This is a genomic window from Youngiibacter fragilis 232.1 (assembly GCF_000495435.3).
In the GTDB taxonomy this organism is placed as follows: domain Bacteria; phylum Bacillota; class Clostridia; order Clostridiales; family Clostridiaceae; genus Youngiibacter; species Youngiibacter fragilis.
On sequence record NZ_AXUN02000169.1, the window covers coordinates 1 to 47,335 of the forward strand.

Annotated in this window: 42 protein-coding genes and 1 pseudogene; 38 read left to right on the forward strand and 5 right to left on the reverse strand. The window is 48.2% G+C overall.

What is annotated here, in order from left to right; translation table 11 throughout:
- Positions 1-41: 41 nt before the first annotated feature.
- Entirely contained in the window at positions 42-1,583 is a 1,542-nt protein-coding gene (locus tag T472_RS08530) for a Ppx/GppA family phosphatase (RefSeq protein ID WP_023388631.1), read from the reverse strand.
- Between the two features lie 215 nt (positions 1,584-1,798).
- On the opposite strand from T472_RS08530, the gene ppk1 reads away from it, so the two are divergent.
- From ppk1 to T472_RS08575, 9 genes are all read left to right on the forward strand, one after another.
- A complete protein-coding gene (gene ppk1 / locus T472_RS08535; protein WP_023388632.1) occupies positions 1,799-3,898 on the forward strand; it encodes a polyphosphate kinase 1 in 2,100 nt (699 codons plus the stop codon).
- Positions 3,899-3,906: 8 nt separating this feature from the next.
- Positions 3,907-5,388, forward strand: coding sequence for a midas domain-containing protein (locus T472_RS08540; RefSeq protein ID WP_023388633.1), 1,482 nt, complete (start codon positions 3,907-3,909; stop codon positions 5,386-5,388).
- A gap of 135 nt (positions 5,389-5,523) precedes the next feature.
- Positions 5,524-6,612 carry a metallophosphoesterase family protein gene (locus tag T472_RS08545; RefSeq protein WP_023388634.1) on the forward strand — a complete coding sequence of 363 codons (1,089 nt, stop codon included), beginning with the start codon at positions 5,524-5,526 and terminating at the stop codon, positions 6,610-6,612.
- Positions 6,612-9,113, forward strand: a complete 2,502-nt coding sequence (locus T472_RS08550) for an ATP-binding protein (protein ID WP_023388635.1) — start codon at positions 6,612-6,614, stop codon at positions 9,111-9,113. The genes T472_RS08545 and T472_RS08550 overlap by 1 nt, the downstream gene beginning before the upstream one ends.
- A gap of 98 nt (positions 9,114-9,211) precedes the next feature.
- Positions 9,212-9,631, forward strand: coding sequence for a CBS domain-containing protein (locus T472_RS08555; protein ID WP_023388636.1), 420 nt, complete (start codon positions 9,212-9,214; stop codon positions 9,629-9,631).
- 103 nt (positions 9,632-9,734) lie between these two features.
- Positions 9,735-10,907: a 30S ribosomal protein S1 gene (rpsA, locus tag T472_RS08560; RefSeq protein ID WP_023388637.1), complete on the forward strand. Its 1,173-nt coding sequence runs from the start codon at positions 9,735-9,737 to the stop codon at positions 10,905-10,907.
- 2 nt (positions 10,908-10,909) lie between these two features.
- A complete protein-coding gene (locus tag T472_RS08565; RefSeq protein WP_023388638.1) occupies positions 10,910-12,352 on the forward strand; it encodes an aminoacyl-histidine dipeptidase in 1,443 nt (480 codons plus the stop codon).
- Between the two features lie 17 nt (positions 12,353-12,369).
- Entirely contained in the window at positions 12,370-13,164 is a 795-nt protein-coding gene (locus T472_RS08570; RefSeq protein ID WP_023388639.1) for a sulfurtransferase, read from the forward strand.
- Positions 13,165-13,170: 6 nt separating this feature from the next.
- Positions 13,171-14,070, forward strand: coding sequence for an FUSC family protein (locus tag T472_RS08575; protein ID WP_023388640.1), 900 nt, complete (start codon positions 13,171-13,173; stop codon positions 14,068-14,070).
- A 38-nt stretch (positions 14,071-14,108) separates the two neighbouring features.
- Here T472_RS08575 and T472_RS08580 read toward each other — a convergent pair whose 3' ends face one another.
- Together T472_RS08580 and T472_RS08585 are read right to left on the reverse strand one after the other, a co-directional pair.
- The gene (locus T472_RS08580; protein ID WP_023388641.1) at positions 14,109-14,870 is read right to left on the reverse strand and encodes an ABC transporter permease; all 762 of its coding nucleotides are present in this window, start codon (positions 14,868-14,870) and stop codon (positions 14,109-14,111) included.
- The gene (locus T472_RS08585) at positions 14,863-15,504 is read right to left on the reverse strand and encodes an ABC transporter ATP-binding protein (protein ID WP_023388642.1); all 642 of its coding nucleotides are present in this window, start codon (positions 15,502-15,504) and stop codon (positions 14,863-14,865) included. Before T472_RS08585 ends, T472_RS08580 begins: the two co-directional genes overlap by 8 nt.
- A gap of 315 nt (positions 15,505-15,819) precedes the next feature.
- Here T472_RS08585 and rbr point away from each other — a divergent pair, with 315 nt between their 5' ends.
- The 19 genes from rbr (at position 15,820) to T472_RS08680 (ending at position 29,788) form a co-directional block, all read left to right on the forward strand.
- Positions 15,820-16,407 carry a rubrerythrin gene (rbr, locus tag T472_RS08590; protein WP_023388643.1) on the forward strand — a complete coding sequence of 196 codons (588 nt, stop codon included), beginning with the start codon at positions 15,820-15,822 and terminating at the stop codon, positions 16,405-16,407.
- 333 nt (positions 16,408-16,740) lie between these two features.
- Positions 16,741-17,322: a Maf family protein gene (locus T472_RS08595; RefSeq protein ID WP_023388644.1), complete on the forward strand. Its 582-nt coding sequence runs from the start codon at positions 16,741-16,743 to the stop codon at positions 17,320-17,322.
- A gap of 29 nt (positions 17,323-17,351) precedes the next feature.
- Positions 17,352-18,032, forward strand: coding sequence for a RadC family protein (gene radC, locus T472_RS08600; RefSeq protein WP_023388645.1), 681 nt, complete (start codon positions 17,352-17,354; stop codon positions 18,030-18,032).
- A 22-nt stretch (positions 18,033-18,054) separates the two neighbouring features.
- The gene (locus T472_RS08605) at positions 18,055-19,062 is read left to right on the forward strand and encodes a rod shape-determining protein (RefSeq protein ID WP_023388646.1); all 1,008 of its coding nucleotides are present in this window, start codon (positions 18,055-18,057) and stop codon (positions 19,060-19,062) included.
- Positions 19,059-19,916, forward strand: a complete 858-nt coding sequence (gene mreC / locus T472_RS08610; RefSeq protein ID WP_023388647.1) for a rod shape-determining protein MreC — start codon at positions 19,059-19,061, stop codon at positions 19,914-19,916. The genes T472_RS08605 and mreC overlap by 4 nt, the downstream gene beginning before the upstream one ends.
- Positions 19,917-20,405 (forward strand): hypothetical protein, encoded by a 489-nt coding sequence (locus T472_RS08615; protein WP_023388648.1) that lies wholly within the window; start codon positions 19,917-19,919, stop codon positions 20,403-20,405.
- Positions 20,406-20,523: 118 nt separating this feature from the next.
- Positions 20,524-21,162 carry a septum site-determining protein MinC gene (locus T472_RS08620; RefSeq protein ID WP_023388649.1) on the forward strand — a complete coding sequence of 213 codons (639 nt, stop codon included), beginning with the start codon at positions 20,524-20,526 and terminating at the stop codon, positions 21,160-21,162.
- Between the two features lie 22 nt (positions 21,163-21,184).
- The gene (gene minD, locus T472_RS08625; protein WP_023388650.1) at positions 21,185-21,982 is read left to right on the forward strand and encodes a septum site-determining protein MinD; all 798 of its coding nucleotides are present in this window, start codon (positions 21,185-21,187) and stop codon (positions 21,980-21,982) included.
- Between the two features lie 12 nt (positions 21,983-21,994).
- Positions 21,995-22,258, forward strand: coding sequence for a cell division topological specificity factor MinE (gene minE / locus T472_RS08630; RefSeq protein WP_023388651.1), 264 nt, complete (start codon positions 21,995-21,997; stop codon positions 22,256-22,258).
- 103 nt (positions 22,259-22,361) lie between these two features.
- A complete protein-coding gene (locus T472_RS08635; protein ID WP_023388652.1) occupies positions 22,362-23,468 on the forward strand; it encodes an FtsW/RodA/SpoVE family cell cycle protein in 1,107 nt (368 codons plus the stop codon).
- 18 nt (positions 23,469-23,486) lie between these two features.
- Positions 23,487-24,896 carry a ribonuclease E/G gene (locus T472_RS08640; protein ID WP_023388653.1) on the forward strand — a complete coding sequence of 470 codons (1,410 nt, stop codon included), beginning with the start codon at positions 23,487-23,489 and terminating at the stop codon, positions 24,894-24,896.
- Between the two features lie 119 nt (positions 24,897-25,015).
- Positions 25,016-25,330 carry a 50S ribosomal protein L21 gene (gene rplU, locus T472_RS08645; RefSeq protein WP_023388654.1) on the forward strand — a complete coding sequence of 105 codons (315 nt, stop codon included), beginning with the start codon at positions 25,016-25,018 and terminating at the stop codon, positions 25,328-25,330.
- A 1-nt stretch (position 25,331) separates the two neighbouring features.
- Positions 25,332-25,664 carry a ribosomal-processing cysteine protease Prp gene (locus T472_RS08650; protein ID WP_023388655.1) on the forward strand — a complete coding sequence of 111 codons (333 nt, stop codon included), beginning with the start codon at positions 25,332-25,334 and terminating at the stop codon, positions 25,662-25,664.
- A 2-nt stretch (positions 25,665-25,666) separates the two neighbouring features.
- Positions 25,667-25,966: a 50S ribosomal protein L27 gene (rpmA, locus tag T472_RS08655; protein WP_023388656.1), complete on the forward strand. Its 300-nt coding sequence runs from the start codon at positions 25,667-25,669 to the stop codon at positions 25,964-25,966.
- Positions 25,967-26,088: 122 nt separating this feature from the next.
- Complete coding sequence (gene obgE / locus T472_RS08660) at positions 26,089-27,366, forward strand: GTPase ObgE (RefSeq protein WP_040907179.1); 1,278 nt, start codon at positions 26,089-26,091, stop codon at positions 27,364-27,366.
- Between the two features lie 9 nt (positions 27,367-27,375).
- Complete coding sequence (gene yhbY, locus T472_RS08665) at positions 27,376-27,669, forward strand: ribosome assembly RNA-binding protein YhbY (protein ID WP_023388658.1); 294 nt, start codon at positions 27,376-27,378, stop codon at positions 27,667-27,669.
- Positions 27,669-28,283, forward strand: coding sequence for a nicotinate (nicotinamide) nucleotide adenylyltransferase (gene nadD / locus T472_RS08670; protein ID WP_023388659.1), 615 nt, complete (start codon positions 27,669-27,671; stop codon positions 28,281-28,283). The genes yhbY and nadD overlap by 1 nt, the downstream gene beginning before the upstream one ends.
- Complete coding sequence (gene yqeK / locus T472_RS08675; RefSeq protein WP_023388660.1) at positions 28,267-28,848, forward strand: bis(5'-nucleosyl)-tetraphosphatase (symmetrical) YqeK; 582 nt, start codon at positions 28,267-28,269, stop codon at positions 28,846-28,848. Before nadD ends, yqeK begins: the two co-directional genes overlap by 17 nt.
- 37 nt (positions 28,849-28,885) lie before the next feature.
- Positions 28,886-29,788 carry an RluA family pseudouridine synthase gene (locus T472_RS08680; protein WP_023388661.1) on the forward strand — a complete coding sequence of 301 codons (903 nt, stop codon included), beginning with the start codon at positions 28,886-28,888 and terminating at the stop codon, positions 29,786-29,788.
- A gap of 160 nt (positions 29,789-29,948) precedes the next feature.
- Here the strand turns inward: T472_RS08680 and tnpB are convergent.
- Positions 29,949-31,304, reverse strand: a pseudogene (gene tnpB / locus T472_RS08685) (IS200/IS605 family element RNA-guided endonuclease TnpB).
- A 421-nt stretch (positions 31,305-31,725) separates the two neighbouring features.
- Between tnpB and glgB the strand changes: the two are divergent.
- From glgB to T472_RS08720, 7 genes are all read left to right on the forward strand, one after another.
- Positions 31,726-33,642 (forward strand): 1,4-alpha-glucan branching protein GlgB, encoded by a 1,917-nt coding sequence (gene glgB / locus T472_RS08690; RefSeq protein WP_023385541.1) that lies wholly within the window; start codon positions 31,726-31,728, stop codon positions 33,640-33,642.
- On the forward strand, positions 33,642-34,775 hold the full coding sequence (locus T472_RS08695; RefSeq protein ID WP_023385538.1) for a glucose-1-phosphate adenylyltransferase: 1,134 nt from the start codon (positions 33,642-33,644) through the stop codon (positions 34,773-34,775). Before glgB ends, T472_RS08695 begins: the two co-directional genes overlap by 1 nt.
- Positions 34,775-35,080, forward strand: a complete 306-nt coding sequence (locus T472_RS08700) for a sugar phosphate nucleotidyltransferase (RefSeq protein ID WP_052011787.1) — start codon at positions 34,775-34,777, stop codon at positions 35,078-35,080. Before T472_RS08695 ends, T472_RS08700 begins: the two co-directional genes overlap by 1 nt.
- Before the next feature lie 3 nt (positions 35,081-35,083).
- Positions 35,084-35,914: a glucose-1-phosphate adenylyltransferase subunit GlgD gene (gene glgD / locus T472_RS08705; RefSeq protein WP_082447626.1), complete on the forward strand. Its 831-nt coding sequence runs from the start codon at positions 35,084-35,086 to the stop codon at positions 35,912-35,914.
- A gap of 64 nt (positions 35,915-35,978) precedes the next feature.
- Positions 35,979-37,409, forward strand: a complete 1,431-nt coding sequence (gene glgA / locus T472_RS08710; RefSeq protein ID WP_023385536.1) for a glycogen synthase GlgA — start codon at positions 35,979-35,981, stop codon at positions 37,407-37,409.
- An 11-nt stretch (positions 37,410-37,420) separates the two neighbouring features.
- Positions 37,421-39,847 carry a glycogen/starch/alpha-glucan phosphorylase gene (locus T472_RS08715; protein WP_023385533.1) on the forward strand — a complete coding sequence of 809 codons (2,427 nt, stop codon included), beginning with the start codon at positions 37,421-37,423 and terminating at the stop codon, positions 39,845-39,847.
- 2 nt (positions 39,848-39,849) lie between these two features.
- The gene (locus T472_RS08720; RefSeq protein ID WP_023863537.1) at positions 39,850-41,673 is read left to right on the forward strand and encodes a glycoside hydrolase family 13 protein; all 1,824 of its coding nucleotides are present in this window, start codon (positions 39,850-39,852) and stop codon (positions 41,671-41,673) included.
- 65 nt (positions 41,674-41,738) lie between these two features.
- On the opposite strand, the gene T472_RS08725 is transcribed toward T472_RS08720, so the two are convergent.
- Positions 41,739-43,034 (reverse strand): D-alanyl-D-alanine carboxypeptidase family protein, encoded by a 1,296-nt coding sequence (locus tag T472_RS08725; protein WP_207643963.1) that lies wholly within the window; start codon positions 43,032-43,034, stop codon positions 41,739-41,741.
- 142 nt (positions 43,035-43,176) lie between these two features.
- Here T472_RS08725 and T472_RS08730 point away from each other — a divergent pair, with 142 nt between their 5' ends.
- From T472_RS08730 to selB, 3 genes are all read left to right on the forward strand, one after another.
- Positions 43,177-43,749: a ComEA family DNA-binding protein gene (locus T472_RS08730; protein ID WP_023387121.1), complete on the forward strand. Its 573-nt coding sequence runs from the start codon at positions 43,177-43,179 to the stop codon at positions 43,747-43,749.
- Between the two features lie 107 nt (positions 43,750-43,856).
- Positions 43,857-45,251 carry an L-seryl-tRNA(Sec) selenium transferase gene (selA, locus tag T472_RS08735; protein ID WP_040907191.1) on the forward strand — a complete coding sequence of 465 codons (1,395 nt, stop codon included), beginning with the start codon at positions 43,857-43,859 and terminating at the stop codon, positions 45,249-45,251.
- Position 45,252: 1 nt separating this feature from the next.
- Positions 45,253-47,115, forward strand: coding sequence for a selenocysteine-specific translation elongation factor (gene selB / locus T472_RS08740; protein WP_023387123.1), 1,863 nt, complete (start codon positions 45,253-45,255; stop codon positions 47,113-47,115).
- Positions 47,116-47,335: the final 220 nt, after the last annotated feature.

A 47,335-nucleotide genomic window follows, 5' to 3' on the forward strand; every position in this document is an offset into this window, starting at 1 on the left:
TCTAGATTTGCAACAGCACCAATTAACCGCTTATCAGCACTTTAATCCAGCCATTCATGAACCCTGGCCTCTGGTTTCCCTTTCAGTCCTGTCCTCTCGAACCTTACAGTGAGGTCCAGACCCACCGCCTTCCTGAACTGATAGGACAGAGAAGCAATCTCCTCTTCCTTGAACCTTGGGTCTTCAGCTACACTTGCTGTTATTTCAAGTGCCTTTTCACCTGCGACGCATGAGGTTATTTTAGTGCTTGAAAGCCTGCCATGGTTGATTGCCTCCGCCGCCTTGATCAGCATGCCAAGCTTCTCTATGGTTGCGATATCCCTGTCAGTCAGCATCTTCCGGCTGAAGTAGTCCCTCAGGATGTCATTGTTGCTTGTGGTTGTAGCAGTTGCAGCAGCCATAAGTATCTGCTTCTGCGATATCCCGTTTATCGGTGCGTTCAATATGCTGTAGAAGGTATTCCTGTCCCGCTGGAAATAGTTGAGGCTGGTTCCTATGTCATACAGGTATGCGGCAGTCTTCAGCACCTTTCCGTTTCCTGTCAGGTACGGATATTTCCTGCAGAGGGCAGCATACATCGTCGAGGCGTGCCTGAACAGCTCCCTTCCTTCGTAGTCATGGTACATGTGTATGTTTATGATGTTGTCGAGGGAAAAGTCCAGTACGCTTTTGATCCTTTTCTTGCCTCCCAGGATATACTCGAAAAGCAGTCCATCCCTGACTCCTGCACCGGACACGAACAGCTTCCTTGAGCCTGTGACCTCCATCAGCTTTCCAACGGCAGCTACGGAGCCTATGAAAATGTCCTCCCTGTCCCTCCCGAGACCTGCGACCTTTTTCCCGCTGTTGCAGATGTAATCCCTGACAAGGGAATATATCTCATCGACATCCTGCTTTTCAAGGGAATAGTTATGGGCGATGAACATGGCATAGTCCTTCCTGTACCGGTCGATCTTTCCGAGTGTACGGACTGAACCCCCAATTCCGACGAGCGGAAGTCCTGCTGCATTCTTAAGCCAGGGCACTGCATTCAGGCTGGTCTCGAGGAACTTCAAAAGCTTTGCCTCATTCTTCAGGGAAGACTTGAGATTGTACTTCTCAGTCAGAGATATCGATCCGAACGGTATCGAGATTGAATCCTGAAGGATCCTGTTTTCGATGTGGACTATCTCCATGCTGCTTCCCCCTATGTCAAACATAAGGCAATCCTTCAGGTCAAGGGTGTTGACTGTAGCATAATAGTCATAGAAGGCTTCCTCTTCACCGGAAAGCACCTTGATCTCACGTCCAAGGGCTATCTTTGCCTTTGACAGGAACTCTTCCTTGTTCTTCGATTTTCTCACAGCTTCAGTCGCAACAGCTATTATCTCCCTGGTTTCCCTTGAATCAAGGTACCCCTTGAAGCTCTCAAGGGCAGATATGGCGTAATCCATCCTGTCTCTGCCAAGATAACCGTCTTTCATACCCTGACCCAGCCTCGCCGACCTCTTGATCTGGCCGATTATCTTGTAGCTTTTCTCCTGCACCTCATATATTACAAGCCTCATTGAGTTGGAGCCTATGTCAATTATACCCAGCCTCATCGGTTCACCTTCCCGTCATATAGATATTTCCCTTTAATTATACGCTATTCCATCATCTGATGTCTGAAAATAGTCAGGTAATGGAACTGAATATTGCGCAATCAGCCGTCATTTTGGAAATAATTGCATCAATTATGTTAAATTTTGCATTATTCTGAAACATACTGGCATAGTATGCTATATAATTAAAATATAGATATTAGGTGGTGGTTTTTTTGTCTGAAGTCGTATTGTCCAGCAGCAATTTCATAAACAGGGAGATAAGCTTTCTCGAATTCAACGAAAGGGTTCTTGACGAAGCCCGGAATACCGATAATCCGCTTTTCGAGAGGATCAAGTTTGCTGCGATCGTCGTGTCGAACCTGGATGAGTTCTACATGATACGATATGGCTCGCTTTCAGACCAGATACATGCAGGGCTGGAAAGGTCTGATCCGTCGGGAAGAAGCCCTGTTGAGCAGGCAAAGGCCATCAACGAAAGGACCAGGCTCCTTCTCGATGACCTTTACGAGTGCTACACAAGAGACCTTGTTCCTGCACTATCAGTTCTCAAGATAAGCTTCCTGAAGCAGAACGAGCTGACTGAAAAGCAGAAGGAGTACGTTAGTGACCTGTACTGGGAAAGCATTTTTCCGGTACTTACTCCAATGGTTATCGATTCCTCGAGGCCATTCCCGCTCATAATGAACAATTCACTGAACATCGCTATGCTTCTGAGGGAGAAGAAGCCTGAGGGAAGGGAGTTCGTGGGTACGATACAGGTTCCCTCGGTCCTTGACAGGTATCACTATATCCCTTCAGAAGAGTCAGGAAGGAAATGCTACATGCTGCTTGAGGACATTATAAAGATGAACCTCAAGGACCTGTTCAATTCCCATGAGATACTGGATTATTCATGCTACAGGATATCAAGGAATGCAGACCTGGAATATGACGAAGAGGATGCCGAAGACCTGCTGGAGGTCATAAAGGAGACCCTCAAGCAAAGGAAATGGGGAAGGGTAATAAAGATGGAGGTTGAACGAGGTGTATCCCTGAATCTCCTGGGATACCTCAGGGAGGAATTCGAGCTCGGTCTTGACAGCATTTTCAGCATCAACGGACCCCCGGACCTGACATACCTCTTCAAGGTCTCATCAATGCAGGGATTTGAGCACCTGAAGTTTGAAGAGACAAAGCCTCTGCCGGTGCCTGAGCTTACCTTCAGCGAAGACATGTTCCAGAGCATCACAAAGCAGGACGTGCTGGTCCACCATCCCTATGACTCCTTCGATTCGATAATCAGGTTTGTAAAGAGTGCCGCTGCAGACCCTAACGTCCTTGCCATAAAGCAGACACTATACAGGGTGAGCGGTCGTTCACCTATCGTGGAGGCGCTTGCGGAGGCAGCTGAGAACGGCAAGCAGGTGACAGTGCTGGTTGAGCTAAAGGCCAGATTCGATGAGCAGAACAACATCGTCTGGGCGAGAAGACTTGAGAAGGCGGGATGCCATGTCATATACGGGATAGTCGGAATGAAGACACACTGCAAGGCTCTGCTTATTGTGAGAAGGGAGAATAACAGGATAAAGAGGTATGTGCATGTCGGCACAGGTAACTATAACGATGTCACTGCGCGGCTGTATTCTGACGTAGGACTGTTCAGTGCGAACGAGGACCTTGCTACAGACATCTCTGACCTCTTCAACATGCTTTCAGGTCAATACCAGTCTCATATGATGAAGGTCGTATCGCTGGCTCCTGACAACATGCGCAGCTCACTCATAGCGAGGATCGAGAATGAACGGCGTAATGCCAGGCAGGGCAGGCGTGCCCTTATCGTTGCCAAGATGAATTCTCTTGTGGACAAGGATATAATCAGGAACCTCTACCTTGCTTCACAGGACGGTGTGGAGATCAGACTCATCATAAGGGGGATATGCTGCCTGAGACCAGGGATAGAAGGAACAAGTGAGAACATAAGGGTGTTCTCAATTGTCGGCAGGTTCCTTGAACATTCAAGGATATTCTATTTCTTCAATGGAGGAACAGAAGACATTCTGATCTCATCAGCGGACTGGATGGAAAGGAACCTGAACAAGAGGATCGAACTAATGGTTCCTGTCCAGGACAAGAAATGCAAGGAGAAGCTTAAGGTGATCATCGACTTCAACCTGAGGGACAATGTAAAGTCAAAGGAGCTGATGCCTGACGGAAAATACGTGAGGACAAAGACCGGCGGAGAAGCCTTCAATGCACAGGAAGAATTCATTGAGAAGACGAAAAAGCGTTTCGAGAAATACAAAAAAAGGGCTGCAAAAGCAGGAACACAGTGAGGTGTGAGATGAAGATCTACATTAATCCAAGATACAAGGATTTTGAAAAGCTTATAAGAAGGATTTCCAGGGAAGCACCTGATGTGACCGTCAAGACCATGGATTACAAAGGCGGAAAGAAAAAGCCCAGCTTCGTTTACAGGGACACCTGCTACAGGTTTGAAAAGAAGGGGGAGCTCATAAGCGCTCTTCAGGAGCTTGCTGCCTATGCTGCCAAGGGCGGGTTTGACATCAGGGATCTGGAAGATACTCCGGATGAAGAATCAGAATACGCAGAAGATGAGATGTCCTATGAAGATTCGATACCGGTATCAGCTGAAATCACAGAGGATGAACTGATGGAAGAAGCCCTTGCTGATGTACCTGACACTTCTGATGAGATATCCGAAGACGATTCAGACAGGGGAGACCTCCTTGATGGCTTCGGATACAAAGGTGAAGAACAGCTCTCCTACGACGAATCAGTTCCTGAATCAGAGTCAAGGTCAGACACGGAGATCATAGAGGAAGCCCTTCTTGAGGCAGATACTGACGAGCAGGAGGTAAGCGCTCCTGACGCTGGTGAAAAAGGCGACCTTCTCGATGCATTCGACTACAGGGGTGCGGAAGAGGGTGGTTACGACGAGTCAGTTGAGACTGTTACCGAAAAGGATCCAGGTCCCGTTGAGGAAGATGCTCTGGAAAGGGCAGGAGATGTTATTGAGGCAGAAGTGGCAGAGACAGGCGCAGATATGGGTAATCTTCTCGACTCCTATGGATATGGCGGTGGAGATGACTACATCAGTCCAGAACCGGCTGCATCAGCAGATAATACGGTTTTAGCTCCAAAAGCCCCTGTTAACAGTGAGGATCATGAAAAAGAGATTGAATACAGCCCGATTCCAACAGCGCCGGTTTTGAGCGCTGATGAGGTAATTGAAGAAGCCCTTTCTGATCAACCTCAGACAGAGGATACAGTAGTGTTGATTCCTGAAGAGAGGAATGGAAACCTTCTTGATGACTTCACCTATATGGAAGGCGCAGCACAGTCCTATGAGGATTCGATACCAACCTCTCCGGGAAAGCCTGAAACGGAGTTCCTGGAGGATGCGCTGAAGCAGCTTGATGCTGAGCCTGAAAGTATAGAACTGGTCGAAGGTGATAAGGGCAGCCTCCTTGACACGTATGGCTACATGGGGCCGGAAGCCGAAGAGTATGCAGACCTTGATGCAATTGAATCTTATGGTGACAAGCTACCCCGCCACGAACACCATTCCGATGCTGAAGAAGACAAGCCCAATTCATTCAGCTATGTGGAGGACACAGGCGAAGAGGATATACTGGTTGAGCTTGGCTACAAGGAAAGACCTTCCTCAGCCATCACAGAAGATGACAACACCATTACACTTGAAATCCCTGTAGAGAAATATAATCTGGATGACCTTAAGATAAGGATCAAATTCGGACATTTCGGCGAACCGGGATCATCCTATGAAACAAAGAAGGACTGAATACACTGACAGTACTCAAAAAGGTGCACTCCTGCACCTTTTTTTAAGTCCCTGACCAGTCGTGCTTCACCATGCATGCCGGGGTGTGATATAATTGAATAGAACTGGAGTTCTATATTTTGGAGGTCGATAGTTTTGAATAGTGTTAAGATCGTGCAGTCCGGCGACTTCCATCTGGACAGCCCCCTGTCATCACACAAGGGAAGTTTCAGGGAGCAGAGGCGGGAAGAGCTCCTTCAGTCTGTTGGAGGCCTTGTCGCCCACGCAGTCAGGGTAAAGGCGGACCTGCTCCTTCTTGCAGGGGATATATTCGATTCAGCGAGGGTGAGGAAATCTACGGTGGATTACCTTTCAAGGGTATTCTCCCAGTTTCCGGGCCACATATTCATATCTCCCGGAAACCACGACCCCTATGAGGCGCAAAGCCCCTATGCCAAGGCTTTACTGCCTGGAAACGTCAAGGTGTTCTCTGATTATGAGGAGGTGTTCCTTCCTGAGCTTGGTGCTGCGGTATGCGGGGCAGGCTTCAGGAGTCCAACTGTTAAAAGCAGCCTCCTTGCAGGAGTCCGCGCTCCACAATTCGATGGGGTAAAGATACTTGTCATGCATGGTGAAGTGTCAGGCAGTGAAAATCCATATAATCCCATTAAACCGGTTGAGATAGCGGAATCCGGATTTGATTATGCCGCTCTGGGGCACAGGCATGAATTTTCCGGCATACTGCGGGAGGGGAGAACCTTCTATGGTTATGCCGGAATACCTGAAGGCAGGGGTTTTGACGAATCAGGTGCAAGAGGGTGCATTACAGGCACAGTATCCATATCCGGTGCAGACCTCATGTTCAGGGAGCTTCCGGGCAGAAGATACCTGGTGGAAGAGGTAGATATAACAGGGGCATCATCAAGCACGGAGGTATGCGACATAATAACAGGCAGTGGAGCCTATGACCCACACAGCATAGTCAGGTTCGTGCTGAAGGGGGACGTACCCGGTCATTCCACAATAGACGCGGCCATAATAAGGTCCTTTCTGGCAAGGAAGCTTTTTGACTGCGAGGTCATCGATAGGTCAATGCCGGCTTTGGATCAAGCAGAAGGAAAAGGGCTTCTTGGAATCTTTTCAGCCAGGATGGAAAAGCTCATTTCCGATGGCCGTGATGACAGGGAAATCCTTGAAGAGGCAATGAGGCTTGGCACAAGGGCTCTATGCAAGAGGGATATCTGATGAGGGTTAAGAGATTAAGGATCACGAGGTTCGGCAGGCTGAAGGACATTGATGTGGAGCTTGAGGACGGAATAAACATAATATACGGTGGAAATGAAGCGGGAAAAAGCACCATGATCAATTTTCTGGCTGTATCTCTCTACGGGTCACTTGCATCAGTAAAGTCAGGCAGGGAGACCATAAGGAAGAGGTCGCTGCCTTTCGATGGCGGCCATGCTGCAGGCGTACTTGAGATTGAACATGACAATGAGGTCTGTCTGATAGAAAAGAGACTTGGCAGCACAAGGAAGGAGGACTCGACACGGTCCTACAGGAAGGAAGACTTCGGTCAGCTTCCATGGGGGCAGGAACCCGGCAGGGATATTCTCGGGATCGGAGGCGGTGCATTCCTGAAGACGCTCTTCATCCCACAGTCGGGATCTGTCTTCAGCGAAGAGAGGGACGAAGACCTTGTCCAGAGGCTTGCAAACCTCATCGATACCGGGGATGAGGATGTATCCTACAGCAAGGCAGTGGAGGTTATTGAGGAGGAACTTAAGGAAATAAGGAACCAGAGGAAAACCGGCAGCCTGGATTCAATTTACCAGAAAAGGATCAGACTGGCGGAACAGCTTGCTTCATCTAAGAGATGCAAGAATGAGGCCCAGGACCTTGAAGACAGGCTTAAGGCTCTCATTGGTGAGAGGGAGACACTAAGGAAGGAAAACCAGGAGCTTCATATTGCAAAGGAAAGGCTAAGGCTCGGGAGCATACGGGAAGAATACTTCAGACTGAAGGGCATGAAGTCTGAGCTTGAATCACTTAAGAATTCAAGCATAGAGCTAGGGTCAGTACCTGATGATGATTCCATCAGGGAGCTTGAGGCTTCTGAAACCGAAATATCAAGGCTCAGGGACGAGCATGAAGCAACAATGGCATCCTCCTTTGAGGCTGAAAGGGAACTTGCAGCCATCTCCATGGAGATGGAAGGATACTCCTGGTTCAGAAGCGCAACTGATGAATCCCTGAGAGAAATGGTGACACTGGACAGGGAAATCGCCACCCTTTCGGAAAGGCTAAGAAGCCTTTCACCGGATTCGAGGGAGATGAAGGCGATTTCGGGCAGAAGAGGCGACCTCAAGCGTCTGCTTTCAGACTATGAGAGGGAGCTTACGATACTTAAGCCTGCAAATGGAGGCTTAATACTGATACTGCCCTCAATCCTCATTTCTTTTGCCCTGTTCTTCCTGTTTGATAGAAAATACCCCTATGCTGCAGTAATTGGTGCCCTATGCATATTGTCATACTTTGCTGGCAGAAGGGTTTTATCCTCCTGGAAACACAGGGCCCTGAAAAGAAGCGACATCCTTGAGGATGAGATAATCACCCTGTCCAGGGAGCTGGGGCTTGACCCGGTGGAAGTGCTGAGGGCGAAGAAGGCCATCGACATGATGCCGGATGAGGAGGAAGCCAGGGAGCTTGCGGGAAGGCTCTCATCCCTTTCCGAACGCAGGGATTCGGTACTTGCAGCATCCATGAGCAGGGACATGGATGACTTCCTCATGAGATACGATCAGGCCAAGTCCCTGTCAGCAGCTGAAAAAGAGGTATCTGCAAGAAGGGATTCCCTGGTGAAGGAAGCCGGAATTTCACTTCTGTCTCTCGAATCAAGCGACCAGGCACTCACAGGCGGCCTTTCCCGTTTCGGGTTTTCAGGGTCACCGGAGGATACCGGTGTTTATCTTGAATATCTGAAGTCCCTGTCCGTGAAAAGGAAGAACCTGGAAAAACGTCAGGATGCCCTGGACCTTTCAATAAGGAGCCTCATCGGTGACAGAGATGAGGATGAGGTAATGAAGGAGCTTGAGCTGATCGACAATTTAGGACTTGAGCCCGGAATGACATCTGAGGAGCTTGACAGGAGGCTCAAGGATAACGCTGCCCGGGAGGTACTGCTCACCGAGTCTATCGGTGAAGCGTCAAGGAACCTTTCTGATGCGGCATCTGGTGCAATGAACCTGATTTCGGCTGAAGATGAGCTTTTGTCCCTTGAAACCGAGGCTGCAGCCCTTGAAAAAAGGGAAAAGTCCCTTAAGCTCGCCCTTGAGGTAATCAGGGAAAGCTACAGGGAATTCAGGAAGGGCTACAGTCCTGAGCTTGACAGGAGAGTCAGCCGTATCTTCAGCGAGATGACCGGTAAGGAAAGGTCTGTCGGTGTGAATGAATTCTTTTCAATGGAATACCTTGAGGATGGTTTCAGAAGGGAAGGCACATTCCTGTCAAAGGGAGCATACGAACAGATTTATCTTGCTCTCAGGCTTGCGACCTGCGACATGATGTTCGGGGACACGATGGTCCCTCTGATAATGGACGAACCTTTCGTACATTATCACAAGGAAAGGCTTGAGAGGACACTTGACTATCTTTCTTCAATGTCTGTAAACCGACAGCATATCATATTCACATGCCATGAGCGTGAAATCGACTACCTGAAGGATAAGGCGAACGTAATAAGAATCTGAATAAACTTTGAACTTTGACATCGTTTTCCGAATACCTGCCCGAGGTATGGTAAAATGTATCTGACGAAAGAATAATAAATTAAGAAAGAAGGCAACTAATGAACATAGCGTTTTTTCTGACACCAAAATCCGAAATCATATACGAGAACACGGAGTCCACGATGAGGCAGGTCCTGGAAAGGATGGAGCATCACAGCTATACCGCGATCCCGATACTTGACAGGGATGGAAAATACATCGGCACGCTTACCGAGGGAGACCTTCTGTGGAAGATCAAGAACACCCCGGGGCTGTCCTTCAGGAACACCAACAAGGTTCTTGTAAGGGACATCGAAAGAAGGAAGGTACATGAGGTCGTGACTATCAATGCTGACATTGACAGCATCATCGGACTGGCCCGCAACCAGAACTTCGTACCTGTCGTAGATGATGAAGGTGTCTTCATAGGGATCATCAAGAGAAGCGACATAATCGACTACTGCTACACCTTCATCAATGAAAAGAAGAAAATCGGATAATATCGGCTGAAGCTGAGTTTCTCAGCTTCTTCTATATTTTGCGGATTAAATGTATAATTAGCTTAGTTTAAATTAAGGAGACAGCAGGTGCTGTGATTTGAAGATGGAAGATAACAGGAACAACCCGCAGGAAGAGAATGAAATGTCAATGAATGATGCGCTGGACAGCTATTCCGTGAAAAGGCTGAATGAAGGCGACATACTGAAGGGCAAGGTGATCAAGGTAACAAAGGACGAGATATTCGTCAACATCAACCATTTCAGCGATGGAGTGGTATCACGGGATGAACTTACTGATGACCATGACGCAGACCTCACCTCATTGTTTTCAAATGGCGACGACATTGATGTTATCGTCCTCAAGGCTGATGATGGAGAAGGGAATGTGAAGCTGTCGAAGATCAAGGCTGATGCCATGCTTTCAAGGGACAGCCTAAAGGAAGCGTTCGATAACGGAACGCCTCTCAAGGTCAGGGTCAAGGAAGTTGTCAAGGGCGGCCTCAGGATGTCATATATGGGAATAGAGGGCTTCATGCCTGCATCCATGGCATCTGACAGATTCGTGGAGGACCTCAGGGCATTTGAAGGGAAGGTCCTTGATGTCAAGGTCGCTGAGTATGAAGAGGACGGCAGAAGGCTTATATTCTCAAGGAAAGCCTTCCTTGCTGATAACAGCAGGAAGCTCAAGGAGAAGCTCCTCCTTACTCTCAAGGAAGGGGATACTGTGGAAGGCACAGTTGAGAGCGTAGTTCCCTATGGTGCTTTCATCGACCTGGGTGGAGTTACAGGCCTTTGTCACGTAAGCGACCTTTCGTACAAGAGGGTCAGCGACCCTTCAGAGGTTGTTGCAGTCGGTGACAAGGTCACTGTGCATATCCTGAAGATCGACAGGAAGAAGGACAGGATTTCACTTTCCTTGAAGAACAAGGCTGAAGACCCATGGAGGACGAGCCTTGCTGTCAAGAGAGGAGATATTGTCCCCGGCAAGGTATCCAAACTTATAGACTCAGGTGCATTCGTTTCTATCGGCGGCGGACTTGAAGGCTTCGTGCATGTCAGCGAAATCAGCGTCTCACATGTTGCAAGTCCGAAGGAAGCGCTTAAGGAAGGTCAGGAAGTCATGGTCATGGTCCTTGATGTCAATGCCGACAAGCAGAGGATAAGTCTTTCGATAAAGGATGCCGAAGGAAAAGGTGAAGCCGGATATTTCGAGGATGACAGCCTTACTCTCGGGGACATGTTCAAGGGGCTGCTGGATAAGTTCAGGGAGGAATAGGAATGGGTGTGCTTACAGGACTTAAGCCTGAAAAGGTGATGAGGTTTTTTGAAGAGATCTCCATGATACCAAGAGGCTCAGGCAACGAAAAGGGCATAAGCGACTATCTGAAGGACTTCGCGATTGAAAGGGGACTTCAGGTTGTTCAGGATGATGTCCTTAACATAATCATAAGGAAGTCTGGAACCAAAGGCTACGAGAATTCTCCTGCAGTGATACTCCAGGGACATATGGACATGGTCAATGAAAAGAACAAGGATACCGTCCATGATTTCATGACGGATCCGTTAAGGCTGAGGCTATTAGATGACTACATATATGCTTCAGGCACAACGCTCGGAGCGGACAACGGGATAGCCGTCGCTTATTCACTCGCTATCCTTGACAGCGATGACATACCTCATCCTCCCATTGAGGTGCTTGTGACAGTAGAGGAGGAGACAGGGCTGTTAGGTGCAGCAAAAGTCGACGGATCGCATTTTAAGGGGAAGACACTCATAAACCTTGATTCTGAAGAGGAAGGCGTATTCCTGGTCAGCTGCGCTGGAGGAGCAAGGCAGATAATAAGCCTGCCTGTTGTCCGGGAAGCTGCTGTTGGAAGTGCCTTCAGGATTCAGGTCAAGGGACTCAAGGGCGGCCATTCGGGAATGGAGATACACAAGGAAAGAGGTAATTCCAACAAGATACTTGGAAGGATACTCCATCATCTGTCAAAGAAGTACGACATAAGGATAGCTGAGATTTCCGGCGGTTCCAAGATGAACGCCATACCCAGGGAGTCCGAAGCCCTTGTAGTCGTCAGAGGAGATGCCGAGGGTTTCAATGATGAGGTCCTTGCAGTAGCAGGAGTGTCCGCATCAGAGATAAGGACCCAGGACCCGGGATTGACAGTTGCTGCAGAAGCTGTGCCACTCCCTGCGGAAACCTTTGACAAGGAGACAACAAGGAAAGCTGAAGAGCTGCTGCTTGTTCTGCCTGATGGAGTTCTGAACTTTTCACAGGACATACCAGGCCTTGTGGAGACATCCCTCAATCTAGGAGTCCTGCAGACAATGGAAGACAGCGTAAAGTATGAGTTTGCTGTACGAAGCAGCGTGGAGACAAGGAAAAAACTTACCCTTGAAAAGGTCAGGACACTCTCTGCAAGCTATGGTGCAGACTCTGAGATCAGCTCATCATATCCGGGCTGGAACTATGACAAGGATTCAAAGATAAGGCAGAGGTTCCTTGACACCTACAGGAGACTCTACGGCAGAGATGCGGAAGTGACTGCTATACATGCTGGAGTAGAGTGCGGGCTGCTGTCTGAAAAGATCGATGGTCTTGACATGATCTCACTGGGACCTGACATGTATGATGTGCATACTCCTGAGGAGCACATAAGCATCTCCTCAATCGCAAGGACTTACGACCTTCTCCTTGAGGTTCTCAGGGAGCTGAAATAGGCACGTGGAGGTAAAGAATGAACAATTTCAAGGATATCGGATTTTTACGCAGCGAAACCGGCCTCACTGTAATTGATGCAAGAAAGAGAGATGCATACCTTGAGGACCATTACAGGGGTTCATACAACCTCGATCTTGACCTTGACCTTGCAGGTCCTGTGCTTGAGCATGGGGGAAGGCATCCTCTGCCGGATACGGCTGTATTCCAGGAAAAGCTCAGGTCAATCGGACTGCGGGACGGGTCCAGCGTAATGATCTATGACAACGGAGGTAATGACAGTGCCGGCAGACTCTGGTGGATGCTTAAGTACTACGGGATGAAGGACATTTTCGTTCTTTTGAAGGGTTACTCTGAATTCAGCGATGAGGAAAAGGATTCAAAGGTCCCAGGACCGGCAGAAGGGACGATAACACTCGTCCCTGATGAGACAATGACAGCCCCATATGAGGAGATCCTGGAATACTCGAAGCAGGACAAATTGGGTGGCAAGGCAGTTGTAGACTCCAGAAGCGAGGAAAGGTGGAGAGGGCTTGTCGAGCCAATCGACAGGAAGAAAGGACGGATACCCAATACCATCAACATATTCTACAGGAAATGCTTCAACACGGATAATTCGCTTAAGGATATGGATTTCATAAGTGCTTCATTCAAAAAGGCACTGGCCTTTGATGATGTCATATTCCACTGCGGATCGGGTGTCACAGCCTGCACTAACATAATGCTGTTTGATGAACTTGGCAGGAAAAGCCGTCTTTACGTCGGAAGCTTCAGCGATTACATCAGCTACGACAACGAACCCTTAAAGGAGTAGATGCGTTTGCACATAAAATACTTCGGGATGAGGACTGTGAAGACCGGTCTTGCTGTCCTTGCCTCGTCCTTCCTGGCAACCGTCATCCCGGGCACAGATGCATTCAACATAACATTCGCCAGTGTAATCTGCATCGAGACATCAATGGTATCAAGCCTCAAGGCTGGCTTCAACAGGGTAATCGGTACCTTCATGGGTGCCATGTCAGCCCTTGCGATGCTTTATCTGCCGCTGTCCAATCCAGTGAGGATGTCAGTTGGAGTCATGCTGGTCATTTATGCGTGCAACAGGCTCGGTATAAAAAGGTCAATCGGAATAAGCGCTTCCGTAGTCATCCTGATCATTGCGGGCAGAAGGGATGTGACGCCTCTGGAATATACCATGCGGAGGATACTTGACACTCTTATGGGTATAGGAGTCGCAACCTTCATAAACCTTGCAATAGCGCCGCCGGACCTTATGCGCTCGACAAGGGAGACATTCCGGAAGTTCAGGGATACAGCCTCGGCTACAATATCCGAGATGCTCTTCCTTGATCTGGATGAAGGTCTTTCAGACCTGACAAACGACCTTGATGCCTTCAAGGCTTCGGTCAAGGCCTTGTCAGAGGAGATTCCGTACCTGAGGCGATATGATGTCAGTGAGTCCAGGCATCTCCAGAGCATGGAAAGACAGGCGGAGAGGGCATACATCCATCTGGAATCGCTTGCCATGATAGGAAGGTCACACCCTGTGACAAGGGAGAACAACATAATGCTGAGGAAACTGATCGGTATCGACTTTCCTGACCGGGAGCTTCCAGATGAAAAGACCGTTTCAGGAGAAACAGCAATCTTCAATTACAATCTGAAGAAGCTTCTTACTGCCTTTTCAATTTTAATGAAGGATTATGATAAGACGAGCTAAGGGCATAGAAAAAAGCAGCTTCAATCAGCTGCTTTTTTCTATGCCCTCAATTGGCTCCTTGAGTTGAAATACCCCCTGTAAGCCAGATAACAGGCTATGAACGCTGCGATCGCAGTCGTTGAAAGGAGCATGAAGGTAACCATTATCTGATACCTTATCGCAGTGAGAGGGCTGGCTCCGGCAAGTATGAGCCCTGACATCATTCCGGGCAGGGAGACGATCCCAAGTGTCTTTGCAGAATCCACTGTCGGCATCATCGCTGTCCTGATTGATTCCTTTACGATCTCCCGTGATGCCAGGAAGGGAGACGCTCCAAGTGAAAGCTTTGTCTCGACTTCACTCCTCCTGTCCTTGAAGGCAGTCCCCATGAACCGGTAGGAGAGCCCGATTGCAATCATCGAATTGCTTATGATCATCCCTCCTACAGGGATCATCTGCGACGGCACGAACCTCAGTGTTCCGGTGAGGACCAGTATTCCCAGGGTAACTGCTGTTCCGGTACCTATGGATGCGAATGAAATCAGGAACGCATTCTCGATGCCTTTTCCGCGCTTCTTTGAATTATATGCCGCATTGATTATCATGGTCGCCAGAAGGAAAAACGTGAACACGAAACTCTCCAGTCCGAATACATACTGCAGGACATATCCCACAGCAACCAGCTGCACTATAGCCCTCAGTATGCTTATTATGATGTCCTTCTCAAGCCTAAGATGTTCCCTCAGTGATATCGTAAGGGATATGGCAACAAGGACTGAAGAGAACGCGAGTGAATACAGGCTTATTTCTGCTTCAGGCAATGCTTTCCACCACCTTTCCGTCTCGGATCCTAAGCACCCTGTCTGATAACTCAAGCTGGTCAGGGTCATGGGTCACCCATATTATTGTCATTCCTCTGGCTGAAAGGCATTTTACCGTATTTTCTATCATCCGTGCATTCTCCCTGTCTAGAGATGCTGTTACCTCATCAAGGAGGAGTATGTCTGGAGCTATGAGAAGGCTCCTTAGCAGTGCGACCCGCTGCTTTTCACCTCCTGAAATTACCCGTGACTCCTTTTGAAGAATTTCCTCAGTCAGACCTACCTCAGGAAGCAGCTCCCTGATCCTTTCCATATCTGGAGCAGCGGACCTGATCCTGTATGGAAACTCCAGGTCTTCGATTACTGTATCCATGAACAGCGTCGGCGTCTGGAAGACATAAGATACCTTCTGCCTGTATTCCTCAGGCCTATATTCCAGGATGCTCCGTCCATTCAGCCTTATGCTGCCTGATGCAGGGGACAACTGGTCACCTATTATCCTGAGCAGAGTACTCTTGCCGCTTCCTGATGGTCCTGAGACCATCAGCAGCTCGCCTTTCCTGACATTGAAGCTGATACCCTGAAGTATCGTCCTGTTTCCGGCCATATAGCTTATATCATTCAATTCAAGCAAATAAATCCCCCCATATCCGGTTAATTATAAGACATCTGCAGCTAACTTTTCAACTTTTGTATGAAATTCGACCAGTCATTTGAAAATTAACAGAAATTATACTTGCTGATGAATATTATTCAGTCTGCAGGAGGTATAATAAAGGTTAAGGTGATAATGGTTATATTTCAGTGCAGTTGTTTTGGATGTCAGGGGATTTTCGTTAAGGTTGCAGCAAATACCGCTATGCTTGACTTATCTCTCCCTATCATCTTGACAATTTACCTAATAATAACTATTATTATATTATAATCGTTATAAACAGGAGGAATGCACATGAATTCATGTAAGGGATCAAAGACAGCTGAAAATCTTCTCAAGGCTTTTGCCGGGGAATCACAGGCCAGAAGCAGGTACGTATACTACGCGAGTGTAGCCAAGAAGGAAGGTTATCTTAGGATTGCCGACATTTTCAACGAGACAGCTGAAAATGAGAAGGAGCATGCAAAGAGATTCTACAAGTTCCTTGTTAAGGACCTCAATGACACCATGCTTGAAATCACAGCAGCATACCCTGTAGGGCTATTCGAGGACACCCTATCTAACCTTAAGGCTGCAGCTGCAGGCGAACATGAGGAATGGACGGATCTCTATCCATCATTTGCCAAGACTGCAAGGGAAGAGGGATTCAATGACGTAGCGCTTGCCTTCGACAATATCTCCAAGGTTGAGAAGGAGCATGAGGAAAGATACAGCACACTTGCAGCTCTTGTAGGGAGCGGAGAATACTTCAAGAGGTCAGAGCCTGTGCTTTGGAAGTGCAACAACTGCGGATACATCTTCGAGGGTCTTGAAGCACCTGCGAAGTGCCCTGCATGCCTCCACGACAGGTCATACTTCGAAGTAGCCAGCAAAGCCTGGTAGAACACAATATCGAACCCATCTAATGAAAAGCCGGTGCAGTGACACCGGCTTTTCGAATACCATGAACCTGTCTTTACAGCGGCTCGGGCTATCGCTCATTTAGATAACTAATACCTCTGATAGGTTTCCACATCTTTCCACATGGAATCACACCGGTGCATTTGGAAGGGCTGAATTTACTTTTGCAAATTCAAAATCAACGGGTCTTAAAAAACATTGAAAATAAATCATGGTTCTTGTAGATTGTCATTGTGAATGTTACACTATATGAGACGAAAAAGGAGCGGCCTCAGGCTGTTTCATTTTGAGTCCCATGCTTTTGGAGGTGGAACATTGAGATTTGTCCTTGCATCGGCATCTGAAAGAAGACAGGAACTGCTGCGGCGTATCCTGCCTGAATATGAGATCACAGTCTCCAGCTTCGATGAGAGTCTTGTTCCCTATAAGGGGGACGAATCAGCCTATGTAATTGAGCTGTCGAGGTCAAAATCCCATAGTGTCAGGGATCTTTACATGAATTCAGAGGATGTGCTAATTATCGGGTCAGACACTATAGTGTCGCTTGATGGTACCATCTATGGCAAGCCTATTGACAGGGAAGCTGCTTCTCTGATGATCAGGTCAATGTCAGGCAAATGGCACAGTGTATACTCCGGGATCTCGGTCACTTCAGCAGACGGTAGTACTGACAGCAGCTTTTCGGTAAGGACTGATGTCAAATTCATGAAAATGACCGATGCTGAGATGGAGGAATACCTTGACACCCTTGATTGGGTAGGAAAGGCAGGAGGGTACGGCATACAGGGTGAAAGCTCGAAATATATAGAAGAGATCAGAGGTGACTATTACAATGTGATGGGTCTGCCGCTGAATGCCCTGTACAAGAATCTCAAGGAACTTGATATTCTAGGTTGATGGAACGGGTCATAATCCAGGAGGTTTTTATGGAAAACAGGATCATGGATATGCCCGAAATGGAAAGACCCCAGGAAAGACTGCTCAGGTACGGGGCAGAAAGCCTTTCCAACAGCGAACTTCTCGCTGTAATCCTCCGTACCGGAACCAAGGATGAAAATGTCATTGCGATGTCTCACCGGCTGATCTCCATATTCAGTGGGATCAACGGACTGCTTGAGGCCTCCAAGGAGGAGCTCATGGAGGTAAAGGGAATCAAGGAAGCAAAAGCATGCCAGATACTCTCTGTGGCTGAGCTTTCAAAGAGATTCCTGACCTACAGGTCAGGTGATTCATTGAGGATAACTTCTCCTGATACGGCAGCCAATCTCCTGATGGTCGAGATGAGGAGCTACCGGAAGGAAGTGCTTAAGGTGGTCCTCCTGAACACAAAGAACATGGTGATCGGAGTGACATCCGCATCTGTGGGAAGCCTTAACTCATCGATCGTGCATCCTCGGGAGATATTCAAGGAAGCAATCAGGAAGAGCGCATCATCTATAATCCTTGCACACAACCACCCCTCCGGGGACCCTGCTCCGAGCAGCGAGGATATCGCTGCTACCGAAAGGATCAGGGAAGCAGGCAAGATTATTGGAATCGAGCTTCTAGACCATATCATAATAGGTGATGGAACCTACATAAGCTTGAAAGAAAAAAATTTACTTTGACAGACTGAAAGGAGAAAAATCAATGCGTTTATTCGGAACTAGCAGGGACATGGGCATAGACCTCGGAACAGCCAATACCCTGGTGTACATAAAAGGAAAGGGGATCGTCCTCAGGGAGCCTTCTGTAGTGGCGTTCAACACACAGACCAACAAGCCGCTCGCGGTAGGTGAGGAAGCCAAGAGGATGATAGGAAGGACTCCGGGAAACATCGTTGCGGTAAGACCGCTCAAGGATGGAGTAATCGCAGACTTCGACATTACACAGACAATGCTGAGGCAGTTCATCGAGAAGACCGCGTCCAAGAGCGCCTTTACAGCGCCAAGGATAATCGTATGCTTCCCTTCAGGTGTCACTGAGGTTGAAAGAAGGGCTATCCTTGAGGCAACAAAGCAGGCAGGAGCCAGGGAAGTTGTCCTCATGGAGGAACCGATGGCTGCGGCAATAGGTGCCGGACTTCCTGTAGACGAGCCTACCGGTTCGATGATAGTGGATATCGGCGGAGGAACTACTGAAGTTGCTGTCGTATCACTCGGGGGCATAGTCGTTGCGAAGTCACTCAGGATAGCAGGTGATGAGCTTGACCAGTCAATAGTCGCCTATATCAAGAGGGAATACAACCTTATGATAGGTGAGAGGACATCCGAGAACATCAAGATGACCATCGGTTCCGCATTCAAGGTTGAAGGAACCGAAGAGGGTGTAATGGATGTAAAGGGAAGGGACCTTGTCACAGGACTTCCGAAGGTAATACAGGTTACAGAGGCTCAGATAAGGGAAGCCCTTCACGAGCCTATAAGCGATATCATAGATGCCATAAAGACAACACTTGAGAAGACCCCACCTGAGCTCGCAGCAGACATCATGGACCAGGGTATCATGCTTGCCGGAGGAGGCGCGCTTCTGAAGGGACTCGGAGAACTCATAACCCATGAGACCCACATGCCTGTAATGATTGCAGATGCACCTCTTGACTGTGTGGTCCTTGGTGCCGGCAAGGCTCTGGACAACTTCGACAAGATATCGAGATGAATCGGATAATCGCACTATTCAGGAACAGGCTGGCCTCGAGAGTTATCTCGGCGTCAGCCATCCTTTTAATACTAATGGGAACAACCGTATACAGAGACCACAAGACACTGATCGAAAGCGGGGCGGGTGCGGCACTCGGTCCTGTTCAGATGGTCATGTATTCGGCAAATAAGAGGCTTGAAACACTGATTGACTTCTTTCTCCGCTATGAGGAGATAATGGCGGAAAACGCCCAGCTTTCACAGGAAAATAACGAGCTTGCAGCAAAGCTTCGGGAATATGAGATGATGAAGTCCGAGAATGAATCGCTGAAAGCCATGTTCTCCTTCAAGGACAGAAGGTCTGAGTATGATTATCTGGGTGTGAACATAATCAATGTCACCGGAAGCGGAATCATAACTGCCTATACGATTGACAGAGGTTCAGGCGACGGAATAAGGAAGGGCATGGCTGTGATGTCTCCAGATGGAATCGTTGGTCAGGTCACGGAGGTGTCGGGCACATTCTCTATAATTGAGACAATATCCAGCGAGAACATCTCGATACACGTGAAGGTGGTGGAGACAAGCGAAAATTCCGGTATCCTCCAGGGTCAGCGAGGAGCCGGAAACGAGCAGCTGGCAAAGGTCACATATCTTCCTGCGGATTCTCTGGTTAAGGCCGGCGACAGCATAGTCACCAGCGGACTCGGCGGATTCTATCCTCCCGACATATATGTGGGTGAGGTTGTTTCCGTTGCGGAGGACAAGGGAAAGCTCATGATGACTGCTGTTGTGAAGCCTTCCGTGGATTTTAGCCGCGCTGAAAGGCTCTATGTGGTGGTACCGAAGACATCAGGGGAGGTGGAATACTAGTTGAGGCTGGCAATACTCTCCCTGATCTCCCTCCTGTTGTCAATGCTCGACATGACCCTGGTTCCTTTTTTCAGTTCCTGGGGAGCATATGGAAGCCTTCTGTTTACCTTCGGCGCAATTTTCTCAGTCCAGGGAGACTATGATGATGCTTTTCTGATGGCTATCCTTACAGGATTCCTTCAGGACATCTTCTTCCCGTATGCATTCGGAATGAACATGCTGCTCAACCTGTTCTTATTCCTTGGATTGTCGAAGATAGGCACAACCTTGAAGGAAGGAAGGCATGCAGCTGAAGTCTTGTTCTCGACAGGCGGCGCACTTCTCAAGAGTCTGGTGATGTTTTCACTCCTCACCTTATTCGGCTTCGGGGCAAATTCCTACAGCATCCCGGTAACGGGTATACATACGCTCATTTTCGCGCTTTTAATGCATGGGAGCATCGTTTCCCTGAGGCGTGTGCCATATATGAAAAAAGAGTGGAAATTCTAAAAAATCCTTGGGCACAAGGATTTTTACTTTTATATGCCGTCTTTCGCTATAGCATTATTCCTCCGATTCTTATAGAATAAGAGTTGAGCGTTAAATCGCAGCATTAACGGAGGTTGAAATGGGGATCGACAGACTTCAGATAAAGGGAAACAGGAAGGGACTGAACCTTCTTATCAATCTAATGGAATTCAGCTCCATGGAGGAGCTTGCTGACGCAATAAGACAGAAGATGGAGCCGCTCCGGAAATTCTATGACGGAAATGCCATGTTCATCACGACATATCCGATCAGACTCAAGGAGCAGGAGATGGACTATCTCAGGCAGTCCCTCATGGGGGAGCTCAATATCCCAAGCATTCAGTTTGAAGAATCAAACAGACGCGAGGAGCTTCCAAAGGTATTCAAAGGCATTAGTGAAGGTCCGACCAAGTTCATCACGAAGAGCCTCAGGGGAGGAGCCCTCGTGGATTACCCCGGAAATGTGGTGGTGGTTGGAGATGTCCACATAGGTGCGGAGATACATGCCGAAGGGAACATAATCATCATGGGACAGCTAAAGGGCAGGGTGTTCGCAGGTTCATCGGGAAACGAGGATGCGATAATAGCAGCAATTGGAATGACACCTGCGCTTCTTTCGATAGCGGGCATTTTCGCAAGGCCGCCCGAATCGAACAAGACCAGCTATCCTGAGGTTGCGAAGCTTAAGGACGGGGCCATATATGTAGAACCATACAATCCGGGAAAATTCATCATCTAAGTTCAAAGGAGAGAATGAAAACATGGCAGAATCAATTGTAATAACCTCAGGAAAGGGCGGGGTCGGAAAAACCACGACAACAGCCAACATTGGAACAGCCCTTGCACAGATGGGAAAGAAAGTAGTCGTGATTGACGGAGACACCGGACTTAGGAACCTTGACGTCCTGATGGGTCTTGAGAACAGGATAGTCTATACGATGATCGATTATTTCGACGGAAGGTGCAAGCTTAAGCAGGCCCTCATAAAGGACAAGAGGCTTCCAAACCTTTGCCTTCTTCCAACAGCGCAGACAAAGGACAAGAATGATATATCAACCGAGCAGATGGTAAGCCTTATAAGTGACCTGAGGGAAGAGTTCGACTATATACTTATCGACTGCCCAGCTGGCATAGAGCAGGGATTCGAGAACTCGATAGCTGCAGCAGACAGTGCAATAATCGTGGTGAATCCTGAGGTCACATCAGTCAGGGATGCGGACAGGGTAATCGGAAAGCTGGATGCCAAGGGCATTGAGAACCACAGGGTCATAATAAACAGGCTCAACTATGAGATGACCGAGAACGGTGACATGCTTAACATTGACGACATACTGGAGATTCTTTCAGTGAAGCTGCTGGGAGTGGTTCCTGATGACAGGAGCATAACGGTATCCACCAACAAGGGTGAACCAATAGTGCTCGAGGAAGGTACCAAGGCAGGAGCCGCTTTCCTCAACATTGCTAAGAGGATCTCCGGGGAAGATGTTCCCCTGCTTGATCTGAAGCCCGAGGAGGAAGGTTTCCTCGTAAGGCTGTCGAAGCTTTTCAAAAAGAGATAGGGAGGCTGGAGAATGGATATTTTTAGTTTCTTCAAGAAAAAGTCAGGTTCAAAGGAAGTTGCAAAGGACAGGCTTAAGCTTATACTGATGCATGACAGGGGAGACGTATCTCCTGAGCTTCTTGAGAACATCAAGAACGAGATCATGGATGTGCTCAGGAAGTATGTGGAGATAGATGCCGACATGGAGCTCCAGATGACAACAACCGAGACTGAGTATGGCTCAGTTCCTGCACTTGTGGCTAACATTCCGATCAAGAAGATGAGGCAGGGCTAACCATTCTTAATATTAAGTTAAGGGTCCTTTAATTGCGAAAAGATGCTGTATGGTTTAGAATTATGCTATTGACCTGCAGCATCTTATTTTTTTGGAGAATAGTATGAATTTTTTGAGATCCTTCATGATAGACAAAAAGCAGCTGCGTGAGATAGACTTCGGGATACTTGTTCCTGCGGTCCTCATACTCATGTTCGGCGCATACAACATATACAGGGCTACCTATGAGTCTTCCGGCATATACTATGCACGGCTGCAGCTGACATGGCTGCTTGTTTCACTCTTTGTCGTCTACATAATCCTACTGCTTGATTACAGGATGATATACAAGGTGGTTGAGGTCCTCTACTGGATCACAGTCGTGATGCTCCTGGTGGTGCTAGCGACCTCGAAGGTGAAAGGTGCCGCCGGGTGGTTCTCGATCGGTCAGAGAGGGCTGCAGCCAGCAGAATTTGCAAAGCTCACTACAATGATGATGCTCGGGAAAAGACTCCAGAAGACCGATGGGGATGTCAATACCGTAGGGGGCTTTGTAACAACAGCCATCTATGCCCTCATACCCATGGTCCTGATGATGCTCCAGCCTGACATGGGGCTTACCATGGTAACCTTCTTCATAACCCTTGGAATATTCTTTTCCGTTGGGCTGTCCATGAAGGTAATAGGAAGCGGATTCGGTTTTATCGCAGCTTCCGTAATGTTCGTCCTGAATACTGATTTCCTGCCGAGCCACTGGAAGGCAAGGCTTGCTTCATTCCTATACCAGGAGGGTTCGGACCTCGGGATAAACTATCAGCTTTCGCAGAGTATAATCGCAATAGGCTCAGGCAAGCTGACAGGTTCAGAGACTGCAGGCTTCTACAGGCGAGTCCCTGAAAACCATACTGACTTCATATTCTCAGTGATATCAGAAAACTTCGGATTTGCAGGCGGACTCTTTCTGCTTGCGCTGTATGGCTTCATGATGTACAGGATGATAAGGATAGCAAAGACAACCGAGGACATGTTCGGCAGGTGTATCGCTGTCGGTGTCTTCTCGATTTTCCTTTTCTCCATACTTCAGAACATCGGAATGACCATGGGACTCATGCCTATATCGGGCATAACGCTGCCCCTTGTATCATATGGCGGAAGCTCGGTCCTCACCACCTTCATTGCGCTTGGAATGGTGCTGAATGTTGGGATGAAGAGAAAGACAACCTTATTCTAGGACTTTTGGAGGTTTGATTTGAAGGAGATATTCATAGAGGACAGCTGGACAAGAAGGATAGCTGTCAAGGAGGATGGCATCCTCACGGAATGCCATTTTGAGGAGAAGGACAAGGGAATACTTCCCGGTAACCTCATACTGGGTGTCGTAAAGAATACTGTAGTATCACTGAGCTCTGTCTTCATAGACATAGGTGATGTGAAGAACGGATACATGTTCGTCCAGGACAAGGCAAGACTGAAGGACTTCAGGGATGGTCAGGGTATACTTGTCGAGGTCCTGAAGGAAAAATCAGGAGGCAAAGGGGCAAAGGTCACCGACAAGGTATCCATCGCCGGAAAGTATATAGTCCTTTCCATTGGAAAGGGTATAGCATATTCCCAGAAGATTGATCCGGAGACATTGCTTCAAAGGCACGGGAACCTTAAGACGGTTGATGGTTACAGGGTGCTGTACAGGGAAGCTTCCCTTGATGCATCAACGGAGGATATCCTTGAAGAAATAGAGGAGCTGAAATCCGCCTTCGATGATGCGCTCAGGAAGGCAGAGAACGGAATAGGGCCAAGGAAGATCTACGGTGATGAATCAGTGCTTGGAAGAGTCATAAGGGACAACTTCTCTGACCTGAACCTCATATATGTTGACTCTTTGGAAACCCAGGACCGCCTGAAGCGAGAATTCTCTCTGCCGTCCCTCCTTCACAGGGATCCGCAGGGTCTATTCGACTTCTACGGTATTGAGAAAGAGATATTAAAGCTGCTGAACCCAAGGGTATCAATGGCTGGCGGCGGTAACCTCGTCATAGAAAGCACCGAGGCAATGCATGTCATCGATGTCAACAGCGCAAAGAAGCAAGGGAAGGGAAGCCGTGAGGACTCCTCACTGGAGCTGAACCTTGCTGCCGCTGAGGAAGCAATCAGGCAGATACGCCTTAGAAACCTCTATGGCATAATCGCAGTGGACTTCGTAGACATGAAGGAAGATGAAAGCAGGAAGGAGCTTCTTGACAAGGTCATGCTTGAACTCAAGAAGGACCACAGCAAGGCGACAGCATACCCTCTGACTGAACTTGGGATAATGCAGATAGCAAGAAGGGGAAGGGGACTGCCTGTAAAGAGCCATATAAGCGAAAAATGCCCCTGCTGCGGGAGGGACCAGCTTCTTTCACTGGACTACACGCTCTGGCTCATCAGGAACGAGCTTAAGAGGGAGCTGAAATCCGCTGATGTGAGAGATTTCCATATAGGACTCAACGAAAGGTTCCGGACCAGGATCGAAAGTGACATCAAGGGCTTCATAGGGAGCATCGATTCAGGCGACAGGAGGATCTATCTTACCTTCTCAGGAACTCATGAGCATTTTATCCTGGAACCCCTCATATTTGGAACCCAGATAAGGGATAAGGAGAAATACCTGATAAATCCGTAATTTTTACTTTACATATATCATTGACTGATGGTACAATACCTTGTAGGCCGCACAGAAGAGGTTTTAAAAAGAATGCTTACCTCGATGGCGAGTACTGGTATGAGGAGGTGGAAAGTTTTATGTTCGCAGTTTTGAAGACAGGTGGAAAGCAGTACAAAGTATCCGAAGGCGATGTAATATACGTTGAGAAGCTCGCAGCTGATGTTGATTCAACAGTTGAGCTTACTGATGTCCTTGCAGTCACAACAGCAGAAGGAGAGCTCAAGTTAGGTGCTCCGGTTGTAGACGGTGCAAAGGTTGTTGCCAAGGTAGTAGCCCAGGACAAGGCAAAGAAGGTCATTGTATTCAAATACAAGCCAAAGAAGGACTACAGGAAGAAGCAGGGTCACAGACAGCCATACACTAAGCTCCTGATCGAGAAGATCGAAGCGTAATATGCTGGAGGCTAGATTCCTGAGAAGGTCCGGAAAGCTCATATCCTTCACATTCGAAGGACATGCTGACTACGGAAGATATGGAGAAGACATAGTATGCGCTGCGGCTACAGCCCAGTGCATGATGATCTACAACGGGATCGATGAAATCCTGAAGATACCGAACAGGCTTGACATGAGACAGGATGGCGGCTATTTCTCGATGAGCATCGACAAGGCAAGTGATGCTGAGAAGGAAAAGGCCCAGGTACTTCTTGAGACTCTCAGGCTGGGTATGAAGGCAATCGAGACCCAATACAAAGATCATATCAAGATAATCGAAGAGGAGGTGTAACCATGCTTATAATGAACCTTCAGTTCTTCGCGCACAAGGTGGGCGGAGGTAGTACAAGAAACGGAAGAGACTCGCAGTCAAAGAGACTCGGCGTTAAGTCAGCCGACGGACAGTTCGTGCTTGCGGGAAACATACTGGTAAGGCAGAGAGGGACTAAGATCCATCCGGGTACCAATGTTGGAATAGGCAAAGATGATACTTTGTTCGCTAAGATCGACGGTGTCGTAAGATACGAGAGACTTGGCAAGGACAAGAAGAAAGCTAGCGTTTACCAGGTAGAGCTGGAAGCAATAGCTGAATAATCGTATTTTCAACCTGCTGAATAGGCAGGTTTTCTTTTACCCTTCGTTTGGGTATAATTGAACTGATGCAGACTCAATGGCAGAAACCCTGCCGGAAAATACAGGTGGTGAAGAAAATGAACATGTTTATAGACATAGCTGACATATACCTCAAGAGCGGCAGGGGCGGAGACGGTTCAGTCTCCTTCAGGAGAGAGAAGTACGTTCCTCTCGGGGGGCCTGACGGTGGAGACGGCGGAAAGGGCGGAGACGTCATATTCGAGGTCGATCCAGACATGACTACTCTCCTTGATTTCAAGTACAAGAGAAAGTATGTTGCCGAGGACGGAGTCAACGGCGGTGCTTCAAAGTGCTACGGAAGGGCAGGAGAGAACCTTATCATCAAGGTTCCCATGGGAACAGTCCTAAAGGACAAGGAAACCGGGAAGATAATCGCCGACCTTTCGAAAAGGGACAGCAGGATAACCGTACTCAGAGGCGGAAAAGGCGGAAAGGGAAACGCAAAGTTCGCGACCCCGACAAGGCAGGCCCCTGATTTCGCTGAGCCTGGAATGCCTGCTGAAGACAGGACTGTAACCCTTGAGCTGAAGCTTCTTGCTGATGTGGGACTCCTTGGATTCCCGAACGTCGGAAAGTCGACTCTCCTTTCAAAGGTGACAAAGGCTACTCCAAAGATAGCCAACTACCATTTCACGACCCTTACCCCAAACCTCGGCGTTGTCAGCCTTCAGGGTATCAACCCATTCGTCATTGCTGACATACCTGGACTGATCGAAGGCGCTGCCGAAGGTGTGGGACTGGGAATTTCCTTCCTCAGGCACATTGAGAGGACAAGGCTTCTCGTTCATGTCATTGACATTTCCGGGATTGAAGGCAGGGACCCGTATGAGGACTTCCTTATGATCAACGAGGAACTCAAGAAATATGATGCGCGTCTTGCTTCAAGGCCGCAGATCATTGCCATGAACAAGTCTGACCTTGTATATGATGAGAGCATCTTCGAGGATTTCACGAAAAAGGTCGCAAAGCTCGGGTACACTGACATATACAGGATTTCAGGAGCTACCGGATCAGGAGTGGATGAACTGCTGAAGGCATGTGCAAAGAAGCTGTCCGAGATACCTGTTGAGGAAACCCTCTACACGGTTGACGACTTCTTCATACCTGAAGAGAAGCACTTCACATACGAGATCAATGTGGATGAGGACGGCGTGTTCGTGGTATCCGGGACCTTCGTTGACAGGCTCCTTGATGTGGTAAACGTCGAAAATCCTGACTCCCTGAGATACTTCCACAAGGTCCTCAAGAACAAGGGGGTCCTTGACAAGCTGAAGGAAATGGGAATAGACGACGGAGACACTGTAAGGCTCAGAAATTTCGAATTCGAATTCTACGTATAGGTGGTAATCATGATAACTACTAAGCAGAGGGCATATTTAAGAAGCCTCGCAAACAAGATTGAACCGATATTCCAGCTCGGTAAGGGCGGTATTGAGGCTCCCTTCCTCAGTCAGATAGAAGCTGCACTTGAGAAAAGGGAGATAATAAAGCTCAGCGTCCTTGACAACAGCGGAATGGACCCAAGGGAAGCATCCGACATGATCTGCTCGGCACTTGGCTGTGAAGGTGTCCAGGTGATCGGCAGCAAGATCGTACTTTACAAGAAAAGCAAGAACAACCCCAAGATAGAACTCCCCCGCTGATGAAGACGGGGGTACTCGGGGGAACCTTCAACCCGGTTCATAACGGACATGTATACATGGCTGTCGAGGCCATGGAAGTACTCGGTCTCGACAGGCTCATTGTTATGCCGAACTACATACCTCCACACAAGAAGGCTGAAGAAAGGGATCCGGGTCACATCCTGGAGATGCTCCGACTGGCCTTTCTTGGCATTGAAAATATAGTTGTCTCCGATTATGAGATCCTGAAGGAGGATGTCTCCTATACTTACCTGACGATGGAGCATCTCAAGGAGGAGAATCCTCAAGACGAGCTTTTCTTCATCATAGGCGAGGATTCCTTCATAGAATTCTCAAGATGGAGGGAACCGGGGAGGATACTTGCAGCAGCGAAGCTTGCCGTATTCGAAAGAAGGTCCTACCCCCATGAGATGAGGAAGGACGCGCTTGATTTCGTCCGTTCGCTTGGTCACGAACCCGTAGTGCTCGATTCCCTGATCCTCGAGATCTCATCAAGCGATGCGAGAAGAAGGGTGTCCGAAGGAAGAAGCATCCGGTTCATGGTCCCCTCACTCGTGGAGAGGTACATTAAGGACAACGACCTTTACGGAGGCAAAAATGTGGACAGAATCTGAGATTGACGCATACATAAGGAAGCACCTCAAGGAAGGCAGGTATCTCCATACACTGAGGGTGGTAAAGGCAAGCGGTGAGCTTGCTTCACTCCATGGGCTGGACGTCAGGAAGGCCAGGCTTGCAGCATTCCTCCATGACTGCCAGAAGTTCCGCCGGGAGAGTGATCTCAGGGAGTATCTTTCGAGCCATCCCGAAGGTAGAAGGGATTCAAACCGGCCCGCAGAAGTCCTTCATGGATTTGCCGCTGCGGTCTTTTCAGAGACTGAAGCTGGCATTTCCGACCCGGAGGTCCTTGACGCCATAAGATGGCACACTACAGGAGCGGCCGGAATGTGCGACCTTGCGAAGGTCGTGTTCCTTGCGGACATGATAGAGGAGGACCGGGATTTCAAGGGTATAGAAGCCCTCAGGAAGCTTTCAGGTAAGGACCTTGATTCAGCAATGCTCTTCGGTCTCGACCTGAGCCTGTCTTACCTGATAAGGTCAGGAAAGTACATAGACCCTGATACCCTGCACGCAAGGAACCATTTCCTGGTACTTGTCAGGGACAGGATGGAGAAATGATTCAGGGTAAACATCAGATAATGGAGGGCGTTCTTGCATGGATAGGATAAAAATGACGATACCGGAGCTTCACCACGGTAAAAAGATAAGGGAATTCCTGAAGGACCAGATGAAGCTGTCCTCAAGGCTGATCAAGCGGAGTGCCATGGATGGAAGGATTCACGTAAATGGCAGCAGGGTGAGGCTTGACTACATCCTCAGGGAAGGGGATGAGATAGATGTGCTTCTTGAGGCAGATGAGGTCCAGCATATCGATCCGGAGGATATTCCAATTGAAGTCATCTTTGAGGATGCCTCGATGCTGGTCCTTAGCAAGGACCCCGGAATGGTCGTGCATCCCACGAAGAGCTACCAGTCAGGGACACTTGCCAACGCTGCGATCCACCATTTCAGGTCGAAGGGTGAGCCTACCATCGTCAGGCTTGTCTCAAGGCTAGATATGGACACTTCAGGACTCATAATCCTTGCAAAGAACCAGTTCATCCATTCCAGGATGTCTGACCTTATGCAGGAGGACAAGGTGGACAAATGGTACCTTGCCGTGGTTAAGGGAGAATTCCCGGATGATGTGGAAAGGATAGACCTTCCGATCTTCAGGGACCCTGACGGCCCCTACCAGAGAGTTATCGATGAGAGGGGACAGAGGAGCATTACCGAGGTATCGGTGCTTGAACGGGCGAATGGCTGCAGCCTTCTCCGCCTCAAGCTCCTTACGGGAAGGACTCATCAGATAAGGGTACACCTGTCGCACCTTGGTTATCCTGTCCTTGGGGATACCCTTTACGGAACCGCATCTGAACTAATCAGCAGGCAGGCGCTGCATGCCCATGAGCTGATGTTCAGCCACCCTATGACAGGAGAACGTCTTGACCTGAAGGCACCGCTGAAGCACGATATGGCAGAGCTTCTCAAAAAGCTCGGGTTCCAAACACAAGCATAGAGAATAATTTACATCGTATTTGAATCTCCCATGACTAAAGTCACGAGATTCTTGGGAACAGAGCATACTTACCGGCCTATTTCTTTGCCGACAGAGGTTTCTCTTGTCTACCAAGCTAACCCCGCAATTCCTGCGGTTCCTGTTTGCTTCTGTTTAGCTACTACCCTGGAGTCAGAGCTCTTATCCTGAGTCCTTCAGCCAGTATGTTTCTTGCTGCATTGACATCGCGGTCATGGTGGGCATGGCAAACCGGACAGGTCCACTCCCTCACATGGAGCGGCTTCTTACCATCCTTGCGGCCGCAATCTGAACATATCTGACTTGACGGAAACCATCTGCCTATCCTGATGACTTCTTTCCCATACCAGGCAACCTTGTACCTAAGTTTCGATACAAGGCTCGTCCACGATACATCAGAAATGCTTTTTGCCAGCTTGTGGTTGCGCAGCATGCCCTTCACATTAAGGTCCTCGATTCAGATGATATCGTGGTTTTTGACTATCTCTGTACTGAGTTTGTTCAGAAATTCATTTCGCTGGTTCGCAACCCTTTCATGGAGCCTGGCTACCTTACGTCTCTGCTTCTGATAGTTCCTGGCTTCAGACAGGGGAACGCCTCTTTTCTCCGCAGCAAGTGCACGCCTTGCAAGCTTTCGCTGCTCACGTCTTAACCTCTCTTCCATTTGCCTGGTGAAATGATTGTTGTCATTCCTGCTGCCGTCTGACAGGACTGCAAAGTCAGTGATTCCGAGGTCAATACCAACGGCGGAGTCAGTCTTGGGCAATTCACAGATATCCTCTTCACAAAGGATCGATACGAAGAATTTCCCGCTCGGTTTCCTTCGTACTGTGGCATTCAGTATACGGCCTTTCATCTCCCTGCTGTCTGCAAACTTTACGAGTCCGAGCTTAGGCAGCTTCAGGCAGTTCCCGGATACTGCGATATTGTTGTTGGTGAATTGTGTAGTGTAGCTTTGCTTAGGGCTCTTTTTGCTCTTGAACTTGGGATGCTCATTCTGTCCTTTGAAAAAGCGGGAGAAGGCGTCCGACAGGTTACGGAGCGAATTCTGAAGGGAGAACTTATCCACTTCACAAAGCCATACTGTTTCCGGGTCCCTCTTCATCCTGGTCAGAAGTTTGGAGCATGCGGAATAAGTCAGACCTTTGCCGGTCTCCTCATATTCCTTGTTCCAAAGTTCCAGGAAATGGTTGTATACGAACCTTGAACTGCCGATAGTCCTTACAATCAGTGTTTCCTGTATCTTATCCGGATAGATGCGGTATTCATAGGCTTTATGCTGCAGCAATGCACTCACCTCCACCACTATAAAAGCTTGAACTGTCTTATTTCTTTCCTTCCTCTGTATGTACCTGCGGATTTGTTCCTCGGTGCTTTTGATCTGCAGATGTACATAATCATTATGCGTTTCAACATCCAAAATATACAAAGCATTGTTATCAGCAATCAGATTTAACAAATCCTTCACATAACCGTGTACATAATGGATTTTAGACATAAGAATACCCCAGGTACGTATAACATTTGGAAATGCAACACTATTATTCAAGTACTTGATGATATTTATTACTTTGTATGTGTTATTCTTCAAACTATTGATTATTTCTTGACTTTGCTTGCTAACTCACGACTGAAGTCACGAGTTTGCGCAAGCTATTTCATCAAAATTGCGATATAATGGGAGTGGAATCTTTAGTCTCAACAGGCTATATCCGCTTCCTTTTTTTGGCTTCAAATGGCTGTATTATGCAAAGTGTGAGTGTAAATGACGCTTCAAATATGGTATTATGAATTCAGAAAGCGTTATCATGAGAGAAAATGTTAAAATAACCAGTTTGATAATCAAAATATCGCATTTTATGCATTAATGCAAAGCAAATGATTATCGATAAGCGCAATATGACCCACGGAGGTAGCATATGGCACCAGGTACGGACAGCATGGAAAGATCCATGAACACCGAGTTCAACCATTTTCTTTTCAATTCCGGTGAACACCTTAGAAGCTATGAGTTCATGGGGGCGCACGTCCTTTCCATCGATGGAGTGGCTGGTGTGCAGTTCACCGTATGGGCTCCCGACGCAAGGATCGTTCACCTGTCTGGTGATTTCAACAGCTGGGGTAAGACTGACCTGAAGCTTGTAGGAGCTGCCGGCATATGGTCGGTGTTCCTGCCGGGCATAACTGAGGGACCAGCTTACAAGTATATCATCGTGACACAGGATGGAAGGGAGCTTTACAAGAGCGATCCCTATGCATTCTGGTCTGAGGTCAGGCCTAAGACAGCCTCTGTCATAAAGGACATCACAGGCTTCGGGTGGACGGATAAGGACTGGTATCTGTCAAAAAGGAATAATCCTGTACACAGGTCTCCTGTGAACATCTACGAGCTCCACGCAGGCTCCTGGAAACGTCACTGGGACGGAAGATACTTCACATACCAGGAGTTAGCTTCTGACCTTGTACCCTATGTCAAAGAGATGGGGTACACACATATAGAGCTCATGCCTCTCATGGAGCATCCTCTGGATGACTCATGGGGATATCAGATCACAGGATATTTCAGTGCCACCTCGAGATATGGTGAGCCCAGGGAGCTTATGGCTTTTGTGGACAAATGCCACGAAGCGGGGATTGGTGTCATAATGGACTGGGTTCCGGCACATTTCTGCAGGGATGCCCACGGACTGTACATGTTTGACGGCACTCCTACCTATGAGTACCAGGACCCAAACAAGGCAAACAATAACAGGTGGGGAACCACCCATTTTGATTTCGGGAAATCACAGGTACAGTCGTTCCTCATATCGAACGCCATTTTCTGGCTTGAGATGTATCATATCGACGGACTGAGGGTCGACGCGGTATCAAGCATGCTTTACCTTGACTACGACGACGGACCCTGGACACCTAACATCTACGGAGGCAACACTAACCTGGAGGCAGTGGATTTCCTGAAGAAACTGAACAAAAAGGTTCTTAAGGAGTATCCTGAAGCTCTCATGATAGCTGAGGAGAGCACCGCATTCCCGAAGATCACCCATCCGGTGAAGGATGGGGGGCTGGGATTCACCTTCAAGTGGAACATGGGATGGATGAATGATACCCTGAAATACTTCAGCCTCGATCCCATGTACAGGAAGTACCACCATAACCTTATCACCTTCTCGTTCATGTATATCTTCAGCGAGAATTTCATGCTCGCACTGTCCCATGACGAGGTTGTGCATGGCAAGGGCTCTCTGCTGAACAAGATGACAGGCGACGAAAGGATGAAGTTTGCAGGGCTTCGGACCCTTATGGCATACATGATGTGCCATCCCGGCAAGAAGCTGAATTTCATGGGAAGCGAAATAGCACAGTGGCTTGAATGGAGATTCAGGGAAGGGCTGGAATGGGTAGCGCTCCAGCATGACACGCACCGAAAGCACACTGATTTCATCAAGGAACTGAACCATCTGTATCTTGAAAGGAAATGCCTTCATGAGATAGACGATTCATACGACGGCATAGACATACTTGATGCTGACGACAAGGACCACAGCCTGTTCACATTCATAAGGTACGCCAGGGACAGAAAGGATTTTCTGCTTGTTGCGTGCAACTTCACTCCCGTCCAGAGGAATGACGTGAGGATCGGAGTACCCTATGAAGGTGTGTATGCCGAGCTCCTCAATACGGAGCTTGAAAAACACGGAGGAACCTGGAAATATTCCAAGGACATATATACGACAGACAAAGTACCTCAAAACAAGAAGCAGTATTCTATCCAGGTCATACTGCCGCCATTATCCGTACTGATAATCGAACCCAAGAAGATCAAGGAGGTAATGTAATGAAAAAAGAAATGATAGCCATGATTCTGGCAGGAGGCCAGGGCACCAGGCTGGGTAAGTTCACAAAGAGCATAGCAAAGCCTGCGGTGCCATTTGGAGGCAAGTACAGGATCATTGATTTCGTACTTTCAAACTGTGCCAACTCAGGTCTGTCCACAGTCGGAGTTCTGACACAGTACCAGCCCCTCGTGCTGAATACCCATATCGGGATAGGTTCGCCATGGGACATGGACAGGAGAGACGGGGGAGTGACAATACTCCAGCCATATGCAAGCGCCACCGAGGAGAAATGGTTCAGGGGAACGGCACACGCCATTTACCAGAACATATCATACGTTGACGATTATGACCCTGATTTTGTCCTCATACTATCAGGAGACCACATATACAAGATGGACTATCAGGCAATGCTCGAATTCCACAAGGAAAAGGAAGCTGCAGTAACCATAGCTGTGCTTGAGGTTCCATGGGATGAGGCATCAAGGTTCGGAATCATGAATACGGACAGCGAGATGAAGATAGTGGAGTTCGAGGAGAAGCCGAAAAACCCCAAATCAAACCTTGCATCCATGGGAATATACATCTTCAACTGGAAGATGCTGAAGAAATACATGGTGGAAGGAATTAATTCAGGTATCGACATGGATGACTTCGGAAAGAATGTCATACCTGCATTCCTTGATAACGAGGAAAGGGTCTATGCATATCCGTTCAAAGGCTATTGGAAGGACGTAGGTACTCTCGATTCACTTTGGGAAGCAAACATGGATCTCCTTGACCAGGAATCCGAGCTTAACATAAGCGACAAGAACTGGAAGATATACTCCAAGAATCCTTCCATGCCTCCCCAGTTCCTTTCGAAGACTGCCGAAGTCAAGGATTCGATGATCGTAGAGGGATGCCTCATAAAAGGCAAGGTCAGAAGGTCCATCCTTTCACCTAAGGTAATAGTAGGGGAAGGTACCGAGATATTTGATTCTGTTATAATGGGAAATGTCAGGATAGGAAAGAACGTAATGATAAGGAAAGCCATGATCGGTGAAGGTGCAATCATACCCGACAACTCTGTGATAGATGAGAAGGGTGAGATTGCCGTAGTAGGCGAGAATGAAGTTTATGGAGGTGACGTCTAATGTACAGGAATAAATTGATAGGGCTTGTAAACCTTAGCGAAAGCGACTACTACATAAAGCAGCTTACCTACAACAGGCCGATAGCCTCCATTCCCTTCCTTGGCAGATACAGGATCATAGACTTCGCGCTCTCAAACCTCATGAACGCCGGTGTCGATACTGTGGGAATATTCCTTAACGACAAGTACAGGTCCCTGATGGACCATATCAAGAGCGGTGCTGAGTGGGACCTTGACAGGAAGAACGGCGGAATATTCTACTTCTCCCCATACAGCAACGCCGAGACGATGACCCAGCTGAGATGAGATATACACAACTACTTCTCAAACCTTGACTTCCTCACTGAAGCCCATGGAGAGTATGTCATCATAACAGGAAGCAGCATGGTCTGCAACATCGACTACCAGGATGTGCTTAAGCAGCATCTGGAGACCAAGGCTGATGTGACAATGGTATACAGGGAGGTAAGGCAGGGCGACGTGCACTTCGACAGGTGCTCGACAATGACTCTCAATGAATACGAGAATGTTGTGGCTGTAGGCAAGAACATAAGAAGAAAGGATGTCGGGGACAAGGGGAGAAAGAACATCTCCATGGAGATGTATGTCGTGAAAAAGGAGCTTCTCGTGGACATGATCACCGATGCGGTTGCAACAGGCGAGAATGTGTATCTTACTGATGTGCTTCACTACGCCTCGGCAAAGTACAAGGTCAAGGGCTACAAGTTCAAGGGGCTCGTAAGGTGCATAAATTCCACTGAAAACTACTACAGGGCAAGCATGGACATGCTCGATGAGAACAACATCGTGGACCTGTTCTTCCAGGACAGGGTCATACTTACCAAGGTCAAGGATGAAGTACCATCCTACTACCATCCGGACTCAGTGGTTGAAAATTCACTGATAGCAAACGGATGCAAGATTGAGGGAACTGTTCGGAACTCAGTGCTGTTCAGGAGAGTGAATGTCGCCAAGGGTGCAGTTGTTGAGAATTCCATAATCATGCAGAACGGCGACATCAGGGAGAATTGCAGCCTCAACTGCGTCATAACCGACAAGCAGGTCATCATTACTGAAGGTACCGAGCTCAAGGGAGACCCTAAGAATCCTGTGGTTGTTGACAAGGGAACCATACTATAGCTGTTTGAATAAATTCGATGCGGTCCGGCTACACCGGGCCGCTGATGATATGGAGGCAATTTTTATGAAGATATTGTTCGCGACATCAGAATGCTATCCATTCCTCAAGACCGGTGGTCTTGGTGATGTGGCTTATGCGCTTCCCAAGGCACTCAGCGCAATGGGGGAGGACTGCAGGGTCATAATGCCCAACTACGGCACGATCAAGAAGGAGTACAAGGACAAGATGACACACCTGTTCTCGACAACATTGAAGGTTGGCTGGAGAGAGCAATTCCTCGGGGTAGAGTACCTGAAGAAGGATGGCATAGAGTACTACTTCATAGACAACATGTACTATTTTGACAGGGAAGCGCCATACGGATACTTTGACGACGGTGAGAGATTCTCATTCTTCTCTTCTGCGATACTTGAGATCCTGACAAGGATAGACTTCGTACCTGAGATCATACATTGCAACGACTGGCATACTGCCGTTGTTCCTGTGCTCATAAGGACTAAGTACAAGTGGGAGAAGCAGTTTGCGAATGTTAAGACCATACTTACCATACACAACCTGAGGTTCCAGGGTGTATATCCGCCATCTGTGCTAAGCGACCTCCTTGGCTTGGGAACTGAGCTCCTTCAGGATTTCGGCTTCGAATACTTCGGGAACGTCAACTACATGAAGGGCGGAGTGAACTTTGCTGATATGGTAACTACGGTAAGCCCTACCTATGCGGAGGAGATCAAGACCGAATTCTTCGGTGAAGGGCTTCATGGCCTGATGCAGAAGGTCTCCTATAAGCTTGTCGGGATAATAAACGGAATAGACTACTCCATAAACGATCCGCGCAAGGACAAGGACATACCTGTAAACTACGGACTGAAGAATGTCGAGAAGAAATATGAGGTCAAGAAAGCTCTCCAGGAGGAACTTGGACTTGAAATTAGACAAGATGTACCATTAATTGGTATAATATCTAGATTGACAGACCAGAAGGGATTTGACCTGATTGCACATGCCATGGAGGAGCTGCTGAAGAATGACATTCAGCTGGTCGTGCTTGGCACTGGTGAGCGAAGATACGAAGACATGTTCAGGTATTTCAGTTTCAAGTACCCGCAGAAGGTTTCTTCCAACATAACCTTCAACGGGCCTCTGGCACAGAGGATCTATGCCGGTACCGACATGTTCCTGATGCCTTCGCTATTCGAGCCTTGCGGCCTGTCACAGATGATGGCTTTGAGATACGGGTCTGTACCCATTGTCAGGGAGACCGGTGGACTCAAGGATACAGTCGCACCATACAACAAATATACCGGAGAAGGAATAGGGTTCACCTTCACTAACTACGACAGCTATGACATGATGCAGGCGGTGCACAGGGCTCTTGAACTATACAAGGACAAGGAAGCCTGGAGAGGCATAGTACTAGCCGGCATGAGGACGGATTACAGCTGGAAGAGTTCAGCAAGAGAGTACCTGGACCTGTACAAAAGATTGTCCACATAAGGAGATATCAGATGATAATCAGCAAAGCGCAATTCAAGAAGGATTTTCAGAAAAAGATGCTCAGCCTGTATTCACAGGAGGTAGAGGATTCTTCAAATTCGGAGAAATACTTTGCCCTTGGATACCTGGTCAAGGACTACATATCTGAAAACTGGGCAAAAACAGCCAGAAAATACGAGAAATACGGGGAAAAGCAGGTATACTACTTTTCCATAGAGTTCCTTCTGGGAAGACTTCTCGGGAGCAACCTCCTGAACCTCGGGATAAGGAACACAGTAAATGATGCACTTACCGAGATGGGGATCGACCTCAATGACATAGAGAAAATAGAGGTAGACCCCGGACTTGGAAACGGAGGCCTGGGAAGGCTTGCGGCATGCTTCATGGATTCCATGGCATCAAACGGAATACCGGGGCATGGAAACGGAATAAGGTACAAATATGGCCTGTTCCAGCAGAAGATAGTAGGAGGATACCAGATTGAACTCCCTGAAAACTGGCTGAGGGACGCCAATGTATGGGAAGTAAGGAAGCCTGACCACGCAGTCAAGGTACGTTTCTACGGAGATGCCTGGATGAAACCTGAGGAGGATGGTGAGCTTACACCAATCCATACGGGTTATCAGGAGGTCCTTGCAGTTCCATATGATACCCCTCTGGTAGGTTACGAAAACAAGACCATAAACACACTGAGGCTCTGGAGCGCAGAAATAGACTCCGTAGATTCGGGGATCCCTGCAGGAGGAAGTTCCTTCAGGAACGTTCTTTCATATAAGAGGGAGATCGAAAGCATTTCGGAGGTCCTATACCCAGATGACTCAAATTACGAGGGAAGGCTTTTAAGGCTCAAGCAGGAGTATTTCTTCGTATCAGCCGGCGTCCAGACTATCCTCAAACAGTTCAAGGAGCTTGGACTGCCGCTTTCCGAATTCGGTGAGAAGGTGGCCATACATATCAACGATACGCATCCCGCGGTGGCTATCCCAGAACTCATGAGGCTCCTCATGGATGAAGAAGGACTTGAATGGGAGGAAGCCTGGAGGATAACCCAGGCAACCATGAGCTACACCAACCACACAATAATGTCAGAGGCTCTGGAGAAGTGGCCGATCGACATGATGAAGCAGCTGCTTCCGAGGATACTCCTTATCATTCAGGAGATAGACAGAAGATACAGGGAATCCTTCGTACTCAGCACTGATATCAATCCTTCTGTCATTGAGAGGACTGCGATAATTTCAGATGGCTATGTCAAGATGGCACACCTTTGCATAATCGGAAGCCACAGCATCAATGGCGTTGCAAAGCTCCATACCGAGCTTCTCAAGAAGCAGGAGCTGAAGGAGTTCTATCAGCTGTATCCATACAAGTTCAACAACAAGACAAACGGAATCACCCACAGAAGGTGGCTCATGCTTGCAAACCCTGAGCTTGCAGCTCTCCTTGACAAGACTATCGGCGACTCATGGAGAAGGAATCCTCAGGACCTGAAACTCCTAAAACGCTACAAGAGGGATGACAATGTTCAGTCAGAGATCCAGAGGATCAAGCTTGCCAACAAGACAAGGCTGGCGGAATACATAAAGGCCAAGAATGGAATTACAGTAGACCCCAACTCAATATTCGACATACAGGTTAAGAGGCTTCATGCCTACAAGAGGCAGCTGCTCAATGCGCTTCATATCCTTTACCAGTATATTGAGCTAGTGACAAACCCAGAATTCGACATGCTGCCAAGGACCTATATATTCGGTGCAAAAGCGGCTCCAGGCTATTATTATGCCAAGGAGATCATAAAGTTCATCAATGCACTTGGTGAACAGGTCAATAATGACCCAAGGGTCAAGGACAAGATAAAGGTAGTATTCCTCGAGAACTATGGTGTTACGCTTGCAGAGATGATCATCCCGGCTGCCGAGGTATCAGAACAGATAAGCACGACCACCAAAGAAGCTTCTGGAACCAGCAACATGAAATTCATGATGAATGGGGCCATAACACTGGCAACGCTCGATGGTGCCAATGTTGAGATCCTTGAGGAGGTTGGAGCACCGAACATAGTGATATTCGGAATGTCCGAACAGGAGGTACTGAACTACTACAGGAACGGAGGCTACAACTCAAGGGAGCTGTACAATTCCGACCCCAGGATCAAGGCTGTCCTTGACAGTCTGGTCAATGGCTTCATCAAGGACATAGCTACTGAAGGCAGGGACATATTCATGAGCCTCATAGACTACAATGACGAGTTCTTCGTGCTCAAGGACTTCGATTCGTACCTTGCAGCCCAGAAGAGGCTCGAGGACCTCTACAAGGACAGGTTCACCTGGAACAAGATGGCAATAGAAAACATTTCCTCGTCCGGAGTATTCTCTGCTGATGTCACAGTCAAGCAGTATGCTGCCGGTATATGGGATACGAGGATGATTGAGAGATAATTATGAGATATGGGAACATGACGATCTCCTACAACTCCCACCTTTCTGAGTTCAAGAAGCCCTTCGGTGCGGTAACGCCAGGACGTGACGTCCACTTCAGGATAAGGATAGAGGGAGTGGGCAAGCTGACTGTCGTGCTTGTACTTACCAAGGAAGGCCAGAGGGAGACCTACAGGGAGATGTCGTCAGAAGGGCAAGGGTATTACACTACAATCATAACCTCCGGAGATGCGGGTCTGTATTTTTATTATTTCAGGATCCACATAAAGGAGGACAACCTCGACAGGTACGTTTTCGTAGGGAACAACGAAACCGGCCTTGGTGGGGAATGTCAGGTATATGAGGACTTCACATATGTGAAGTCCTATCAGATGACCATGCACAATTATGTCAAGCCTTCACCGGAATGGTACAGGGAAGCGGTATTCTACCAGATATTCGTTGACAGGTTTTACAATGGCAACGAACATGGTGCGATACTTTCCCCTAAGAAAAACTCATTTATCTATGCAACCTGGGAGGATTCGCCGATCTACATAAAGGACCCCCAGGGAAACATCGTGAGATGGGACTTCTTCGGTGGTAACCTGAAGGGTGTCATTGCAAAGCTTGACTACCTCAAGGAGCTTGGAATCACAGGCATTTACCTGAATCCTGTCTTTGAGGCAAGAAGCAACCACAAGTATGACACCGGAGACTACATGAAGATAGACCCTATGTTCGGGGATGAGCCCATATTCAGGCAGCTCATCGAAGAAGCAGGGAAGAGAGGCATGAGGATCGTGCTCGATGGTGTATTCAACCATGCCGGAGCTGATTCCTTATACTTCAACAAGCTTGGAACCTACCCGGAAAAGGGAGCGTACCAGGACAGGGATTCAAAGTATACTGACTGGTTCATGTTCAACAACTACCCCGAGGACTACGAATGCTGGTGGGGTGTGAAGGACCTTCCTAACCTCAATGAGAATAACTCCGAATACCGAAGCTTCATATGCGGAAAGGGCGGAGTCATAGACAAGTGGACGAAGACAGGTATCGGAGGCTGGAGACTCGATGTCGCGGATGAGATATCTGACGGATTCATCAGGGACATAAGGATGTCCATGTCAGAGGCTGACAGCGACACTGTCCTCATAGGCGAGGTCTGGGAGGATGCCTCCAACAAGATCGCCTACGGCCAGAGGAGAAGGTACCTTCTTGGAGATGAGCTTCATGGAACCATGAACTATCCCCTTAAGGACAATATGATAGCATACCTGAACGGCAGCTTAAGCGCCAGGGACCTCTACATGAGGATGATGTCCCTAAAGGAAAATTACCCTAAGGAGGCCTTCTACAGCGCATTCAACAGCATGGGTACCCATGATACAAGGCGGATCCGGACTGAGATTCCAGACATGGACAGGCTAAGGGCTGCTGTGACGATACTCATGACGATGCCTGGAGTACCCTGCGTTTATTATGGCGATGAAGCCGGAATGACAGGGGAGAGAGATCCTTATAACAGAGGCCCATATCCATGGGGCAGGGAAGACCTTGAACTCCAGCAGCACTACAAGGACCTGATCGCTTTGAGGCATTCAAGCGATGCGTTCACCTCAGGTGACTATATTCCGTTCTACCAGGGAAACCTGTACGGCTACCTTAGGATCGGACGTAAGGAATCCTACATAGTAATCATCAACAGGGATGAAACGGACAGGATGATGATACTCGAGGATGCGGCAGGATTAAATGATATTCCACAAAACCTTAACCATATCCTGCAGGGTGAGTTCCATCTTGCGAAGAAATCCGCTATAATCAGAAAAGTAAACAACTGATTGAAAGATGTCTAAAGACCGCCAGTTCAGGGTTTTCCCCTTAACTGGCGGTCTTATTTCTGACTTCAGTAGATCCCGTCTCTTCCCTGACCTGCAGCCATGCTTTGCCTTTCCTTGTACTCCCTGAGCTTCTGGGATGTGCGCCTGCTCCTTCTCCTTCTTCTCTTCCGAAGGTTTATCGACCTGATCGTAAAAAGTACCGCAATCAGGATCACCAGCACCATCAGGGCTATGACAAGGACCTTTGGGATGGTGAATCCTGCTTCCGGAGCAAGGGGCGTCCTTGCGGCCGCATCGCTTGCCGCTACCAGCTTCAGAGTTCCAGCTTCGCTGCCGTTCACCCTGACAGAGGCTTCGGATACCACCTGACCCTTGACATAATCTCCGTCAAATACTGACGTTTCATCGTATACCAGCATGGGGCTGGCATCAAAGTCTCCATCCGTACTGATCACATAGAAATCACATTCCGCCTCCAGCTGGAGCTGGTCACCATTTTTCAGGATAACTGTCCTGAGTGTCTGTCCTTTGGAATAGAGCTTTACTACGCTGCATTTCTCAAATGCCCAGTTGAAAAGCTCTATGGTCTCCTTGTAGTATTGGGCCTGACTGGTCGACTTGAGGATGGAGACGATATAGGTCTTTCCATCACTGCTTGCGACAGCCGTATAAGCATATCTAGCGTCCGGAGTATATCCTGTCTTTGCTACGACAGTAGGTTCATAGTATAGTTTATCGCTCTTCTTGAGAAGTGCGTTCTTGTTCGAAGCCCATCTTTCCGGAGTCAGGTTGGTCGGTCCCAGCTTGTATATGGATGTATGGAAGATATCCACGAGATAAGGGACCCTTGCAACTTCCCTGGAAATCAGCGCCAAATCATAGGCTGTCGTCAGGTGTCCCTCTTCCGTAAGACCGTGAGGATTTACAAAATGCGTGTTCTTCGCCCCAAGCTCCTTAGCCTTCTCGTTCATAAGAAGCGCAAATTCCTCAACAGACCCTGAAATGTGCTCTGCGAGTATTTCGGCTGAATCATTGGCCGAATGAAGAACAAGCGAATAAAGCAGGTCCTTGACGGATACCTGTTCACCCTCCTTGAATCCCATAGAGGCTCCCTCAGCATACGGCGGATTCTTTCCTACAGTGACAGTATCCTCAAGCTTAGCATGCTCCATTACAAGAAGCGCTGTCATCATCTTTGTAGTAGATGCAGGCATGAGCTGCATATCCGCATTCTTCCCGAAGATCACCTGCCCGGATTCAGCGTCCATCAGCACAACAGCCTCTGAAAGGATCTCAGGAGGTGCCGTCCCTGTAATGACTGGTGTGGCCTTTACCTCAGTGCTCCCTGAAAATATGACCATACCCAATAAAACGGCTGCCAAGCCTTTGCTTACCCATTTGAATTTCAAAAAAATCACCCCATGAAAATAATTATAGCAAAATATGCAATACTCAGCCATAAAAAATGCCCTGAAGTATGCATAATATATCTGAGGTGATAATATGGCATTCCCGGCAAAATTTTACAGGGCCACAAAAGCCCTTGCCATGGCAGCGTTCTTTCTGCTCGTTGCCGCAGCATGCTCTGCCGAGGTATACGAGGATGATCCGGTGGAGGTGGTAGTGACTGACGGAAACGAGGTAAGTGAAACTTATGAAGAGATAATCGTTGAGATAAAGGGGGCTGTTGCACGACCTGGAGTATACTCGATCCCAAAGGACAAAAGGCTGAATGACCTGCTTGAGCTTGCAGGCGGAAAGACAGACCTTTCTGACATGAGGTCAGTGAACCTTGCGAAAAAGCTCAGGGATGGTGAATCATATGTCATCCCTGCAGTCGGAGAGGACCCATTGCCATCATCAATGCCGTCCGACGAAGAAGGGAAGCTAGATGTCAACACAGCGACAAGGGAGCAGCTCATGGAGGTCCCCGGGATAGGCCCTGCCACTGCTGACAACATCCTCAGGAAAAGGGATGAACTCGGTGGATTCAAGACGATAGAGGGCCTGCTTGATGTTGACAGGATAGGGGACAAGACCCTGGAGAAACTGAAGGAGTATCTCGAAGTAGGATGAGAAAATCAGAAATGTGATATATAATAAATGGATAAGGCCCTGGGAGGACCGTGCCAAAATTCATGGCAGCAATCCACCTGTCCCGGGGGAAGAACAAGGAGCATTCAATGGACAGACTTAGAAACATACCAAAGCTTGACCTTATATTGAAGGATGAAAGATTCCTTAACCTTAACCGGAAATACGGGGAAAAGCTTGTCAAGCTTTGTACAAAAGAAGGCCTCGAATCCATGCGGTCGGCAATACTTGCCGGAGGAGACGGGGAACATATCAGCATTGACCTGGACACCATATGCTTCTTCACTGAAAGGTGCATAGAGGAGAGATCAAGGAGCAGCCTTGTGAATGTCATAAACGCCACCGGAGTGGTCCTCCATACCAACCTTGGCAGGAGCCTGCTTTCTGAGAAGGCTGCTGAGGCTGCAGCAAGGGTTGCAAGAAACTATGTCTCGCTGGAGTTCGACATGGAGTCGGGAAACCGCGGTCACAGGGATGAGGCCGCCGCAGCTGTCATAAGGGAGCTTACAGGCGCTGAGGACGCAGCTGTCGTCAACAACAATGCAGCTGCGGTACTTATTGTGCTTGCCGCAATTTCAAAGGACAGTGAGGTATTGGTGTCACGAGGTGAGCTTGTCGAGATTGGCGGAAGCTTCAGGATACCTGATGTCATGGAACTCAGTGGTGGAAGGCTAAAAGAGGTGGGTACCACCAACATGACCAGGCTGTCAGACTATGAGAAATCAATTTCAGAAAATACCGGACTTCTGCTTAAGGTCCATACATCAAACTACAGGATAGTCGGCTTCCATTCGGAGACTTCGGTAAGCGACCTTTCAAACCTTTCAAAAAAGACGGGCATACCCCTTTATGTGGACCTTGGAAGCGGGTCACTGATGGAAACAAGGGAATTTACTTCTGAGCATGAGGATACTGTCCAGGAGGTCCTGCGCTCTGGTGCGGATATCATATCCTTCAGCGGCGACAAGCTGCTTGGAGGCCCTCAGGCGGGCATAATAGCCGGCAGGAGGGACCTTGTGGAAAAGGTGAGGAATCACCCCCTGATGAGGGCTCTGAGGCCTGACAAGATGACCCTTGCCGCCCTTGAAGCCACGCTGAAGTCATGGCTCCTTGAGGACGGAGAAGGCATACCTGTAAAGCATATCCTTACCAGGGATAAGGCCCTGATCAGGGTAGAGTGCGACAGGATGTGTTCCAGGCTGCAGCAAATGGGATTCGAGGCTTCTGTCAGGGAAGTCAGCTCTGCATCCGGCGGAGGTACCCTGCCGGCTTCCGATATCCCATCATATGGTGTCCATGTCAAGGCTAAGGCAAACAGCCTATTATCAGCTGAAGACCTCAGGACACTGCTAAGGCTTGGTGAAGACCCCGTCATCGCCAGAGTGACAAAGGATGAGGTAGTACTTGACCTGAGGACGGTTAGGGAATGGGAGCAAAATATCATTGAATCCAAATTCTCACTCATAGCAAAAGGCTGGTGGTAAGATGCGTGAGAGCTTCATAATAGGTACTGCAGGCCACATAGACCACGGCAAGACAACCCTGATCCGTGCACTTACAGGGAACCAGGGCGACAGGCTCAGGGAGGAGAAGGAGAGGGGCATAACCATAGACCTTGGCTTCACACATATGGTCCTTGACAATGGTGAATTGGCCGGGATAATTGACGTCCCCGGTCATGAAAGGTTCCTTAAGAACATGCTCTCCGGAGCTACATCCATTTCCATAGTGCTTCTGGTGATCGCTGCAGATGAAGGCATTATGCCCCAGACATCAGAGCATTTTTCAATACTTAGGTTCCTGGGGATGAAACGTGTGGCAGCAGTGCTCACAAAGTCGGACAAGGTCGATGATGACATCCTGTCCGCAAGACGGTCAGAGGTAAGAGATTTCTTATCCAGCAATGGTTATGGAGACAGCGAGATATTTGCTGTCTCAAGCATATCGGGTCAGGGGATAGGACAGCTGAAAAAATGGATAAACGACTCATATGATTCACTTGAGAAAGGGGACAATCCGGAAGAGCCTTTCAGGCTTAACATTGACAGGGTCTTCAACAGCAAGGGCTTCGGTACTGTCGTCACAGGTACTGTCATGGAAGGAACTGTGAATCAGGGTGATACTTTAGATCTTCTTACCCCCTCAGAGGTCCTTTCTGTTAAGGTCAGAGGAATTCAGGTCCATGGCGCTGAAAGTACCGCTGCCGCGAAAGGTCAGCGCTGCGCCATAAACCTTGCCAGGACAGATGCAAGCCGTATAAGGAGAGGTGACACCCTTGCAATGCAGGGACTGGTCAGCGGGTCAAGCATAATTGACTGCACCTTCATTATGGCAGATGCTGATGCCAGACCTAAGGACAGGGACCGGGTGAGGTTATATCTTGGGACAAGGGAGATACTCGGCAGGATTCATTTCCTCCCTGATGATATACATCCCGGGATGGTCCAGTTCAGGCTTGAGGAACCAGCATACGTACTCAGGGGTGACCGGTATGTCGCACGATCCTACTCCCCGATGCATCTGTTGGGAGGTGGTGAAATCATTGATCCTTCTGCCAGAAAATATAAGGCCTCAAAATCAATGGAGCATATGGACCACCTTTTTAAAGTGACCTCAGGAGACAGCTATGGGGCTTTCCTTTCAACCCTTGAAGCAAGCCATGCAGGTATGGCTGACATGAGCGACGCCATAAGGCTGGGAGGAGAGCACCTGGTCGAGAAAGGAAAGGCAAACGGGGACCTTGCTGAAATCGAAGGTAAGGTTGTAACTTCTTCATTCATCAGTCGGACACTTGAAGAAACCAGAGCCCGTATGGAAGAATACTTTTCAAGGAGCCATCTTGGAATCCGTGCCGGTAAAGAGGAGATCAGGCTTAGACTCAGTGTCCCTCCTGACAGGAAGGTGTTCCAGGCTATACTGAAGCTGTCAGATAACATCATTGATAGTGGTGATTCACTTTCACTCAGAGGCAGGACAATAGTCCTGGATGATCCTGAATCCGCATTGGCTCATCGTATGCTGTCGTATCTAGGTGAAACACCATTTTCACCTCCGGACCTTAAGTCCATCACTCTGTCACAGAAGGAAAAGCGGATATTTGAATCAGTCGCTTCTTACCTCGTTGAAACAGGAGATATACTTATCCTGGACGGAATCTACTTTACCTCAGCTGCGATGGAATCGGCACAAAGGAAGATAACAGGGATACTCTCCTCCAAAGGTCCGGTCAGCATAGCAGAGGTAAGGGAGCTCCTTCAGACTTCAAGGAAATATGCGGTTCCGATACTTGAGCATCTTGATGACCTTGGAGTGACAAGGAGGTCAGGTGACAGGAGGATACTCAGATAGATAAAGGTGCTGTTGCAAAATAGCACCAAGTAAAAAAATGGGCTATTGCGAATCGTGAATGATTTGCAGTAGCCCATTTTTTGTTGTTTAAAAGCTTAGAACTGGCTCGCAGAGCCAGTTCAGGTGAGTTATAATTAATTTATGAAGAATAACCTAACTCATGTTAATTTTAATAAAAATATCAGCACAATGCAACTGAGAATGCAATTTGATGTTGATA

Bases quoted from the DNA above. Each gene is read 5' to 3' on its own strand.
- rpmA (WP_023388656.1), top strand. From the start codon at position 25,667: ATGCTTATAATGAACCTTCAGTTCTTCGCGCACAAGGTGGGCGGAGGT.
- selA (WP_040907191.1), top strand. From the start codon at position 43,857: ATGGACAGACTTAGAAACATACCAAAGCTTGACCTTATATTGAAGGAT.
- rbr (WP_023388643.1), top strand. From the start codon at position 15,820: ATGAATTCATGTAAGGGATCAAAGACAGCTGAAAATCTTCTCAAGGCT.
- minD (WP_023388650.1), top strand. From the start codon at position 21,185: ATGGCAGAATCAATTGTAATAACCTCAGGAAAGGGCGGGGTCGGAAAA.
- T472_RS08540 (WP_023388633.1), top strand. From the start codon at position 3,907: ATGAAGATCTACATTAATCCAAGATACAAGGATTTTGAAAAGCTTATA.
- T472_RS08570 (WP_023388639.1), top strand. From the start codon at position 12,370: ATGAACAATTTCAAGGATATCGGATTTTTACGCAGCGAAACCGGCCTC.
- nadD (WP_023388659.1), top strand. From the start codon at position 27,669: ATGAAGACGGGGGTACTCGGGGGAACCTTCAACCCGGTTCATAACGGA.
- yhbY (WP_023388658.1), top strand. From the start codon at position 27,376: ATGATAACTACTAAGCAGAGGGCATATTTAAGAAGCCTCGCAAACAAG.
- T472_RS08725 (WP_207643963.1), bottom strand. From the start codon at position 43,034: ATGGTCATATTTTCAGGGAGCACTGAGGTAAAGGCCACACCAGTCATT.
- obgE (WP_040907179.1), top strand. From the start codon at position 26,089: ATGTTTATAGACATAGCTGACATATACCTCAAGAGCGGCAGGGGCGGA.
- rplU (WP_023388654.1), top strand. From the start codon at position 25,016: ATGTTCGCAGTTTTGAAGACAGGTGGAAAGCAGTACAAAGTATCCGAA.
- T472_RS08530 (WP_023388631.1), bottom strand. From the start codon at position 1,583: ATGAGGCTGGGTATAATTGACATAGGCTCCAACTCAATGAGGCTTGTA.
- T472_RS08720 (WP_023863537.1), top strand. From the start codon at position 39,850: ATGAGATATGGGAACATGACGATCTCCTACAACTCCCACCTTTCTGAG.
- mreC (WP_023388647.1), top strand. From the start codon at position 19,059: ATGAATCGGATAATCGCACTATTCAGGAACAGGCTGGCCTCGAGAGTT.
- T472_RS08730 (WP_023387121.1), top strand. From the start codon at position 43,177: ATGGCATTCCCGGCAAAATTTTACAGGGCCACAAAAGCCCTTGCCATG.
- T472_RS08550 (WP_023388635.1), top strand. From the start codon at position 6,612: ATGAGGGTTAAGAGATTAAGGATCACGAGGTTCGGCAGGCTGAAGGAC.
- T472_RS08715 (WP_023385533.1), top strand. From the start codon at position 37,421: ATGATAATCAGCAAAGCGCAATTCAAGAAGGATTTTCAGAAAAAGATG.
- T472_RS08565 (WP_023388638.1), top strand. From the start codon at position 10,910: ATGGGTGTGCTTACAGGACTTAAGCCTGAAAAGGTGATGAGGTTTTTT.
- rpsA (WP_023388637.1), top strand. From the start codon at position 9,735: ATGGAAGATAACAGGAACAACCCGCAGGAAGAGAATGAAATGTCAATG.
- T472_RS08605 (WP_023388646.1), top strand. From the start codon at position 18,055: ATGCGTTTATTCGGAACTAGCAGGGACATGGGCATAGACCTCGGAACA.
- T472_RS08700 (WP_052011787.1), top strand. From the start codon at position 34,775: ATGTACAGGAATAAATTGATAGGGCTTGTAAACCTTAGCGAAAGCGAC.
- T472_RS08650 (WP_023388655.1), top strand. From the start codon at position 25,332: ATGCTGGAGGCTAGATTCCTGAGAAGGTCCGGAAAGCTCATATCCTTC.
- radC (WP_023388645.1), top strand. From the start codon at position 17,352: ATGGAAAACAGGATCATGGATATGCCCGAAATGGAAAGACCCCAGGAA.
- T472_RS08680 (WP_023388661.1), top strand. From the start codon at position 28,886: ATGGATAGGATAAAAATGACGATACCGGAGCTTCACCACGGTAAAAAG.
- T472_RS08635 (WP_023388652.1), top strand. From the start codon at position 22,362: ATGAATTTTTTGAGATCCTTCATGATAGACAAAAAGCAGCTGCGTGAG.
- T472_RS08695 (WP_023385538.1), top strand. From the start codon at position 33,642: ATGAAAAAAGAAATGATAGCCATGATTCTGGCAGGAGGCCAGGGCACC.
- T472_RS08555 (WP_023388636.1), top strand. From the start codon at position 9,212: ATGAACATAGCGTTTTTTCTGACACCAAAATCCGAAATCATATACGAG.
- selB (WP_023387123.1), top strand. From the start codon at position 45,253: ATGCGTGAGAGCTTCATAATAGGTACTGCAGGCCACATAGACCACGGC.
- minE (WP_023388651.1), top strand. From the start codon at position 21,995: ATGGATATTTTTAGTTTCTTCAAGAAAAAGTCAGGTTCAAAGGAAGTT.
- glgB (WP_023385541.1), top strand. From the start codon at position 31,726: ATGGCACCAGGTACGGACAGCATGGAAAGATCCATGAACACCGAGTTC.
- yqeK (WP_023388660.1), top strand. From the start codon at position 28,267: ATGTGGACAGAATCTGAGATTGACGCATACATAAGGAAGCACCTCAAG.
- T472_RS08620 (WP_023388649.1), top strand. From the start codon at position 20,524: ATGGGGATCGACAGACTTCAGATAAAGGGAAACAGGAAGGGACTGAAC.
- glgA (WP_023385536.1), top strand. From the start codon at position 35,979: ATGAAGATATTGTTCGCGACATCAGAATGCTATCCATTCCTCAAGACC.